The 55,782-nt window shown below is 64.4% G+C and carries 53 protein-coding genes and 1 pseudogene (1 of these 54 only partly in view); 31 read left to right on the top strand and 23 right to left on the bottom strand.

Annotated elements, in window-relative coordinates; genetic code table 11:
* A protein-coding gene (locus tag Q7J44_RS15455; RefSeq protein WP_304881387.1) for a hypothetical protein crosses the window boundary here: on the top strand, window positions 1-344 show its 3' end. 751 nt of this gene lie to the left of the window's left edge; 344 of the gene's 1,095 nt are visible here — the last part of the coding sequence; the start codon falls outside the window, past its left edge; its stop codon occupies window positions 342-344.
* A gap of 72 nt (window positions 345-416) precedes the next feature.
* Here Q7J44_RS15455 and Q7J44_RS15450 read toward each other — a convergent pair.
* A pseudogene (locus Q7J44_RS15450) lies at window positions 417-554 on the bottom strand (type II toxin-antitoxin system RelE/ParE family toxin); the annotation flags it as partial.
* 296 nt (window positions 555-850) lie between these two features.
* On the opposite strand from Q7J44_RS15450, the gene Q7J44_RS15445 reads away from it, so the two are divergent.
* Together Q7J44_RS15445 and Q7J44_RS15440 are read left to right on the top strand one after the other, a co-directional pair.
* Window positions 851-2,188: an NAD(P)/FAD-dependent oxidoreductase gene (locus tag Q7J44_RS15445; protein ID WP_304881386.1), complete on the top strand. Its 1,338-nt coding sequence runs from the start codon at window positions 851-853 to the stop codon at window positions 2,186-2,188.
* Between the two features lie 10 nt (window positions 2,189-2,198).
* The gene (locus tag Q7J44_RS15440) at window positions 2,199-2,552 is read left to right on the top strand and encodes a DUF5368 domain-containing protein (protein WP_304881384.1); all 354 of its coding nucleotides are present in this window, start codon (window positions 2,199-2,201) and stop codon (window positions 2,550-2,552) included.
* 50 nt (window positions 2,553-2,602) lie between these two features.
* Here the strand turns inward: Q7J44_RS15440 and Q7J44_RS15435 are convergent, their stop codons facing one another.
* Entirely contained in the window at window positions 2,603-3,880 is a 1,278-nt protein-coding gene (locus Q7J44_RS15435; RefSeq protein WP_304881382.1) for a phosphatidylserine/phosphatidylglycerophosphate/cardiolipin synthase family protein, read from the bottom strand.
* A 70-nt stretch (window positions 3,881-3,950) separates the two neighbouring features.
* Complete coding sequence (locus Q7J44_RS15430; protein WP_304881380.1) at window positions 3,951-4,646, bottom strand: endonuclease/exonuclease/phosphatase family protein; 696 nt, start codon at window positions 4,644-4,646, stop codon at window positions 3,951-3,953.
* A gap of 212 nt (window positions 4,647-4,858) precedes the next feature.
* Here Q7J44_RS15430 and Q7J44_RS15425 point away from each other — a divergent pair, with 212 nt between their 5' ends.
* The 6 genes from Q7J44_RS15425 to Q7J44_RS15400 all read left to right on the top strand — a co-directional run bounded on the left by Q7J44_RS15425 (window position 4,859) and on the right by Q7J44_RS15400 (window position 11,409).
* A complete protein-coding gene (locus Q7J44_RS15425) occupies window positions 4,859-5,356 on the top strand; it encodes a hypothetical protein (protein ID WP_304881378.1) in 498 nt (165 codons plus the stop codon).
* 497 nt (window positions 5,357-5,853) lie between these two features.
* Window positions 5,854-6,318: a hypothetical protein gene (locus Q7J44_RS15420; protein WP_304881376.1), complete on the top strand. Its 465-nt coding sequence runs from the start codon at window positions 5,854-5,856 to the stop codon at window positions 6,316-6,318.
* Between the two features lie 16 nt (window positions 6,319-6,334).
* Window positions 6,335-7,606 (top strand): imelysin family protein, encoded by a 1,272-nt coding sequence (locus tag Q7J44_RS15415; protein ID WP_304881375.1) that lies wholly within the window; start codon window positions 6,335-6,337, stop codon window positions 7,604-7,606.
* A 180-nt stretch (window positions 7,607-7,786) separates the two neighbouring features.
* The gene (locus Q7J44_RS15410) at window positions 7,787-9,346 is read left to right on the top strand and encodes a di-heme oxidoredictase family protein (RefSeq protein WP_304881373.1); all 1,560 of its coding nucleotides are present in this window, start codon (window positions 7,787-7,789) and stop codon (window positions 9,344-9,346) included.
* Window positions 9,343-10,326 carry an imelysin family protein gene (locus Q7J44_RS15405; protein WP_304881372.1) on the top strand — a complete coding sequence of 328 codons (984 nt, stop codon included), beginning with the start codon at window positions 9,343-9,345 and terminating at the stop codon, window positions 10,324-10,326. The genes Q7J44_RS15410 and Q7J44_RS15405 overlap by 4 nt, the downstream gene beginning before the upstream one ends.
* A 3-nt stretch (window positions 10,327-10,329) precedes the next feature.
* Window positions 10,330-11,409, top strand: a complete 1,080-nt coding sequence (locus tag Q7J44_RS15400; protein WP_304881370.1) for a DUF1513 domain-containing protein — start codon at window positions 10,330-10,332, stop codon at window positions 11,407-11,409.
* A 29-nt stretch (window positions 11,410-11,438) separates the two neighbouring features.
* Here Q7J44_RS15400 and Q7J44_RS15395 read toward each other — a convergent pair whose 3' ends face one another.
* From Q7J44_RS15395 to Q7J44_RS15380, 4 genes are all read right to left on the bottom strand, one after another.
* A complete protein-coding gene (locus tag Q7J44_RS15395) occupies window positions 11,439-14,828 on the bottom strand; it encodes a YhaN family protein (protein WP_304881368.1) in 3,390 nt (1,129 codons plus the stop codon).
* Complete coding sequence (locus Q7J44_RS15390; protein WP_370693029.1) at window positions 14,828-16,084, bottom strand: exonuclease SbcCD subunit D; 1,257 nt, start codon at window positions 16,082-16,084, stop codon at window positions 14,828-14,830. Before Q7J44_RS15390 ends, Q7J44_RS15395 begins: the two co-directional genes overlap by 1 nt.
* Window positions 16,085-16,268: 184 nt before the next feature.
* Entirely contained in the window at window positions 16,269-16,766 is a 498-nt protein-coding gene (locus Q7J44_RS15385; protein WP_304881365.1) for a ferritin-like domain-containing protein, read from the bottom strand.
* A 572-nt stretch (window positions 16,767-17,338) separates the two neighbouring features.
* A complete protein-coding gene (locus tag Q7J44_RS15380) occupies window positions 17,339-17,536 on the bottom strand; it encodes a hypothetical protein (protein WP_304881364.1) in 198 nt (65 codons plus the stop codon).
* 295 nt (window positions 17,537-17,831) lie between these two features.
* On the opposite strand from Q7J44_RS15380, the gene Q7J44_RS15375 reads away from it, so the two are divergent.
* Window positions 17,832-18,230 (top strand): response regulator, encoded by a 399-nt coding sequence (locus Q7J44_RS15375; protein WP_304881363.1) that lies wholly within the window; start codon window positions 17,832-17,834, stop codon window positions 18,228-18,230.
* 21 nt (window positions 18,231-18,251) lie between these two features.
* On the opposite strand, the gene Q7J44_RS15370 is transcribed toward Q7J44_RS15375, so the two are convergent.
* Window positions 18,252-18,824, bottom strand: a complete 573-nt coding sequence (locus Q7J44_RS15370) for a hypothetical protein (protein ID WP_304881361.1) — start codon at window positions 18,822-18,824, stop codon at window positions 18,252-18,254.
* Between the two features lie 225 nt (window positions 18,825-19,049).
* Here Q7J44_RS15370 and Q7J44_RS15365 point away from each other — a divergent pair, with 225 nt between their 5' ends.
* On the top strand, window positions 19,050-21,956 hold the full coding sequence (locus Q7J44_RS15365; RefSeq protein WP_304881359.1) for a PAS domain S-box protein: 2,907 nt from the start codon (window positions 19,050-19,052) through the stop codon (window positions 21,954-21,956).
* A gap of 95 nt (window positions 21,957-22,051) precedes the next feature.
* On the opposite strand, the gene Q7J44_RS15360 is transcribed toward Q7J44_RS15365, so the two are convergent.
* Together Q7J44_RS15360 and Q7J44_RS15355 are read right to left on the bottom strand one after the other, a co-directional pair.
* Complete coding sequence (locus Q7J44_RS15360) at window positions 22,052-22,810, bottom strand: hypothetical protein (protein WP_304881357.1); 759 nt, start codon at window positions 22,808-22,810, stop codon at window positions 22,052-22,054.
* Window positions 22,811-23,351: 541 nt separating this feature from the next.
* Window positions 23,352-24,275, bottom strand: coding sequence for a BON domain-containing protein (locus Q7J44_RS15355; protein WP_304881355.1), 924 nt, complete (start codon window positions 24,273-24,275; stop codon window positions 23,352-23,354).
* Between the two features lie 203 nt (window positions 24,276-24,478).
* On the opposite strand from Q7J44_RS15355, the gene Q7J44_RS15350 reads away from it, so the two are divergent.
* Window positions 24,479-24,655 carry a hypothetical protein gene (locus Q7J44_RS15350; RefSeq protein WP_304881353.1) on the top strand — a complete coding sequence of 59 codons (177 nt, stop codon included), beginning with the start codon at window positions 24,479-24,481 and terminating at the stop codon, window positions 24,653-24,655.
* 57 nt (window positions 24,656-24,712) lie between these two features.
* Here the strand turns inward: Q7J44_RS15350 and Q7J44_RS15345 are convergent, their stop codons facing one another.
* From Q7J44_RS15345 to Q7J44_RS15335, 3 genes are read right to left on the bottom strand one after another with little or no spacing between them, the layout of a single operon-like run.
* Complete coding sequence (locus Q7J44_RS15345; RefSeq protein ID WP_304881352.1) at window positions 24,713-25,030, bottom strand: hypothetical protein; 318 nt, start codon at window positions 25,028-25,030, stop codon at window positions 24,713-24,715.
* Window positions 25,030-27,594: a cytochrome c oxidase subunit I gene (gene ctaD, locus Q7J44_RS15340; protein WP_304881350.1), complete on the bottom strand. Its 2,565-nt coding sequence runs from the start codon at window positions 27,592-27,594 to the stop codon at window positions 25,030-25,032. Before ctaD ends, Q7J44_RS15345 begins: the two co-directional genes overlap by 1 nt.
* Window positions 27,591-28,211: a cytochrome c oxidase subunit II gene (locus tag Q7J44_RS15335; protein ID WP_304881348.1), complete on the bottom strand. Its 621-nt coding sequence runs from the start codon at window positions 28,209-28,211 to the stop codon at window positions 27,591-27,593. Before Q7J44_RS15335 ends, ctaD begins: the two co-directional genes overlap by 4 nt.
* A 108-nt stretch (window positions 28,212-28,319) precedes the next feature.
* Here Q7J44_RS15335 and Q7J44_RS15330 point away from each other — a divergent pair, with 108 nt between their 5' ends.
* Entirely contained in the window at window positions 28,320-28,841 is a 522-nt protein-coding gene (locus Q7J44_RS15330) for a DUF2231 domain-containing protein (protein ID WP_304881346.1), read from the top strand.
* Here the strand turns inward: Q7J44_RS15330 and Q7J44_RS15325 are convergent.
* The 4 genes from Q7J44_RS15325 to Q7J44_RS15310 form a co-directional block, all read right to left on the bottom strand.
* Window positions 28,823-29,299 carry a CopD family protein gene (locus Q7J44_RS15325; protein ID WP_304881344.1) on the bottom strand — a complete coding sequence of 159 codons (477 nt, stop codon included), beginning with the start codon at window positions 29,297-29,299 and terminating at the stop codon, window positions 28,823-28,825. The two genes, Q7J44_RS15330 and Q7J44_RS15325, sit on opposite strands and share 19 nt — an antisense overlap.
* Window positions 29,296-30,060: a cytochrome c oxidase assembly protein gene (locus Q7J44_RS15320; RefSeq protein WP_304881342.1), complete on the bottom strand. Its 765-nt coding sequence runs from the start codon at window positions 30,058-30,060 to the stop codon at window positions 29,296-29,298. The genes Q7J44_RS15325 and Q7J44_RS15320 overlap by 4 nt, the downstream gene beginning before the upstream one ends.
* Window positions 30,061-30,207: 147 nt before the next feature.
* Window positions 30,208-32,691 (bottom strand): membrane-bound PQQ-dependent dehydrogenase, glucose/quinate/shikimate family, encoded by a 2,484-nt coding sequence (locus Q7J44_RS15315; RefSeq protein ID WP_304881340.1) that lies wholly within the window; start codon window positions 32,689-32,691, stop codon window positions 30,208-30,210.
* An 88-nt stretch (window positions 32,692-32,779) separates the two neighbouring features.
* On the bottom strand, window positions 32,780-34,885 hold the full coding sequence (locus Q7J44_RS15310; protein ID WP_304881338.1) for a catalase: 2,106 nt from the start codon (window positions 34,883-34,885) through the stop codon (window positions 32,780-32,782).
* 268 nt (window positions 34,886-35,153) lie between these two features.
* Here Q7J44_RS15310 and Q7J44_RS15305 point away from each other — a divergent pair, with 268 nt between their 5' ends.
* The 7 genes from Q7J44_RS15305 to Q7J44_RS15275 are packed head-to-tail and all read left to right on the top strand — an operon-like array spanning window position 35,154 to window position 39,803.
* Window positions 35,154-36,317, top strand: coding sequence for a glycosyltransferase family 2 protein (locus Q7J44_RS15305; RefSeq protein WP_304881336.1), 1,164 nt, complete (start codon window positions 35,154-35,156; stop codon window positions 36,315-36,317).
* A complete protein-coding gene (locus Q7J44_RS15300; protein WP_304881335.1) occupies window positions 36,317-37,420 on the top strand; it encodes an acyl-CoA dehydrogenase family protein in 1,104 nt (367 codons plus the stop codon). Before Q7J44_RS15305 ends, Q7J44_RS15300 begins: the two co-directional genes overlap by 1 nt.
* Window positions 37,417-38,142 carry a PIG-L deacetylase family protein gene (locus Q7J44_RS15295; protein WP_304881333.1) on the top strand — a complete coding sequence of 242 codons (726 nt, stop codon included), beginning with the start codon at window positions 37,417-37,419 and terminating at the stop codon, window positions 38,140-38,142. The genes Q7J44_RS15300 and Q7J44_RS15295 overlap by 4 nt, the downstream gene beginning before the upstream one ends.
* A 3-nt stretch (window positions 38,143-38,145) precedes the next feature.
* Window positions 38,146-38,730, top strand: a complete 585-nt coding sequence (locus Q7J44_RS15290) for an SAM-dependent methyltransferase (protein WP_304881331.1) — start codon at window positions 38,146-38,148, stop codon at window positions 38,728-38,730.
* Window positions 38,730-39,200 (top strand): nucleoside deaminase, encoded by a 471-nt coding sequence (locus Q7J44_RS15285; RefSeq protein WP_304881329.1) that lies wholly within the window; start codon window positions 38,730-38,732, stop codon window positions 39,198-39,200. Before Q7J44_RS15290 ends, Q7J44_RS15285 begins: the two co-directional genes overlap by 1 nt.
* Before the next feature lie 2 nt (window positions 39,201-39,202).
* A complete protein-coding gene (locus Q7J44_RS15280) occupies window positions 39,203-39,622 on the top strand; it encodes a VOC family protein (RefSeq protein ID WP_304881328.1) in 420 nt (139 codons plus the stop codon).
* Between the two features lies 1 nt (window position 39,623).
* Window positions 39,624-39,803, top strand: a complete 180-nt coding sequence (locus Q7J44_RS15275) for a DUF3008 family protein (protein WP_304881326.1) — start codon at window positions 39,624-39,626, stop codon at window positions 39,801-39,803.
* Between the two features lie 23 nt (window positions 39,804-39,826).
* Here Q7J44_RS15275 and Q7J44_RS15270 read toward each other — a convergent pair whose 3' ends face one another.
* Window positions 39,827-40,063: a hypothetical protein gene (locus Q7J44_RS15270; RefSeq protein WP_304881325.1), complete on the bottom strand. Its 237-nt coding sequence runs from the start codon at window positions 40,061-40,063 to the stop codon at window positions 39,827-39,829.
* Window positions 40,064-40,321: 258 nt separating this feature from the next.
* Between Q7J44_RS15270 and Q7J44_RS15265 the strand changes: the two genes are divergently transcribed.
* From Q7J44_RS15265 to Q7J44_RS15240, 6 genes are all read left to right on the top strand, one after another.
* Window positions 40,322-40,834: a sigma-70 family RNA polymerase sigma factor gene (locus tag Q7J44_RS15265; RefSeq protein ID WP_304881323.1), complete on the top strand. Its 513-nt coding sequence runs from the start codon at window positions 40,322-40,324 to the stop codon at window positions 40,832-40,834.
* 193 nt (window positions 40,835-41,027) lie between these two features.
* Window positions 41,028-41,270, top strand: a complete 243-nt coding sequence (locus Q7J44_RS15260; protein ID WP_304881322.1) for a DUF378 domain-containing protein — start codon at window positions 41,028-41,030, stop codon at window positions 41,268-41,270.
* A 116-nt stretch (window positions 41,271-41,386) separates the two neighbouring features.
* A complete protein-coding gene (locus tag Q7J44_RS15255) occupies window positions 41,387-41,791 on the top strand; it encodes a hypothetical protein (protein ID WP_304881321.1) in 405 nt (134 codons plus the stop codon).
* Window positions 41,772-42,461 carry an SRPBCC family protein gene (locus Q7J44_RS15250; protein ID WP_304881320.1) on the top strand — a complete coding sequence of 230 codons (690 nt, stop codon included), beginning with the start codon at window positions 41,772-41,774 and terminating at the stop codon, window positions 42,459-42,461. The genes Q7J44_RS15255 and Q7J44_RS15250 overlap by 20 nt, the downstream gene beginning before the upstream one ends.
* A 10-nt stretch (window positions 42,462-42,471) precedes the next feature.
* Entirely contained in the window at window positions 42,472-43,644 is a 1,173-nt protein-coding gene (locus tag Q7J44_RS15245) for a zinc-dependent alcohol dehydrogenase (protein ID WP_304881319.1), read from the top strand.
* Between the two features lie 394 nt (window positions 43,645-44,038).
* A complete protein-coding gene (locus Q7J44_RS15240) occupies window positions 44,039-46,513 on the top strand; it encodes a PAS domain-containing protein (protein ID WP_304881317.1) in 2,475 nt (824 codons plus the stop codon).
* A gap of 45 nt (window positions 46,514-46,558) precedes the next feature.
* Here Q7J44_RS15240 and Q7J44_RS15235 read toward each other — a convergent pair whose 3' ends face one another.
* From Q7J44_RS15235 to Q7J44_RS15225, 3 genes are read right to left on the bottom strand one after another with little or no spacing between them, the layout of a single operon-like run.
* Complete coding sequence (locus Q7J44_RS15235; protein ID WP_304881315.1) at window positions 46,559-47,551, bottom strand: hypothetical protein; 993 nt, start codon at window positions 47,549-47,551, stop codon at window positions 46,559-46,561.
* A complete protein-coding gene (locus Q7J44_RS15230) occupies window positions 47,551-47,964 on the bottom strand; it encodes a phage holin family protein (RefSeq protein WP_304881313.1) in 414 nt (137 codons plus the stop codon). Before Q7J44_RS15230 ends, Q7J44_RS15235 begins: the two co-directional genes overlap by 1 nt.
* On the bottom strand, window positions 47,957-48,658 hold the full coding sequence (locus tag Q7J44_RS15225; protein ID WP_304881311.1) for a hypothetical protein: 702 nt from the start codon (window positions 48,656-48,658) through the stop codon (window positions 47,957-47,959). Before Q7J44_RS15225 ends, Q7J44_RS15230 begins: the two co-directional genes overlap by 8 nt.
* A gap of 203 nt (window positions 48,659-48,861) precedes the next feature.
* Between Q7J44_RS15225 and Q7J44_RS15220 the strand changes: the two genes are divergently transcribed.
* The gene (locus Q7J44_RS15220) at window positions 48,862-49,710 is read left to right on the top strand and encodes a glucose 1-dehydrogenase (RefSeq protein ID WP_304881309.1); all 849 of its coding nucleotides are present in this window, start codon (window positions 48,862-48,864) and stop codon (window positions 49,708-49,710) included.
* Window positions 49,711-49,758: 48 nt separating this feature from the next.
* Here Q7J44_RS15220 and Q7J44_RS15215 read toward each other — a convergent pair whose 3' ends face one another.
* Window positions 49,759-50,334, bottom strand: coding sequence for a hypothetical protein (locus Q7J44_RS15215; protein ID WP_304881307.1), 576 nt, complete (start codon window positions 50,332-50,334; stop codon window positions 49,759-49,761).
* 226 nt (window positions 50,335-50,560) lie between these two features.
* On the opposite strand from Q7J44_RS15215, the gene Q7J44_RS15210 reads away from it, so the two are divergent.
* The 3 genes from Q7J44_RS15210 (at window position 50,561) to glf (ending at window position 54,289) form a co-directional block, all read left to right on the top strand.
* On the top strand, window positions 50,561-51,922 hold the full coding sequence (locus Q7J44_RS15210; RefSeq protein ID WP_304881306.1) for a hypothetical protein: 1,362 nt from the start codon (window positions 50,561-50,563) through the stop codon (window positions 51,920-51,922).
* Window positions 51,923-52,005: 83 nt separating this feature from the next.
* On the top strand, window positions 52,006-53,172 hold the full coding sequence (locus tag Q7J44_RS15205) for a glycosyltransferase (protein ID WP_304881304.1): 1,167 nt from the start codon (window positions 52,006-52,008) through the stop codon (window positions 53,170-53,172).
* Window positions 53,165-54,289 carry a UDP-galactopyranose mutase gene (gene glf / locus Q7J44_RS15200; RefSeq protein ID WP_304881302.1) on the top strand — a complete coding sequence of 375 codons (1,125 nt, stop codon included), beginning with the start codon at window positions 53,165-53,167 and terminating at the stop codon, window positions 54,287-54,289. Before Q7J44_RS15205 ends, glf begins: the two co-directional genes overlap by 8 nt.
* Before the next feature lie 90 nt (window positions 54,290-54,379).
* Here the strand turns inward: glf and Q7J44_RS15195 are convergent, their stop codons facing one another.
* Window positions 54,380-54,676: a PRC-barrel domain-containing protein gene (locus tag Q7J44_RS15195; RefSeq protein ID WP_304881301.1), complete on the bottom strand. Its 297-nt coding sequence runs from the start codon at window positions 54,674-54,676 to the stop codon at window positions 54,380-54,382.
* 380 nt (window positions 54,677-55,056) lie between these two features.
* Between Q7J44_RS15195 and Q7J44_RS15190 the strand changes: the two genes are divergently transcribed.
* Window positions 55,057-55,449, top strand: a complete 393-nt coding sequence (locus Q7J44_RS15190) for a diacylglycerol kinase (protein WP_304881299.1) — start codon at window positions 55,057-55,059, stop codon at window positions 55,447-55,449.
* The last annotated feature ends 333 nt before the right edge of the window (window positions 55,450-55,782 follow it).

The raw sequence follows: 55,782 nt of genomic DNA, 5'->3' as shown, positions 1-55,782 counted from the left end.
CTTACCAACCAGATGAAAGCGGCAAGAGCAAGATTGGGGTCTTTCACATCCTAGATGGCCTCTCCGTTGTCATCAGGAACTTTGTCATTAATGATCCGGCAAAGTTTTACAAAAATTCAATCGATGCTGATCGCGCCCAAAATGATTGGAGTCAGTTTGCGCCCCAAAGAGTGACTTTTACGGTTGTTCGGCCTTGGTCAAACGATAACTTTTTTCTTCATCGCACTCTTGATCTAAGGGAGATGAGGCATTTCCATTTTAAAACAACGGCAAAAGGATTAGAAATTAATTTTACTGATTACATCAGGGTGAAAATCCTTGAGCCAATGGCCAGTCACGAATAATTTGGAGTTGAGCGTAGAGTGCGCTTCAGCGCTCATCTTCACCTACCCATGCAACGATAAACCCCTCCAGTGCTAGTCCGTGTTCGAGGCAACCGTCACCACCAGCACCAGCAGCCGCCCATCCTCGATCCGGTAAACAATCCGCCAGTTCCCGACCCGCATCCGCCACTGGTCCGCGTCGCCCACCAACCGCATGCCCCTGACGGTCTCCGGCTGCTCCGCCGCGGGTCGCCCCGGCGCAGCTGCGGCGCAGGGTGTCGGGCACGGTCAGCAGTGCGCCGTTCAATCTGGTCGGGTTAGCGGCTTAGCCTGTGCAGATTCCGCGGGGTCGATACTGTGATGCGCTTCTGAGCGCAGGACTTGCCCCGGCTTTGCGTGAAATCCGGGGCGTTTTGCCTGTATCCGGGCGGAATACATAATCTGAAATCGGAATATGTTTGATCCAGATCAACCCGGCACCGGCAAACATGTGCCAAAGACACGGGATATTCGAGGAGGAGCATTCCATGACCCTGACCGGACTTCCAACGTCCCGCCGTGGCTTTCTGGGCCTTGGCGCGGCCGGGCTGGCTGCGGCCAGCCTTGGCCTGCCTGCGCGCGCCGCGCGTGTGGCCACCAAGGCGCGCATCGTCATCATCGGGGCAGGGGCCGCAGGTACGGCGCTGGTCAACCGGCTGGTGGACCGGCTGGAGGGCGCGCAGATCACCATCATCGACGCCCGGGCCGAGCATCTGTATCAGCCGGGCCTGTCGCTGGTTGCGGCCGGGTTGAAGCCTGCCTCCTATACCGTGTCGCAGACCCGCGACTGGCTGCCGGATGGCATCACGCTGGTTTCCGAAAACGCCGCCGCCATTGATCCGCTGACCAAGACCGTGGCCACGACCGGCGGGCAAACGCTGGCCTATGACTTTCTGATCGTCGCGCCGGGGCTGGTGCTTGACCACGACGCCATCGACGGGTTTTCGCTGGATATGGTGGGCCAGAACGGCATCGGCGCGCTGTATGCCGGGCCGCAATACGCCGCCAAAACCTGGGAGGCGGCGCGCAGGTTCACCGAACAGGGCGGCGTGGGTCTGTTCACCCGCCCGGGGACCGAGATGAAATGCGCGGGCGCGCCCCTGAAACACACCTTCCTGATCGACGACATCGCCAGCCGGGGCGTGGGCACCGGCAAATATGAAATCCACTACGCCGCCCCGCAGCAGGCGCTGTTTTCCGTGCCGATCGTGCATGAAAAGCTGCGGATGCTGTTTCAGGACCGTGGGTTCAACACCTATTATGGCCGCACGCTGAAATCCATCGATCCGGGCAGCAGACGCGCCACATTCGTGGAAACCAAGGTCGATGCCGGGGTGGAAACCAAATCCGATGTCGAGATGCCCTATGATTACCTGCACGTCATCCCACCGCAACGCGCGCCCGAGGTGATCCGCCAGTCGGGCCTGTCATGGGCCGACAAGTGGACCGATCAGGGCTGGGTCGAGGTGGATATGAAAACCCTGCGCCACCTGCGCTATCCCGATATCTTCGCGCTCGGCGATGTGGCGGGCGTGCCCAAGGGCAAGACGGCGGCGAGCGTGAAATGGATGGTGCCAGTGGTCGAGGATCATCTGATCGCCGCGATTGAGGGACGCGAGGGCACGGCGGTTTATGACGGCTATACGTCATGCCCGATGATCACCCGGGTCGGCCGCGCCATGCTGGTGGAATTCGACTATCATAACAATCTGGTCCCGTCCTTCCCCGGCATCATCGCGCCGCTGGAAGAGCTGTGGATCAGCTGGCTGATGAAAGAGGTGGCGCTGAAAGCCACCTATAACGCGATGCTGCGCGGCAAGGCATAAGGGGACCATCATGAAAGAGCTGACATTCGGAACCCTGATCGCGGTGTTCGAGGAAATCTTCGGCCGGGCCCTGTTCTGGGCGATGGTCGCAGCGGCGGTGCTGGTGACGCTGGCGTATATCTACGTGCTGGTGCGCGACCGCTCGGTGTCGTGGCGCAAGTTCCTGCTGGCGCAGCTTTCGATGCCGTTTGGCGCGGTGGCAGCCGTGCTGTTCGTTCAGGTGATGACCAGCTCGCACCTGCGCGACCTTGGCGGGCCGGTCGATCTGATCGTGCTGCTGGGGGTGGCGGGGATGGGGGCCATCGGTGCCGCAATTCTGGTCTACACGCTGCAGTCGCTGCTGTTCAAAAAGGCTGCAACCTAAGTCAGAGGTCATCCCGCTGACCCGCAAAGACGCGGCTGCCGCTTCGTTTGTCAGAACTGCGTGCGCAGCCAGCTCCAGCCCCAGTCCACGATCCGTTTGCGCAAGGGGCGGTTCTGCCATTCGGCCAAGGAAACGGGCCGCGCATCGGTCAGGTCGGCATCAAACACCGCGGATTCGCGGCGGGCAAAATCGGTGTCATAGACATTCAGGTTGGCTTCGTCATTCAGCCGGAAGGACCGTTCGTCAAAGTTGGTCGACCCGACCGAGGTGAACACCTCGTCCACCACAAGCAGTTTGGCGTGTGAAAACGTCGGCTGGTATTCGTGAATCCGGATGCCCGATTCCAGAAGCGGCCCCCAGAATGCCCGCGAGGCATGGCGCACGGCCTGATTGTCGTTCAGCGGGCCGGGCACCAGAATATCAATCTCTACCCCCCGGGCGCGGGCCGCCAGAAGCTGGGCAATGGCCACGTCATCGGGCACGAAATAGGGGGTCGCGATGCGGATACGCTGTTCAGCGGCGGCCAGTGCCGTCATCAGCATCAGGTGAATGTAATTCCGGCTGCCGGTGCTGCTGATGACCAGTTGCGCCACCGCGTCCCCAGCGGGTTCAATCGGCGGGAAAAAGGCGGGCGCCTGCAAAACCTCGCCGGTATCTTCCACCCAGTTGGAGACGAAGGCCCCCTGCATCATCGCCACCACCGGGCCCGAGACGCGGTAATGCGTTTCGCGCCATTCATCGGGGTTGCGGGCATTGCCCAGCCATTCGTCGCCGATCCCGACCCCGCCGGTAAACCCGGTCTGGCCGTCGACGATCAGAAACTTGCGATGGGTGCGGTTGTTGATCCGGTCCAGCGTATACCAATGCGGCGGACGAAAGCGCACGACCCGCACCCCGGCGGCCTCCATCCGGGTGATCAGATCGGCCTCCATCGGGGCCGACCCTACCCAATCGAGCAGAACCCGCACCTCGACCCCCGCCTGCGCGCGTTCCGCCAGCGCCGCCGCAAAGTCGCGCGCCACGCGGCCCGACCAGTAGATATAGGTTTCAAAGTTGATGCTGACCTCGGCACCGCGAATGGCGTCCAGCATCGCGGGAAAGATCTGATCACCATTCACCAGCGTGTCGATCCGGTTGCCGCCCAGCAGGTTGGACCCGTAAAGCCCCGACATGCTGCGCCGGAAATCGGGGTCAGAGGCCCCAAGCTCCGCCTTCACCGGGGCGCGCAATTCGCGCTGGTCCGGCAACAGGTTCAGCACCACAATCGCAATCCCGACCGACACGACCATGACGGCACCGATCAGACCAGCGCGGCGCATTCTAGACATCTGGCATCTCCGGGTTCAGTGGTGGCGCATATCGGCCCGCCACAGGATTATGGTCGGCATCTCGCATGGTTCAAAGCTCCAGACGGGCCACGACCGGCAGATGGTCCGAGGCCCGCCGCGCCACCTCTGTGCCATGCACTGTCCCCGTGCTCAACCCTGCACCACCTGTCGCCATGATCCGGTCAAGCGGCAGCAGCGGATAGCGGGCGGGGAAACTCGGCACCGACACCCAGCCCGGAAATGCCGCGCGCAGCGGGGCCAGCGCCGTGCCCCCGTCAACGCGCCATTCGTTCAGATCGCCCATCAGAAGCGTGGCCCGCGGGGGCCGTTTGGCCAGACAGGCCAGCAGATGCCGGACCTGCGCTTTGCGCGATGCAACCAGCAGCCCCAGATGCGTGCCGATGACCCGCAGCGGCTTTGCCTGATGGGTCAGATCGACGATCATCGCGCCGCGCGGCTCGAACCCCGGCAGGTCGATGTAGTCGGTTGCCTCCACCTCCGCATCGCGCAGCAACACCACATTGCCGTGCCAGCCATGCGCCTGCGTCAGACCAAGCATCGGCACCGCGACAAGCCCTTGCTCGCGCGCAATGGCCTTGAGGTCCAGCAGGCCGCGCCGGGTGCCGAACCGGGTGTCGGCCTCTTGCAAGGTCATGATATCGGGGGTGATCTCGGCAATGACCGAGGCTGTGCGCAACAGATCACGCCGCCGGTCCCCGCCGACGCCCTTGTGAATGTTCCATGTCGCGACGGTCAGACCTGTCATCGTCACAACCGCCCGCAGGCCCGGTGCCGGGTATCTAACACGGCGTCTTCCGGCAACTCACCCAGATCTGTTCCATCGCATCGTTCCGTTTTTTGGGTCTCTAACCCAACTTTTCACCGGCAGGTTCGTTCCCTGCGCCGCAAACGTGCCCCGCCCTTTGCAAGGAACCTTCGTCCGCAGGACGGGTTGTCATGGCGAAAGTGAGGTGTGCCATGAACCGCAACGAATTCGAAACTCTGGAAAGCCATATCGAGGCCCGGGCCGTGCGCATGTGGACAGACGCAGGCAGCCCGGAGGGCGGGCATGCCCGCTTTATGGATCAGGCGCGCGAACTGGTCGCGATTGAAGAAAATGATCCGCCAACGCTCGATCCCCACGAGGCCGAGCGGCCGGTGATTGAAGAGGCCTCGATTCAAGGCAATCTGGGCGAGTTTCCCACGCTTCGCGATCAGGGCGAAGAGATGACTTTCCCTGACGCCGACCCGGATCGGGGCGAGGACCAGTACGCCGAGGATAACACGCGGCTTTCCGACGGGGATGCGTCGGACACGGGCGGCGTGCTGCCCGAAGAGGATGTGGCCGAGGATGACCTGCCCGATGTCTCCGGTGCCGATGCAGATATCACCGCAAGCACGCGCAACGCAGATGACGCGCCGCCGAATGATGATCTGAACGACGACGGCCTGCCTGATATCAGGAACCTTGACTAACCAGCAGCGTGTGGGCCGGGCATCTGCCTGGCCCGGACGGTGTCGGGGGTGACTGCCGAAAGCCGTTTTGGACGGAACTGTGCCCCTGAGCCGTGGCCGCCCGCGACGGCATCCTCCGGACCAACACTGCACGCCGCTGCCCCCTGATGCGGGGGCGGAGCGTCCCGTCGGGCGGCCTGTGCTGCCGCCTGATGCGGGGTGCCCGGCCCGTAAAATGCCGCATTGACATACCCGAGTAATTCACTCAGTAATACGCCAGACACTTCCGCCTTCCCCTGCAGGACAGGGGCGGCAGAGGCGGGACTCTGGGGACGCCATACGATGCGAGTGAAGCGGAAACTGCAACGATTTGAACCGGATCGCCGCAATCGTCACGCTCTTTTTCTGCAAGCCGGAGTGGCTGATCAACCGCGCCCGCGGCATGCTGTGGGGTCAGGATTGTGCCTTGCACAGACCGTTTGCCGACACACAGGCCATGGCCAGAGGACGGGTGCAGCATGACTGCCCACAAACCCCATCGTGGCGGGGCCACCGTCGGTTTTGTCACCGAACTTGACGCTGTTGAGGCCGGGGCCGTGCGCTACCTGCGTCTGTGGGGCGAAGGGGCGGTTGCGCAAAGGCATGTCCGGACCGACTTTGCCTCGGCTTTGGGGGTGGACGCCGGGCAACGTGCCTTGCAGGCCTTTGCCGAACTTTGCGACCATTGCCTGCATTATGGCAGGCGGCCTTTGGTGCGCCATCAGGTGATGTGCCGGTGCCTTGGCGCGGACGAGGCCTGTTTTGCCAATTTCATTGCCGCCGCCGCAGAGGGCGACCGGGAAGACGCGATATTGATCGCCACTTTGCTGGTGCGCGCCGACATGGCGATGTGCCTGTTTGACCACGCGGCGACGGTCGGCCATGCGCTCAGGCGTATGACGCAGCCCGGCCTGCACGCTTCACCCAGCCGGACCGTTCACTAGAAAGGGACCAGACCCGATGCCATCGTTACACCTTACTGTCAGCGCTTTTGCCCTCGGCCTGACCCTTGCGACTGCGGCCAGCGCCCAGGTCAGCCGGGACGCTGTTGTGGCCACCTATGCCGACATTGCGGCAGCAAAATATGCCGACAGTCTCGACACGGCGCGGACTTTGCAAACGGCAATCGCGGCACTGATCGCCGACCCCGGCGAGGCGACGCTGCTGGCGGCGCGCACGGCCTGGATCGCCGCCCGCGTTCCCTATCAGCAGACCGAGGTCTACCGCTTCGGCAATCCGATTGTCGATGACTGGGAGGGCAAGGTGAACGCCTGGCCGCTGGACGAGGGGCTGATCGACTATGTCGACGCCTCTTATGGCGGGCCGAGCGATGCCAATGAACTGGCGGCGCTGAACGTGATTGCCAACCCGCAGATCACCATTGCGGGCAAGGTCATTGACGCAGGCACGATCACGCCTGCGCTGATCGCCGATACCCCGAACGAGGCTGACGGGATCGAAACCAACGTCGCGCGCGGCTATCATGCCATTGAATTCCTCCTCTGGGGGCAGGATCTGAACGGCACCGGGCCGGGGGCCGGGGAGCGGCCACATACCGATTATCTGCAGGGTGAGGGCTGTACGGGCGGCAACTGCGACCGGCGCGCCGACTATCTGATGGCGGCGACCGATCTGCTGGTCAGCGATCTGGAATTCATGGCGGCTGAATGGGCCGATGGGGGTGCCGCACGTGCGGCGGTGGTGGCAGATGCGGGTGCGGGGCTTGTCGCCATGCTGACCGGCATGGGCAGCCTGTCCTATGGCGAACAGGCGGGGGAGCGGATGCGGCTGGGCCTGATGCTGAACGACCCCGAGGAAGAGCATGACTGCTTTTCCGACAACACCCACAACAGCCATTATTATGATGGGCTTGGCGTGCAGAACGCCTATCTTGGCCGCTATGTCCGGCCCGACGGGTCGGTGATTGAAGGGCCGTCGCTGGCCGCTCTGGTGGCCGAAACCGACCCGGCGCTGGATGCCGAGATGCGGGCAAAGCTTGATGCCACGATGGCGGCCCTTGGTGCGATCAAGGCGGCGGCAGAGGCTGGCTTCGCCTATGACATGATGCTCGAACAGGGCAATGCCGAAGGCGAGGCGCTGGTGATGGCCGGGGTGAACGGCTTGATCGACCAGACCCGGTCGATCGAGCGGATCGTCACCCGGCTGGGCCTTGACCGGATTGCGTTTGAAGGGTCTGACAGCCTCGACAACCCGTCGGCGGTCTTTCAGTGACCAGCGGCGCGGCGCGCTGATACGCTTGCTTGCCCGTCGGTGACGGGCAAGGACAAACAACGATACCGGCGGCGTCTGCGGCGGCCAGCACATTGGCGGATTGCGGTGTTTCTGGCCGCCGCGGAGAGGCGTCGCCTGTCCGGAGATTGGATCGACTTTTAAAGCTTGGAGCGGAAGACCATGCCCTCACTGCGTCTGCGATGGATCAGGCCGGGCAGGCTTGCGGTGATCGCCGGACTGATCGGAACTGTGGCATGTGCCCAAGGCCCGGGCGACCTGCCCCTGCTGGGGGACCCGCATCTCAACATCATCCCGCGCACAGCGGCAGAGGCCGCGCGGATTGCCGCCGCAACCGCGCTGGCCGATGATTTTACGACCCCCCAGGCCTTTGAAGGTTTGCCCGCAGGGGCGGCCACGGTGCGGGCGCGCACCACGGCGGACGCCTTTTCCGACCCGTCGGGCAATATCAGCTTTGACCGCGAGCTTGATTTCCGGGTTGGCAACGGCCTGTTCCGCAAGCTCTGGGTGTCGGCGCCGTCGTCCACGCTCGCCTCTGACGGGCTGGGACCGTTGTATAATGCGCGGGCCTGCCAGAGTTGTCACATCAAGGACGGGCGCGGCCATCCGCCGGAAGGGGCAGAGCAGTCTGCCGTGTCGATGTTCCTGCGGATCTCGATCCCGGCGGATACCGATGTGCTGATGGCCGGGGTCGCCGAGTATCTGGCAACCGCGCCCGACCCGGTGTATGGTGGGCAGTTGCAGGATTTCGGCACCGCCGGGCATGTGGCAGAATACCGGCTGGATGTGGCCTATGAAGAGGTCGCGGTGGCGCTGTCGGAGGGCGAGTCCGCCTCGCTGCGGCAGCCGACCTACCGGGCGGCCGATCTGGGCTATGGACCGCTGCACCCGGATGCCATGCTCAGCCCGCGCGTCGCCCCGCAGATGATCGGCCTTGGCCTGCTGGAGGCCATTCCCGCCGCCGACATTCTGGCGCTGGCCGATCCCGATGATGCAGACGGCGACGGCATCTCGGGCCGCCCGAACATCGTCTGGTCGGTCGAATACGGCATGCCGATGCTGGGCCGCTTTGGCCTGAAGGCCGGGACGGCGACCATCCGCGAACAGTCGGCGGCGGCGTTTTCCGGTGACATCGGCATTTCCACACCGCTGTTTCCAGACCCCTGGGGCGATTGCACCGCCGCACAAACTGCCTGCCGCACCGCTATTCATGGCGATGATGCGGGACAGGGCGGGCTGGAGGTTGACGCGCAAGGCCTTGATCTTGTGACCTTCTACAGCCGCAATCTGGGGGTGCCCGCCCGGCGCGATGAAGCCGGGCCCGAGGTGCTGCGCGGCAAGGCGGTGTTCTATCAGACCGGCTGCACCGGGTGCCACCGGCCCGCCTTTGTCACCCACCGTCTGGCCGATCAGCCCGAGCAGAGCTTTCAGCTGATCTGGCCCTATACCGACCTGTTGCTGCACGACATGGGCGACGGTCTGGCCGACAACCGGCCCGAGGCGCGCTCGACCGGCACCGAATGGCGCACCCCGCCGCTGTGGGGCATCGGCCTGACGCAACAGGTCAGCGGCCACAGCACATTCCTGCACGACGGGCGGGCGCGGACCCTGCTTGAGGCCATTCTGTGGCACGGTGGCGAGGCGCAGGCCGCGCGGGACCGGGTTGTCGATATGCCTGCGGCTGATCGTGCCGACCTGATCCGCTTTCTGGAAAGCCTATGAAACACGTCTTTCTGCTCGCCCTGCTTGCCATGGCCTCGCCGGTCCGCGCTGATGTCGACGGCGTGGTGGCGTCGCATATCCTGCCGGGCTTTGCGCGCTTTGCGCAGGCGGCAGGCGCGCTTGACAGCGCAGCGCAATCCGATTGCAGCCCCGGACATGTTGAGCCTGCCTTTCAGGCGACGTTTGATGCGTGGATGGCGGTGGCCGACCTGCGCATCGGCCCGTCCGAGATGGGCGCGCTGTCGCTTGCGTTCTGGCCTGACGATCGCGGCGTCACGCCGCGCGCGCTCAACGGGCTGATTGCCGGTGCCGATCCGGTCGGGCGCGATGCGCTGGCCTTTGCCGAGGTGTCGATTGCGGCGCGCGGCTTCTTCGCGCTTGAGATGCTGCTGCATGACCCGGCGTTTTCGGATTACGGACCGGCGGAGTATACCTGCACGCTGGTCAGAACGGTTACCGCCGATCTGGCGCGGCAGGCGAAGGCGCTTGATGCGGGCTGGGCGCAGGATTTCGCGCCGGTGCTGATCACCGCCGGGGCGGCGGGCAACGCAACCTATCTTTCCCCGGACGAGGCGGTGCGGGCGCTTTACACCCAGCTGTTGACCAGCCTTGAGGTCACCGCAAACGCGCGGCTTGGCCGCCCGCTTGGCACGTTCGAGCGCCCGCGCCCGCGTCAGGCCGAAGCCTGGCGGTCGGGCCGCAGCCTGCGCAATGTGGTGCTGGCGGTCGAGGCTGCGCAAGCTCTGGCCCATGGTCTGTCCGACGGCGACCTGCCGCTGACCGATGCGGCGGTGGTCCGCGTGCACGCCGCTGCAAGCGCCATCGCCGATCCGGCCTTTCAGGATGTGGAGGCTCCGCAGGCCCGCCTGAAGGTCGAAGTGCTGCAACAGGCGGTCCAAGCCATGCGCAGTGCCGTCGTGACCGAGATCGGCGATGCGCTGGGGATTGCGGCCGGTTTCAATTCTCAGGACGGAGACTGACAGATGACCACCCGGCGCGGTTTCATTGCGGGCCTGCTGGCTGCCGGAGCGGCACCCGGCATCGGCTGGGCTGCCGTCGGCAACCCCGCCTATCTGGCGGCGGCAAAAGAGCCGGATGGCGGCTTTGCGCTGTTCGGTCTGGCGGCAGACGGGTCCGAGACATTCCGCGTGCCGCTGCCTGCACGCGGCCACGCTGGCGCAGGTCATCCGCGCCGGGCCGAGGCGGTGGCCTTTGCGCGCCGCCCCGGCACGTTTGCCGTGGTGATCGACTGTGCAACCGGGCGGGTGATGCAGACGCTGGCCCCTCCCGAGGGGGTGCAGTTCAACGGCCATGGTGTTTTCGCCAAGGGCGGCGCGCTGCTCTTCACCTCTGAACAGCGCAGCGACACCAGTGCGGGGGTGATCGGCCTGTGGGACGTTGATGCGGGTTATGTGCGGATCGGCGCGATGGACAGCCATGGCATCGGCCCGCACGACCTGCGGCTGATGCCGGACGGCAAGACGCTGGTGATCGCCAATGGCGGCATCGCCACCGATCCGACCGACCGGACCAAGCTGAACCTGGACACGATGCGGCCCAACCTGTCCTACCTTTCGCTTGACGGCGCGCGGGTCGGACAGGTCGAACTGGCCCCCGACCTGTGGCAGAACTCGATCCGCCATCTGGCGGTGCGGGCGGATGGGCTGGTCGGCTTTGCGATGCAGTGGGAAGGGGCGGCGGGCGCTGCACCGCCGCTTCTCGGGCTGCACCGGGCGGGGAAGGCTCCCGTGCTCGCCTCTGCCCCGCCTGCGGAGCAACTGGCGATGCAGGGCTATGCCGGCAGCATCGCCTTTGGTGGCGACGGGTCGGAACTTGCCATCACCTCACCGCGCGGCGGGCGGCTGCATCGGTTTTCCGACGTGGGCACCTTCCTTGGCGTGGTGTCGCGCAGCGATGTCTGCGGGCTGGCGCGCCATCCGGAGGGGCTGATCGCCAGCGACGGGTTTGGCGGCATGGTCTCGGTCATCAGGGGCATTGCCAGCCCCATCGCCCGCGCCGACCGCGCCTGGGACAATCATATCGTCAGCCTGTCCGTTGGCTGAAACCGCCGGGCAGCGGGGGCGTCAGGTTCTTACAGTTCGATGACATTGACCTGCGGGCAGACGGCACGGGCGATGTCGCACAGATGGCGATGGTGGGTCAGATAGATCACCTGACCGACGCGCGCCATGTCGGCCAGCAGCGCAAAGGCCGCAGCGGAACGGTCGTCGTCAAAGGTTTCCATGATGTCATCGGCAATAAAGGGCACCGTGGGGCGGCTTTGCGCCAGCTCGTGATAGCCTGCGATGCGCAGGGCAAGGTAAAGCTGAAACCGCGTGCCCTTTGACAGATCAACCGCCAGTTTCGCGCCCCCCGTCGTGGACAGCGCGACCAGAACCTCTTGCGCGCCGTCGGGCTGCGCGGCAAGGCCGGAATATGCGCCCCGGCTAAGCTGGCTGAACGCCTCTGACGCGCGCGTCAGCATGGCGCTGCGGTGCTGGTCGCGATAGCGGCGCAGGCCGGCCTCAAACGCGATCAGACCGAAGCGACCGGCCAGATGCGCCTCGGCCCGTTCACGGATGTCGAGCAGAAGGTTTTCGCGCGTGGCGGCGATCCGCGCCAATGTGTCATCACCGCCCACCGCCTCGATCCGGCGCTTTGCCTCCTGACAGGTGCCATAGCGCGCTTCGGTGTCGCTGCGCAGCAGGTGCTGATCGGTTTTCAGGCGGGCGATCTGTTGCCGCAGGGTCTCCATATTTTGACCTTCAGCCGGGGCAGGGCGGTCGCGCAGGTCGTTGCGCAGGGTGTCGATGGTCTGGCGCAGGCTGGCCGCCTCGCAGCAACGCGCGATATGATCCGCCAGACTGCCCTGCGCGTCGGTCCAGCCAAGGGTTGCGCCAAGGGCCTGCGCATCGGCGTTCCGGTCAGCCAGAGCGCGGCGATCCTCAAGGTCTTGCTGATGCTCGCGGGCGATCTGACCGGACAGTGTGTCGTGGTCGCGGGCCGCATCCTGCGCGCGTCGCAGGCGGGTCAGCACGTCGGGCCATGCTGTGGATTGATCAAGCGCGAGTGCGGTCAGAATGCCAGCCCTTGCCTCGGCAAAGCGCAGGCGGTTGGCTTCCATCTTGTCGATGCGGTCGTTCAGGGCGGCGGCAGTCTGATCCGCAACGCCCAGTTGGTCGAGCAGATCAAGACTGGCTCCAAGGCCGGGATCGTCGTTGGCATATCCGGCAAGAATGCTGCCCCGGCAGCCATTCATCCAATCCCGCCGCCAGCGTTCCACTGCGGCGCTGGCGTCTGTTTCGTCCTGCTGCCGCTTTCGCAGATCAGAAGCCAGCATCGCCAACCGTTGCCGCGCCTCGCGGCGCTGATCCGATGCCTGAACCCGGGCCACGGCTTCGGCAAGCAGGGTCTCGAACAGGGCGGCCGTCCCGGCGGGTTTGTGCAGGGCGGTGGTGAGGGTGTGGGTGGCGGCCTCCAGCACCTCTTCACAGCGGGTGAGGGCGGTTTCAGCATCGCGCAGCGCGCGGCACTCGGTCAGCGCGGCATTGCGCAGGTTAAGCCATGTTTGCAGGCCCGCCAGCGTTTCCCCCTGCAGGCCAAGGGCGGCGCAGGCGGCGTCGATGGCTGCCCGGGTCTTGGCCTGATCGCCCAGGGCGGCGGCCAGCCGGGCCTCGGCTTGTGCCAGCCGGGCCGCCGTGGCCTGCTGCGCGGTCTGATCCTGCGCCACGCGCCGCGCCTCGGCCATGGCTTCGGCCAGCACGGCACCGATCCGGTCATCCTCGCGCATCGCCTGTTCGAACCGGCGCGCGCTGGCCGCCGACAGGTCGGCCAGATGCGCCGCCCAAAGCGCCTCGCGGCTGCTGCGGGCGCGGGCGGCATCGGCCAGGGTGATGCCGGTCGCCGATTGCGCTGCCGTGCGCGAAGACGCCTCGGCCTGCAGATTGTTTGCCGCGTCGCGCAGGGCGGTGGCGTCGCGCATGGCGTCAAGCTCTTGCTGGCGGGCGCTGTCCTGTGCCTGCTGCCATGCCCCGATCTGCCAGGCGGCAGGCACCGCCAGCGCCGCCAGACCGTTCCCATCCCCGGCCCAGGGTGCCAGCGCGGCGATGGCGGTTGCCACCCTGCCAGCGGCCTGATCGCGGTCGCGCCGCGCGCCGGTCAGCGCATGAACCGGGTCCTGCGTCCGCAGGCGGGTCAGAAGTGCTGCAAGGGCCGCCGCATCTTCATCAGGGCCGGGATCGCCCAGCCGTGCCCGCTCACGCTCCAGCAGGTCGGCGGCTTTGCGCGATTCCTCTGCAGCGGTGGCAAGCCTGCCTTGCAGGCCCGAGCGCGCGGCCAGCAGGGTTCGCAGCGTTGATATCTGCGCGCCCGTCAGGCACAGATCGGCGGCGCGCGCACCTTGCTGACCAAGCTGCGCCAGAAGGGTCTGCACGCGGGTATTGGCATCTGCGGCCTCTTCCCGGCGGCGGGGCAGATCCTTGAGGGCGGTGTCATGTTCCGGGCGCAGGGCATCGGCGGCCTCAATCGCTGCGGCCTGCGCCAACGCGTCCGGATCGGCGGCGAGCGCGGCCAGCTGCTCGGTCAGCGCCTGAAGCCGCAGCGCGCGGTCGCGCATGCGGTTGGTCAGATCGCGGCGGTCGTTTTCGATGTGCAGGCCCTGCTCCTGCACGGTTGGCGTGGCATCTGGCAGGTGCTGCAAGGGTTCAAGCCGCTGCGTCAACGCGGACAGCTGCGCCAGCAGCGGCAGGGTGCCTGCCAGCTCTTGCAGCCGGTCGAGCTCGGCTTGCGCGGCATCTTCGGCGGCGCGGGCGTCCCGCCAGTCCTGTTCGGCGGCAGCCGCCTCGCGCATCAGTTTTTGCAGGGCACCGGCGGACACTTCCAGCTCGCGGCGTTGCTTGTCCAGCTCGGCAAGCTGCTTTTTCGCGTCGTAAAGCCAGCCACTGCGCTTGCCGCTGCGGTGGAACCCGTCGAAGCCGCTGCGCAGGGTTTCCAGCTGGGGGGCAAGGCTGGCCAGACCGGCGCTTGCCGAAAACAGCATCTCGCCCAGATCGCCACGGCTGGCCAGAATGCTGTCGCCGCCACGTTCAAGTGTTTCATCATCCAGCGAGAACATCGCCGAATACCCCTCACGCGACAGCCCGCCCAGTGCCCCTTGCAGAACCGCCTCGGGGATCGGGGCGTCGTGCCGGTCGAGCAGGCTGCCCGTGTTGCGTTTCAGCCGCCTGAGATTCAGCCCGACACCGGCATGGGTCAGTTGCGCGCCGATCTGCATCGTGGGGCCGGGATGCAGGAAATCATATCTGCTGCGGCTGGGGACGCCGAACAACATGTCCAGCCACGCGGCAAACAGCGTGGATTTTCCGGCCTCATTCGGGCCGAAGACAATATGCAGATCGGGCGCGCCCGGGCCGGGCGTCGCAAAGGACAGGCTGCGGTCGGTAAAGCGGCCGTATCGCGTCAGGGTCAGGCAATCGAGCCGCATCAGCCGGTCGCATCCGCAGTCAGACCGGCAAGGATACGCGGCGCGCCCTGCGCCAGAAGGTCATGGCAACGGCGCGTCAGCGCGGCCTCATCCTGCCCCAGAATGTCGCGCAGATCGTGGGGAAGATCGCGGAGCAAGTCCTGCGCAGCCGCCACAAGCGCCGTGGCCAGCGCAGGATCTTGCGGCAGGTCTTCCAGCACCACCCGCACCAGTTCGGCAGGCAGATGGCTGCCTGCGCTGTCCGTGACCTCCGCGGTCAAGTGCAGTTCCAGCTTGTCGATCCAGACCCCCGCTACAGCCGCAAAGGTGCGGGCCTCTTCCGTCAGGCGATCCAGATCGCGGGTGATGCGCCAGGCCAGCGGCGTCGCGCCGCGCAGCACCGGGCGGATCACCAGATGGTCTTCGCTGCGCCCGGCCTGTCCGGCCTGACGGATCGCGCGGTCGAGGGTTGAAAGCAGATCTGCCCAAGCGGCAATCCCGCCACAGTCCACCATGATGCGGTCAAAGCGCAGGCAGGCCACCGGCCGTTGTTCCAGCGTGACCGTATTGTCATCCGCCACATGGACCAGTGTGACAGATGCCGGTCCCGCCTCGCCGATGTCGCGGCCCTGCGGGATGCCGGGCATCACAATCGTGGCGCGCCCGATGTGTTCGGCGCGGCGGTGGATGTGGCCAAGCGCCCAGTAGTCGTAGCCATGCGCGTCCAGATCGGCAAGGCTGCAAGGCGCGTAATTGTCGTGGCCGGGGCTGCCGTTCAGGCTGGTGTGCATCAGGCCGATGTTGAAGGCCCCGGGGCGCGGCGCGGGATAGCGCGGCAACAGGCTTTCCGGCGCATGCGGATCGCGGAAGCTCAGCCCGTGGATGGCGACGGGCTGACCGTCGATGTTCAGCTCTTCGGTCGATGCTCTGGCCCCGAACAGGTGTGACGTGTCCGGCAGATCCAGCTCGCCGGTCTGGCGGGCAAGGGCATCATGGTTGCCACGGATGATAAAGCAGCGGATGCCAGCCGCCTGCAGCCGCAGCAGTTCCTGTTTCAGAAATCGCGGGGTTTTGGTCGAGCTGTAGGTGCCATCCCACAAATCCCCGGCGATCAGCAGAAAGGCGACCGTCTCGGCCAGACACAGATCGACGATACGCGAAAAGGCGGTGCGCGATGCCACACCGACCTGATGCGCCAGATCAGCGTCCCGCAGGGCAATTGCCTTCAACGGCGCATCAAGGTGAAGATCGGCAGTGTGGATGAACCGGAAGGCCAAGAATGACACCTGAAATATCTGTTCAGGCGACTATGGGGCGGCGTGGCACCAGCGGCAAGGGTACATGTCGGTGAGGCTCCGGCGCGTGTTTGGCCTCTGGGTGCCTGTGGCAGATGCCACAATAGGGAAGGGCGACCCTGCCAGTGGCAAGGCCGCCCTTTGGAGGCATTATGAAAGACGCTGATCAGGCGGCTTCAAGCGCTGCGGCATTCACCGAAGACTCCGCCAGTTTGGTCAGCGTTTCATCCGTGGCCATTTCTTCCTGCAAGGTCTCACCCAGCAGGGCGGCGGCCTCGTCCATGCCCAACAGTTCGGCCCAGGCTTTCAGCGTGCCGTAGCGGGCCATCTCGTAATGCTCTACCGCCTGCGCGGCGGCAACGAGGCCCGCGTCGATCGCGACAGAACCCTTGAAGGAATCAAGCACTTCTTCGCCTTCTTCGATGATCCCCTCGATGGCCGGGCAGGTCTTGCCACGTGCGGGTTTGCCCAACAGTTCAAACACCTGCTGCAGGCGCTCGACATGCACCTGCGTTTCTTCGGCATGGGTGGAAAACGCAGCCTTGAGCTCTTCGGATTGGGCACCGCGTGCCATCTTTGGCAGGGCTTTCAGGATCTTGCGCTCGGCGTAGTAGATGTCCTTGAGGTTTTCCAGAAACAGGTCGTTCAGCGTTTTCGTTTTCATGGTGTGCTCCATACGGTTGATCTCTGCGGGCCGCAGCCCGGATCGACGCAGGTGTAACCGGGCCGTGGGGGATTTGTTCCGGCCGGTGCCGGTGCCGCGCGGTGCGGGAACCATCGCCCTGCTTTCGCCGTTCAGTCTCAGTCCCGCCATCTGGCGGACCAAGGCAAGAGGATCTGATGTCCGACACACCGCACCCCCCATCCCGTCCCGGCACGGCGCAACCAGCCGTGAAACCGGACCGTGATAGACCGGACCCTGATAGACCGGACCGCGACGGCACTGCGCCCTTTGCCCCGGACGACGCAGGTCCGACCCGGTCGCAAAAACAGCCCGGCCAATCGTTGACCGACCCACAAAAGGAGCCGCGTGATGCCGAATGAACCCAAGCCCGCAGCCGAAAAGCGGCCGCCACGCCCTGATCGCCAGAACGCTCAGGATGACCACGAAGGATCAGCGCATTCCCCGGAAGAGTTCAAAAAGGCATGGCCCGATAAAGACGGGACCGGCCACAAACAAGGGTGATGGCACAAAGGGCAGGCCGGACACTTAACCGCGTGACCCGGCCGGAAGCTCTAGATGTCGTCGGCATCCGGCTTGTTGGCGGCTTTCTGCGCAGCCGTATCCCGTTCGTCAAACTTTGCCTGCAGACGGATGGCGAGTTCCATGATCTCTGCCGGAACAGGCTCTGCCTTGATGCTGTCCAGAACGGATTCTGCAGTGACGGCCAGAAGTGTGTCCGGGGTTTGGATGATCTTGTGATCTGTTTTCATTCCAAAACCCATCCTCCGTGGAAAACGCAAATAGCGATATGACAATGATAGTCTAATCCGGCGCTGCGTGTAGATCAAAGACTTCTGAAAGAAAACAAAGAATCGTTATTGTTTACCGTGTTGCATGCTGGCCGACTTTGAACTGCGACCACACCGGAACCCGGCGCAATCTGTCCGCGTTGTTCAGACAGTCTGCACCGTGCAGATCTGGGTCATCAACCATCTGACCACAAAATCACGCTGAATGATAGCGTCAATGCGACAAGATATGGGGTAGAGTATGGAGTGCAATTCAGTGACAGACGACGATGGTTGCAAGATTCTGGTGATGGAAGACGATTATATCGTCGCACTGGATCTGTGTGCCCATGTCAAAAGCCTTGGCATCACCGTTATCGGCCCCGCTGGCAAGGTGCGCGATGGTCTGGAACTGGCCCGCAGTGCCCAGACGATGCATGGCGCGCTGCTGGATGTAAACATTTCCGGCCAGACAGTATTTCCGGTCGCAGATGTGCTGATCGAGCGGAATATTCCGATCACCTTCGTCACCGCCTATGACATGGCAACGCTTCCGCCGCAGTACCGCAAATTCCGCCAGATCGACAAGCCGATGGACCCGGCCGAGGTGTCGCAGGCGCTGGAAGAGATGTGTCAGGACAGGTTCCGCAATCTTACACCACCGACCACGGCCTGAAGGCCCGGCGGCGCTGAGGCTTCAGTGCATCAGGTCGCGGCCCTCGGTCTCGGCAATAGTGCGCATCAGGCCTTCCAGCCAGGGGCTGACATTGGCCGTCGGGGGCAGGCTGTCGTCACAGGCGATGGCCCGGTGCAATGTCAGCTCCAGCAGACGGTCAGCCGCACCTTTGTCCTGCATCAGCGCCCGCGCCCGCAACCGCAGCTGGGGCAGTAGTTCGGAAATGCTCTGCGGATTGGCCACGCCAGACCTTGCCAGCACCTGCACCGTGTACAGGGGGGCGGTTGGTTTGTTGATCAGCACGATGTCGGCAAAGCGGGACGGCAGCAACGGCCGGTCAAACCCCGTGTAAAATACGAACGGCACACCGTCGCGCATCATCTGATCGGCCAGCGGAAACACCATCTGACCTTTCAGATCGACATCCAGCACCGCCATCTGGCTGGATTGCGCCAGTCGCGTGGCCTCGGCCAGACTGGCGCAGGGGCCAAGCACCTTCGCATTTGCGGCCCGGAACACATTGGCCAGTTCTGAGGCTACGAAATAGTCATCCTCGGCAATCAGCACACGTCTGCCTTGAAAATCGAATTGCATGCTATACCCCCGGACCCCAATCAATAAGACAACGCTAGCACATTTCCTAGCAGATCGAATTGTCGCAGGACACAGCGATGCACGCAGTTGAGAACCTTTTGATTTATCAGCAGATAAGATCGGAACATTTCCGCCGACCCATGCGTTCTGACTAGGATTCAATAAGAGTTGCCTTCCTGTTCCTTGCGTTGCAGTCGGGTGGCCCGTTCCAGCCAGAGGTGAAAGATGGTCAGCAAGCCTTTGCCGCAAAGGCCCACCACATCCGCCCCTCTGGCGGCAGAAACCGGATCGGCGGACGACGAAGCGGCACGCCCGGCACGCGCTGGCGCTGGCACCAGCTGCGCGGTTCTGTGCGACAGTGAGGTCTACCGCACCTTGCTCGACTCCATTGATCAGGCGTTCTGCGTCGTCCAGATCGTGACCGGCCCCGACGGGCAGCCCTGCGATTACCTGTTTGTGGAAGCCAATGCGGCGTTTTCCCACCACACCGGGCTGGTTGATCCTGTGGGGCGTACCGCGCTGGAACTGGTTCCCGATCTTGAACGCTCATGGATCGACACCTATGCCGAGGTGGCCAGAACCGGGCAGAGCATCCGGCAGGAATATCAGGCAAAACCGCTGGGCCGCTATTTCGATGTCGTTGCCGCCCGCATCGGGGATGACGGCAGCCCCAACGTCGGGATTTTCTTTCGCGACATCACAGAGCGACGGGCACAAGAGGCCGAGCTTGAGGAGATCAGCACGCGCAAGGCGGTTTTGCTGGCCCTGTCCGATGCCCTGAGCGGGGGGGGCGAAGCAGAACGCACACAGCAGACCGCGCTGCGGGTGCTTGCGGACCATCTGGGTGTCGACCGCGTCGCCTGTTTTGAGGTGTCAGAAGGTCACTTCAGGGTCGTGCAGGACTGTTCGCGGAGCGATTACCGGGTCGATGGCACCGACCAGACCCGCCTTTTCGGGCGGCCGTTGCCGGAGGTGTTTCCCGACGCCGGGATGGTGGTCTTTGATGATACTTCGACCGAGCCCGCTTTGCCGCCCGCCGCCCGCGCCGCGCTGGCCGATGGGGGTGTGCGCGCCTGTGTCGGCGTTCCCCGGCTCAAAGGCGGGCTTCTCAGCGGCGGACTTGTGATCCACTCTTCCACCCCCCGGCACTGGTCCACGGCAGAGCTGACGCTGATTGCCGAAGCGGCGGACCGGATTTTGCCGGCGATTGAGCAGTCGGTGGCGGAAACGGCGCTGCGCGAAAGCGAAGAAAAGTTCCGGCAGCTTGCCGATCTGGCACCGTCCATCGTGTGGACCGCCTCGCCCGAAGGCACGGTCAGCCATGTCAGCAAACAATGGCACAGTTTTTTCGGAACGGGTGCCGATGATGCCAAAACGGGTCCGGCAGCGCTTTTTGTGCACCCCGATGACCGGGACCGCGCCCGACTGGCGTGGGACAAAGCCCGGCAAAGCGGCAATCCGTTTGAAATGGAAGTGCGGCACAGGCGTCAGGACGGGGTCTATCGCTGGTGCCTGACACGGGCGCGCGCGCAGCACCGGCCCGATGGCAGCGTCGCCGGGTGGTTCGGCACCACGACCGACATCGACGACCAGAAGCGCACCGAAGACGCGCTGCGCAAAAGCGAGGCGCGACAGGTCTTTCTGCTGTCGCTTGCCGATGTGCTGCGCGCGTCGCCCACCGCACTGGTCGCCCAAAAGGATGCCTGCAGGCTGCTGGCCGATCATCTGCAGGTCGACCGCGCCCTGCTGGCCGAGCTGGACGAGGCGACGGGCAAGGTCCATATCGCACAGGACCATTTTCCCCCGGCGTTGCAATCGGTGGCGGGCAGCTTCCGCGCCGAAAGCTTTGGCCTTGCCATGACCCTGCTGCGCAGGGGCGAGCAGTTCATGGTGCGCGACATGCACACGCACGAAGCGCTGCCGGTTTTTGTCCGCACCCGTTTTCTTGCCGGGCAGATTGCGGCCTGTCTGTGTGTGCCGGTGATCATCGGTGGTCAGGTTGCGGGGGCGGTCTGTGTCACCGCGCGTACGGCGCGGAACTGGTCTGACGCCGAAACCGAACTGCTGGCCGAGGTCGGCCAGCGGATATGGGCCGCCGTCGCCCAAACCCGGTCGCAGACCGCACAGCGTGAGATCAACATGCGTTTCCGCACCTTGGTCGAAGGCATTCCGCAACTGGTCTGGCGCGCCGCTGCCACCGGCCGCTGGACATGGGCCAGCCCGCAATGGACCAAGTTTACAGGATTGACCGACGCCGAAAGCCAGAACGCCGGCTGGCTGGATGCAGTGCATCCCGACGACAGGCCGCAGGCAGACCTTGCCTGGAGCCAGGCGCGCGACCGCGGCCTGCTGGAAGTGGATTACAGGCTGCGCGATCAGGAAAGCGGCACCTATCGCTGGTTCCAGACCCGGGCCTTGCCGGTGCGCGATTCCGCAGGAAATCTGGTTGAATGGCTGGGCACCTCGACCGATGTGCAGGATCTGCATGATATGCACGAACGCTTGCGGACGCTGGTTGCGGAATTGCAGCATCGCACCCGGAACCTGATGGCTGTGGTGACCTCGATCACAGACCGGACCCTTGCGTCCAGCGAGACGCTGGAGGTTTTCGGCCCGCTGATCCAGTCGCGGCTGGGGTCAATCGCGCGGACCGGCGGTCTGTTGTCGAAACTGTCGGATGACGGGCAGATCACCTTTGACGAATTGCTGGACAGTGTGTTCCGGGGGCACGGCATCGACATGACCGCTACCCCCGGATTGTCGGTCGGCGGGCCGTCCGGCATCCGCCTGCGCTCGTCTTCGGTGCAGACGCTGGCGCTGGCGCTGCACGAACTGGCGGCACAGGCGCTGGCGCAGGGCGGGTTGCAGCAGGGCGGGGGTGGGCTGACAGTGCTCTGGCAACTGCGCCAGACCAGCGAGACCGACCGGCAACTGACATTGGCATGGACCGAGACCTTTGCCGCCTCTGCACCGCACCGCAATGGCGACGACGACCCCGACGGACGCGCCTTTGGCCGTGAGATGATCGAGCGTGCGTTGCCCTATCAGTTCAATGCGGAAACCGAATACAACCTCTCGGCCAAGGGCCTGTCCTGCCGGGTTGTCCTGCCGTTGGGTCCGCTGCGGGCCTGACCGTCGCAACACAGAGCAGGAACTCCGTCATATGAAAAAGGGCGCACAACCGTGCGCCCTTTGAATTTGTGTATGCGGTCACCGCTGGGCGGTTCTCACAGATCCGAGGTTGCAGCGCAGATCGCCTGCAGGTTTTCGGACGACACTTCCATCATGTCGGATGCGCCGGTGGTCGAAGTGTCCCCGGCTGCCCCGGTCGCGGCGGTGCCCATGCCGGTTGCATCGGTGCCTGTTGCATCAGTGCCGGTTGCGGCGGTGCCGGTGGTATCCGTTCCGGTTGCGCCGGTCGTGTCGGTGCCGATCGCCCCGGTCGAGTCGGTTTCGACCGTGCCGGTTGCGGTTGTATCGGTGCCCAGAGCATCAGTTCCGGTCGTGCCGGTCGCAGTCGTATCCGTCCCGGTTGCGGACCCGGTCGCATCGGTTCCCGTGGTGCCGGTCGCGCCCGTGGTCGTATCGGTACCCATGCCCGTGGTGCCGGTTGTATCGGTGCCAAGCGTCGTGTCGGTCGTGCCTGTCCCGGTCGTGCCTGCTCCGGTGGTATCCGTGCCCATCGTGCTGCCGGTGTCTTGCATGAAGGCCATGCAGTCGCGGCGGATCATGGCGCGGTCTTCTTCAGACAGGGTCGCCCACTGGCTTTCGATTTCCGATGCCGACCGCACCGTATTGCCGTCGTCCCCGAACATGGCCGAGCTGAGCGAGGTGGACCAATCCGATCCGAAGCTGCCCGCCATCGGGGCTGTGCCGTCGGTCGTGGTTGTTCCTGTTGTTCCGGTGGTGCCGTCAGTGGTCTGCGCCATCGCCACCGAAGCTGTCAGTTGTGCTGCCACCGTGAGTGTAACAAGGGTCAGTTTCATTGTCGTCTCCATTCATCAAAAAGGTTTATGCCGCCCCGGCCCTGGCCGGAGTATGCGCGGCGTTGATCCTGTTTCCGGGCCGTCCGCAGATACGCAAATCGGTGCGTCATCTGCTGTTGGCCCTGTGCCTGCGGGTGCCGTCAGCCCGGATGCATCTTGCCTGCGCAGCGCAGACAGTCTGTCCGGGAGTGACCTTGAGCTTCCTCTCCGGACCTGCGCCCGGCTGCCGCTTGCTGACGTCCTCCACGCCTTATCCAACTGGCCGATGTCGCCTTTGTTCCCTGCTGATGTCGCATTTGGAATGACAGGGAAGGGGGGCGGATAAAGGGACGGACAATGGGCGGATGCTGCAATGACGGGCAGATGAAAGGGGACAATCCATCTGCCCGATTGTCCCTGCCGGGTGAGGGACATCCCGGCAGGTACAATGCCATTGCACGAAACCAGTCTTGTGCCAGACCGGGCCTTCATCGGCGCGCCCTGAAGGGGCGCGCCATCAGCTGACTGTAAGCGCCGGACCCTGCCTGCGCCTGCAGGGCGGTTACAGTTGGGTGTTGCCTTTACCAGAGGCTTTGCCCGCCCCCAGCCCGTTGGTGTCGTCGGCAGACAGGCTGGTGCCGGTCAGCGGTTGCGACCCGATTTGTGACTTCACACGCAGGTTGTTCTGCACATGGGTCACGCCTGCGATCCGGTCCACGCAATCTTCGGCGCGGCGCTTGCTCTGGCGCGAGTCAACCGTGCCGGACAGGGTAACCTCTCCCTGTTCGACCGACACTTCGATGTCAGAAGCGTCCAGCCAGGAATCATCGCTCAGATGATCGTTCACATCGTCGCGGATGCGGTCGTCAGACCGGGTGTAGCCCTTTGGGCCCTTGCCGCGATGGTCTTCATCGCGACGTCTTTGGGCATCGTTGTCGCCAAACCATGATGCAACCTCATCGCCCGCACGCTCCAGAAATCCGCGCTCATGGCCCTGATCGGCCGGGCCCTGATCGCGTGAACGCTGATCGCCATAGCCGCCGGAAAACCGCTCCTGACCGGAATATCGGCCGCGATTGCCATAGGACGGGTTGCCGTAGCTCTGATCCCCATAGCCCCGGTCGCCATAGTTCGGTGCACTGCCGCTAAAGCCACCCTGTCCGCCCCGCTGGCCGGAGCCTTCATAGCCCCGTTCGCTGCCATATCCGCGGTCACTGTCTGGCCCTCTGCCGGACCCACGCCCGAAGGTTTGGTCAAAATCATCCGCCAAAGGCCGGCTTTGCGCAAATTCATCTTCGCCGGACCCGCGCGGATAGCTTTCGTCCGGGCGACCATAGCTGCCAGCATCGCGACCGTAGCCACTTTGCTGACCGTAGCCACTTTGCTGGTTGTCCTGTCCCCCCTCGCGGCGGCGCGACTGCGGGTCGTCACTGCCCTGTGACCGTTCACTCCGGGCGTCGGCCTCGTAATGTCTTGATCTGGCCATGTCTGGCCCTCCTCTCTTCATTTCAAGCACAACGACGTGGTGTCGTCTGCGATGTGTAACCGGACCGGACGGCAAATGTTCCGCTTGGTGGCGGCACCGGAACGGGCGTTTGGGACAAAGCTGGTGCGCGGGAACAAAGCCGGGGGGCACGCGGTTCACCGCAGGTATGCCCACACACACCCATCCCAATCGGAGGATAAGACATGTCAGAAACACTTCTTGCGGTGATTGTATTTGGCGCGCTTCTCGCCATTTCGTTGATCGGCTTCACCCTGTCGTCGCGCGCCAGCGAACGGCAGGACGCCACGCGGGGGCTTCACCCTTCGCGTCATCCCACCGCGCCGCTGCCGGAACCGGGCACGGCCCGCACCGACCGCTGATGTCCTGATCCGGGTGGCGGCACCCTTGCGGGCCGCCACCCGCCCAGCAGGTCCGCGTTACACAGGGATGTCGCAGCTGCTGACCAACAGCACCGGCCACAGCGTCAGCAGGGTGGACCAGATCCCGATCCATCCGGCCAGACGCACAAGCCGGTCGGTCAGGGCCGGGCCACGCGGTGCAGCGCGCAGCAGAATAAAATGCAGCCCCAGCGCCGCCAGCCACACCGCCACCATTCCCACCACATGCAGCGAGCCAAGCGGCGTGGCGACAAACGGCCAGCCCCAGGCGCAGCCCAGACCATGCAGACCATAGACCGCCGAGAACGCACCTGCCCACAGGATCAGCGGCGCCAGAAAGAACACCAGCCAGCGCATCAGCCAACCTCTTGCAACAGGATGACCAGCGCCGAGACGGCGGCGGTCACAAATGCGAAATCCTGCCACAACCGCCAGACCGGGGCCGTGCCCCGGCGGCTGTGCGACACCCGGCCAAGGGCGGCGTCGCCCTGTGTGCGCAGGGCCAGCAGCGCGGCAATCCCGGCATGCACCCCGACATAGGCCAGCAGCACCGCGTGCAGCGCATCGCGGGCATGGCGGCGCGGGTCGTCAAGCATCATCGCGGCCCCGGCAACCGCCAACAGCGCCACGCAGCCTGCGCCAAGGCCAAGCACCGCCCATTGCCGCCCGCGCGGGCTTGCGCGCATCGCCTCGGCCCGGCGTGATGCGATGCTGCCAAAGGCCAGCGCCAGCAGCGCCACCCCGGCGGTCAGCGCCAACAGTGCTCCGGGAATCTCTGACGGCGGTGCGGGCCAGCCCGGTGCCACCACCGACAAGAACGCCACCCCGAACAGCAGGGACGCAAACAGCGTGCCATCCGCCACCAGCGTCGCAACCGCGCCGCAATAGGCCAGCGACACGCGGCTGTGCCAGTGCAGCGGCAGCTCTAGGCCCGGGGCAACCGCGACCGGCGCATGGTCATGGCCGGTGCCCATGATCGCGCCCCAGCGCCAGACCATCACCACGATCAGCATCAGGGCCAGCGGCACCAGCGCATAAAGCCCCGCCAGCATCAGCCCGACGAAACTGCCGATGGCGGCGGACGTGGCCAGTGGCAGAAGCGTGTTGCCCGGCAGCACCGCCACATGCGATGGTCGGCCCGTGCCGGGGTCCACCACCAGCGTCTCGCGCCAGCCGCGCGGTGCACCGGGCAACAGCCCTTCCCCCCGGGCCAGCGGCAGGATGACCGTCGATGGCGCAGGCCCCTCGGCGGGAAGCGATGCGAAGTTGTAGGCCGGCGCGGGCAGGACCATCGCCCAGTCCAGCGTCGGGGCCCCCCACGGGTTGCGGCGGCTTTGGCGGCCGAAACGGAACTGCATCACGATGTCGAAGGCGAAGACCACGAAGCCGGTCGCCATGACCATGGAAAAGATCGACGAAATCAGGTTGAGCAAAATCCACTCAGGGTTGTCGGGATAGATGCTGATCCGGCGCGGCATGCCCAGCAGGCCGGTCAGGTGCATGATGAAGAATGTGCCATGAAAGCCGATCAGCACCAGCCAGAATGCGGCCTCGCCCAGCCCCTGCACGCGTCTGCGCCCGGAAATCAGCGGCATCCAGTAGGTGACCGCCGCCATCATCGGAAACACGAAGCCGCCGATCAGCACGTAGTGCAGGTGCGCGGTCACAAAGGCGGTGTCATGCGCCTGCCAGTTGAACGGCACGATGGCCAGCATCACCCCTGTCAGCCCGCCCATCACAAAGGTCAGAAAGAACCCCAGCACATACAGCATCGGTAGATGCAACTGCGGCTTGCCCTTCCAGATCGTGCCGATCCACGCAAACACCTGCACAGCCGTGGGCACCGCCACCAGCGCCGAGGCGGCACTGAAGAACGCCAGCGCCATATGCGGAATGCCCACGGCAAACATGTGGTGCACCCACAGCCCGAAGGACAGAAACACCAGCCCCAGCACCGCCGCCACAATCGCGCCGTAGCCCAGAATGGTGGTGCGGCACATCACCGGGATCAGCGTTGACAGCGCCCCGGCGGCGGGCAGAAAGATGATGTAAACCTCGGGGTGGCCGAACAGCCAGAACAGATGCTGCCACAGCAGCGGATCGCCACCGCGCGCCACATCAAAGAACGGCCAGTCAAAGGCGCGCTCGACCTCCAGCAGGATTGATCCGAGGATCAGCGGCGGAAAGCCAACCAGCATCATGCCCGCTGTGCCCAGCATGTACCAGCCCATCAGCGGCATTTGGGTCAGCGACATATTGGCGGCGCGGCAATACAGGATGGTCACGATAATCTCGACCGCGGCGGCCACGGCTGAAATCTCGACAAAGGTGACGCCGATCAGCCAGATATCTGCGTTGATGCCCGGCGTATGGGTCTTGTCGGACAGCGGCGTATACATGAACCAGCCGCCATCGGGGGCGACGCCGCCCAGCAAGGACAGTACGATGATTAGCCCGCCAAACAGATAGCACCAGTAGCCAAGCGCCGACAGGCGTGGAAACGCCATGTCGCGCGCGCCAAGGATCTTGGGCAGCAGCCACAGCGCCAGCCCCTCCAGCATCGGGATGGCGAACAGGAACATCATGATGCTGCCGTGCATCGTGAAGATCTGGTTATACAGGGCGGTATCCAGAAAATCGCCGCGCGGCGTTGCCAGTTGCGCCCGGATCAGCATCGACAGCACACCGCCGATGGCAAAGAACACAAAGGCCGTCGCCATGAAGCGCAGCCCGATCGAGGTGTGGTTGACCGACATCAACACCCCGCGCCAGCCGGGAAGATCGGTCCAGACCTGTGTCAGTTCCTTGTGCAGCCGCAGGGCGCGTTGCTGCGGGTTGGCGGCAACCTGCGCCACGCCGGACTGCACAGCCCCTGCCTGCACGGCCTGTGAACCGGCGTTGATATGGGTTTCGTTGGTCATGGTGTCACCTCTGCCCCGGCAAGGTCTGGCTCTGGGAACGCGCCTTCGGGGTAGACGACAACGGAAAACCGCATCACGTTATGACCAATCCCGCAGAATTCGGCGCACAGCCCTTCCAGCACTTCGGGCACATCGGCCTGCAGGCGGGCCACATTGACCCGCCCCGGAACGGCATCCATCTTGCCGCCAAGGCGCGGCACCCAGAAGCTGTGGATGACATCGCTGGACGTGATCTCGATATCGAAGGGCCGCCCGGCAGGAACGTAGAGCACATCGCGCGTGACGATCGCCGTGCCATCGGGGCCGGGCTGGGTGAATTCCCACTGCCATTTCCGGGCTTGGGCCTGAACCCGCAGCGCGCCGTCGTCGCGGGTCAGGATACGTTCGCCCACCCAGATGCCATAGCCCACCAGCACCACCAGCACCGAAAGAGTAAAGCCGACGCCAAGCCCCCAGATCCACAGACGCTCGCCCCCGGCGCGGCTGGCATTGCCCCGCCATGCCAGTCCCAGCAACACCCAGACAAAAGCGGTGATTACCGCAGCCCCGATCAGCATGGCCCACCACAGCCCCGCCACCAGCTCTGAAACCGGCCCTGCCGGGTCCAGCGTGGACAAAGGGCCGCCACAGGCCGCCAGACAGGGAACGAAAACGCCGATCAGCGCTTTGTTCCTGTGGCAGGGCCGCTTTGCGCGGCGTGCCTTTGGTTGTTTGAAAGGCTGCGCATGACCCAAAAACCGTCCCGCTCCCGAAAGTTCGTCGATCCCATCCAGAAGTTCGACGCGTTTAACGACGTTGAATCCACTGTCGCCATCGCCGGGCATCCGCTGCATGCGATGATGGTCGCCTTTCCCATCACCCTTGCCTTCTGCACCTTTGCCGCCGACGGGCTGTACTGGTGGACGGGCGATGCGTTCTGGCCGCGCGTGGCGCTGTGGTCTGCCGGGGTGGGTTTTGTCATCGGCGTGCTTGCCGGAGTTGTCGGCACGGTCGAGCTGCTGGCGGTGCGCGGCATCCGCGTGCGGTCGGCCAGCTGGACGCATTTCATTCTGGCGGTGATGCTGCTGTCGCTCTTGGGCGCAAACTGGGTGATCCGGCAGGGCGATGCCGAAGCCATCGTGCTGCCCTGGGGCATGCTGGTTTCCGCCATCTGTGCGGGAATGACCGCCATCACCGGATGGCACGGCGGCAAGCTGGTGTTCGACTATCAGATCGGCACGAAAGATGATCACAGGGACCCTCCCTGAGGTTCAAGTGCCAGGGCCGGCAACAGGTCGGCCAGCCAGGCCAGATCAGGCTTGGCCAGCGCCAGCCAGAGGATGACCGCAATCTGCGGGATGACCAGCGCCAGCGCGATCAGCGGCTGGGGCATCCTGTAGCGGCCGCCGGTTTCGCCGGATTTCAGGATCAGATGGCCGAGCCATGCGTGCACCAGCGCCATGCCTGCCACAAAGGCCAGCTTGATCAGCAGCCATGGGTCGTAGACATCGGCCAGAAAGATCAGCACCGTCCCCGCCGAAATCGCCACCACGGCGGCGGGCGAGGCAAAGGCGATGTAGCCATAATGGGTGATAAGCCGGTATTCGGTGAAATCGGATTGCGTCCTGGCCCGCCGGTAATGGTGCAACAGAAACGGCAGGCTGACCAGTGCCGCGCTCCAGCACAACAGGCCCGCGATATGCAGGAACTTGACCAGCGCGATCACGAGGCGAACCCCCGTGCCCAGCCGCGCGCGATAATGCGGAAGGCCAGTGCGGCAAGCGGCACAAAGCCCGGCACCCACATGATCAACCCGGCCAGTTGCTGATCGGCCAGCAGGCTGAGGCCAAACGCATCACTGCCCACCAGATGCTGCGGGTAAAGCCCGGTTGGCGCAAAGGTCAGCACCGCCCCGATCAGCCCCATGATGCCAGCCAGCCCACCGACCAGAAGCGCATCCATGAACACCCGCTCGGCCCGCGCGGCGGGCTGCAGCACCGCCGACCAGAACAGCCATGCCGGACCCAGCAGCGCGGCTTGCAGCAGCCAGTAGACACCCACACTGTTCCACGCCGCGCCATAGACCGCAGGGATGTGCCACAAGAGCAGCGCACCCGCCGTCAATGCAAAGCCGATGCCGCCAGCCGCGCGGCCCAGTGGCAGGGCGATGGCGAGGGCAGGGGCCACCACACTGATCAGTACGATGTGGTGCACCGACCGCGCTGCAAACAGCGCAACCGTCGCCGCGCACAAAGGCGACACAAAGGCGATGATCAGCCCGCCAAAGGCGATGGCAAGTGCCCCGGTATTCCTGGGGCCGGGTTCAGAATGGCGACGCATCCACAAAACCGCGACCGCCAGCGCCAGACCCAGCGACGCCAGCAGCACCGGGTCGGTATTCCACGCGGACCAAAGCCCGGCAGGCGCGACCAGTGGCCCGCAATAGGGGGTAGCATCTATCGTCTGTGACGTCAGCATCAGATCCATTTGCAGCACCACGCGACAGGGTTTCCATTGACGGGCTTGCGGGCGCTGACATCGCCCCGGCAAGCCAAGGTGCGGAACCCTGGCCCCGCACCTTTCTTAATTGGGGCAGGTCCAACCTGTTGGACCTGCCCCGTCTGCATGTAAAGCCTAGGGCAGGGCATAGGCGATGAAGTAATCGCCGATCGGCGTTTCCATGAAATTATGGCCGCCCGCATTGATGATCAGGTATTGCACCCCGTCGACCTCGTACATCGCCGGGCCAGCCTGTCCGCCTGCGGGCAGAGCGTCTTGCCACAGCACCTCGCCGGTTTCGATATCCATCGCGCGGATCAAATCATCGGTGGCCGCTGCGATGAAGATCAATCCGCTGGCGGTCACGACCGAACCGGCGTTGTTCGGCGTACCGATATCCAAAGGCAGCATTGACGGGATGCCAAAGGGGCCATTCTTGCGGGCCGTGCCAAAGGGCTTGTCCCACAACACCTGTCGGGTCGCCAGATCAATGGCCATGATGCCGCCATACGGCGGTTCCTTGCACAGCAGGCCGGTCAACGGCACCCGCCAGCCCGCATTGACCTTGATGGCAAAGGGCGTATCGGCCTGCGGGTTGATGCCATCAGGGTTGTTCTCTGCCCCCGGCTCGTCAATCGGGATGGCTCCGCGCCCGTCGGCCTCTTCCCGTGGCAACAGGCGGTTGAAGTTCGGCGTGTCGTTGTAATTGGCCACCATGATGCCGCGCACCGGATCAATCGCCACGCCACCCCAGTCCGAGCCGCCATTGTAGCCGGGATACTGGATCCAGTCGCGGTCCGCCGAAGGCGGGGTGTAGATGCCGTCGTAATTGGCCCGGCGGTACTGGATCCGGCACCAGAGCTGGTCCAGCGGGGTCATGCCCCACATATGGCGCTCTTCCAGATCGGGTTTCAGGGTGCTGGGAAAATCGACGACGAAGGGCTGTGTTGGTGACAGCCTTTCAGGTTCCACACCGCCTTGCGGCACCGGGCGCTCTTCGACTTCGACTAGCAGCTCGCCGGTTTCGCGGTTAAAGATGAAGAACATCCCCAATTTGGTCGGCAGGATCAGCGCGGGCACCGGACCGTCAGGGGTTGGAAAGTCAATCAGTGTGCCTTGCGATCCAAGGTCATAATCCCAGACATCATAATGCACGGTCTGGTAATGCCAGGCGACCTGCCCGGTTTCGACATCCAGCGCGACAAGGGCGGTCGAATACTCATTCTCGATGTCTGATCGCATACCGCCCCAGTAGTCGACAGACGGCACCCCATGCGGCAGGTAGACCAGCCCCAGATCGTTGTCCCCCGAAGCGATGGTCCAGACGTTCGGCGTGCCCCGCGTATAGGTTTCGCCTTCGGGCGGCAGGCCGGTTTCGCCGGGCCGGCCCATATCCCAGGCCCAGGCCATCTCGCCGGTTTCGGCGTCATAGCCGCGGATCACGCCAGACGGCGCATCGCGGCGCTGTCCGTCCCGGACCTGCGAATGCACCACAGCAATATTGCGAACGATGGTCGGCGGCGAGGTCGGCGCATACCAGCCCGGCACGGTGTGGCCGATGCCTTCCTCCAGGTTGACGGTGCCGCCGGTGCCGAAACCTTCACACAACAGTCCGGTACGGGTGTCCACCGCGATCAGCCGGGCATCCAGCGTGTTCATGATCACCCGCTCGGCACAGGGCTCCTCGGCGGCCAGCGTGGGAGAGGCATAATAGGCCAGACCACGACAGGTGGCGTTATAGGGGATCGCATCGGTCGGCACCTGCGGATCATAGCGCCAGTTTTCCAGCCCGGTGCGCGCATCAAGCGCGATGACCTTGTTCATCGCCGAACAGATCAGCACCTGATCGCCGATCTTGAGCGGAGTGTTCTGGTTGGAATAGCGATGATCTTCCTCAGGCATATCGCCGGTGCGGAACTCCCACACCCGGCGCAATTCGGTCACGTTCTGCGGGGTGATCTGATCCAGCGGGGAATAGCGTGTCGCGTGATGGGTGCCGCCATAGGCCGGCCAGTCGGCCCCGGCCTCGGGCATCGCGAAATTGATGGGCTCTGCCCCGGCGGGTTCGGAGGCGGCGGTCTGGTCTGCCGGGGTTTCTGGTTCTGGCGCTGCCGGTTCCGGTGCAGTCGGGGCGTCGGGTGTGACGGGGGTCGGCGCAGTGTCCTGCGCCTGCGCAATATGCCCGGATGGACCACCCAAAGCGGCCATCGCACCCAGCAAAGCCGCAACGGAAAGGACTCCCCGCTGTTGCGGGGAGCCAAGACGCCGTAGTGCCGGAATGGCCGCCAGCACCAACAGCAGGATCACGGTCGGGGCGACAAGCCGGGGCACCTGTGCCCACCAGTTGAACCCGGCTTCCCAGAACGCCCAGATCACGGTGCCGACAAAGGTCAGCAGATACAGCCAGACCGCCGCCATGGTCCTGTTGAACAGGCCATAGGCGGTTGCCAGCAACCCTGCGCCAGCAAACGCGTAGTACCACGACCCGCCCAGCGTTATCAGCCAGATGCCCCCTGCAAATATCGGCAACCCAAAGATCACCAGCACAACGGCAAGGACTGTAACCGCAATTGATGCGGCACGGTTTCGGCGAGGCAGAACGGGGGAGGGGTGGCGCATCAGACAGCTCCGCTGGACAGGATTATCAGTCCGTCAACCAGCATGTCGGGAAAACGTTCCCCTTTCCGTGCAGCGGAACTGTGTTTTTTTACATAGCCAGCGTCGCCTCGCGCTTCCAGAACCGCAGATCGGCGCAGGCCTCGACAAAGTCCACAATGGCGTCGCCAGAGGTCAGGGAAAAATACCCGTCGTCCAGCTTGGTGGTCAGTCCGCAGGCCTTGACCAGATCATTTGCCTGATCCAGCGCGATGAACTTGCAATGCGCGTGGGCGTCGCGCAGGAAATCCTGCGCCGAGGGGTTCATCGCGACGGTTGCCGCAGTGTCGGGCCCCAGCAGGATCGCCACCGCATCGAACAACACCGAAGGCCCGCCGCCGATCTTTTCATCCGCCGGGTGCAGGGTGCCGCCGCTGTCGGTCGCGCCGCCAATGGACGGGGCCACGATCTTCATCATCGCCCCGGCATCGGCAATCGCCAAGGAAAGACTGGCCAAAGCCGCCGCATCAACCCCGTCAGACATCAGAACGCCCACCGTGCGCCCGGCAAAGCTGAGCGGCCCGTTTTTCAGGATGCTCAGCGCGTCAGAGGGCACCAGATCGGTGCGGGTCGGCACCATGGTCGGCGCGGGTTCGGGCAGGGCCGCCAGCCCCAACCCTTGCGCCACCCCGGCCGCCAGATCACTGTCGATGTGGCGCAGATGGGCGACGATGCGGATGCGGATATCTTCGACCACGCATTTCGACAGCTCGAAGATCAGGGCGTTGCGGATATGGCCCTGTTCGATCTCGGTCTGGCTGGTGTAGAACAACCGCGCCTGACTGTAGTGGTCGGCAAAGCTTTCAGGCCGCAGCCGCCGCTTTTCGCCCTCATCGCGGGCTACAAAGCTGACATAGCCCTCCAGCGGATGCGCGCGTGGCCCTTCACCCCAGCCATTGGGTTCGTAATTGACCCGGCCCTTGCGGTTGGCGGTCTGCATATGGCCGTCCTGCTGGTAATTGCTGACCGGGCAGCCGCGCGGCGCATTGATCGGCAGTTTGGTGAAGTTCGGGCCGCCAAGCCGCTTCAGCTGCGTGTCGAGATAAGAAAAATTGCGGCCCTGCAGCAGCGGGTCATTGGTAAAGTCGATGCCCGGAATAACGTTCTGGGTGCAGAACGCCACCTGCTCGGTTTCGGCAAAGAAGTTGTCGACCAGCCGGTCGAGCGTCAGGGTGCCGATGATCTCCACCGGGCATTCTTCTTCGGGGATGATCTTGGTCGGGTCCAGCACATCGAAGTCAAAGCTGTCGGCAAAATCCTGATCGAACATCTGCACACCCAGATCCCATTCCGGCAGATCACCGGCCTCGATCGCCTCCCACAGATCGCGGCGGTGGCGGTCTGGGTCGGCCCCGTTGATCTTGACCGCTTCGTCCCACAGCACCGACTGCAGGCCCTGACGCGGTTTCCAGTGGAATTTGACAAAGGTAGACTCGCCGGCCCCGTTCACAAAGCGGAAGGTGTGGACGCCAAAGCCTTCCATCGTGCGGAACGACTTCGGAATCGTGCGGTCCGACATCTGCCACATGATCATGTGCATCGATTCCGGCGTCAGCGAGATGAAATCCCAGAAGTTGTCATGCGCCGATTGCGCCTGTGGAAAGCCCCGGTCAGGCGCGGGTTTGACGGCATGGACAAGGTCGGGAAATTTGATCGCATCCTGAATGAAGAACACCGGGATGTTGTTGCCGACCAGATCCCAGTTGCCTTCGTCGGTGTAGAACTTCACGGCAAAGCCCCGCACATCGCGCGCCAGATCTGCCGATCCCTTGGACCCGGCCACGGTCGAGAACCGCACGAAGGTTTCCGTGATCTTGCCCTCGGTCTGGAACGGGGCCGCGCGGGTGATCTCGGGGATGGCATGGGTGCATTCGAAGATGCCGTGAATGCCAAAGCCGCGTGCGTGGACCACGCGTTCCGGAATGCGTTCGTGGTCAAAGTGAAAGATCTTTTCGCGCAGGGCAAAATCTTCCAGCAGGGTCGGGCCGGTCGGGCCAGTGCGCAGCGAATTCTGGTTGTCGGCAATCACCACGCCCTGGGCCGTGGTCAGCCGCGCGTCACCGTCGCCGGCATGCTGGTGAAATTCGCCACCCGCGCCAACATCAGACACCAGCGCGCTGAACGCGCCCTTTGCGGGGCCGGATTTGTCTTTTTTCATGGGAAACTCTCTCCTTGGTCGGATGAAGGCTGTGCTGTCTGTCCGGTCCGAAAACCGCGGACAGGGGTTTGTCCGGCGTTCAAACTCGCCAGATACCGGAATGTTCCGCCGCTGATCCGCGCATCACACGCCTTCGGGCAGGCACAGTGGGGCAGCCGCAGTGGGGCATGCAATGTCGCGGAAAATCAGCGTGGAACAAAACTGCAGCTTTGCCGGTTCACCAGCCCACTGCCGCCCAACCCCCCGCGCCAGAGGAGAGTTCGTTGCCATGACATGGACCTTGCGCCCGACCCGCACCGTCATCACCGCACTCGGACCCTCTGGCCCCCTTGATGCGGCGGTCGTCATACCGGCGCGCAATGAACAGCGGCGCATCACGGCCTGTCTTGATGCGCTGGCGGTCGCGGTTCACGGCGTGCGGCCCCTGAGGATCGGGGTGGTTGTGGTGGTTAACAACAGCAATGACGGCACCTGTGACAAGGTCCTGGCCTGGGCCATGGCGCATCCCGCCATCGCGGTGCAGGTGATGGACTGCGACCTGCGTGGCTGCGATGCCCATGCCGGTGCGGCGCGGCGTCTGGGGCTTGACCTTGCGATCCGGCGGCTGGATCGCAGGGGCATCCTGCTGACCACGGATGCCGACAGCCGGGTGCGCCCGGACTGGATCACGGCCAACCTGCGCGAACTGGCCCATGCCGACCTGATCTGCGGGGCCTTCGCGGCGGATCAGGTGGAGGCAAAGTCCTTGCCCGCCGCCGTTGCAATGCATTGCCATACCGAGACCGCCTATATGTCAGTTGCGGTCAGGCTGGCTGCGCTGCTGGACCCGATGCCGCATGATCCTGACCCGCCGCATCTGAACGCCTCGGGGGCCAGCCTTGCCTTCACCCGTCAGCTTTACGAGACGGTCGGCGGCATGCCCGCAATCGGGATGAGCGAGGACCGCGCCTTTGCCGCGCTGGCCGAACGCCACGATTTCCGGCTGCGGCATTGCACCAGCGTGATGGTCGACACCTCATGCCGGATGACCGGCCGCACCTCGGGCGGCATGGCGGGGGCGCTGCGCGAACGCGCGGTCGAGGCTGACCCGCAGGTCGATCAATGGCTGGAACCGGCGGCCACCTTTGTAAAGCGCTATCAGATGCGCGGGCGTCTGCGCGCGGTCTGGCCGGAGCCGATAGCGCTGCGGGCCCGCCTTGCCACAGCACTCGGGCTGGCCGAGGCCGCAGGGCTGATGGCGGACCCGCTGCCGTCGACATTCGGGGCCTTTCTGGAGCGGATCGAAACGCGCGCAAAGGCGCTGGCCCGTGTGCGTCTGCGCATCAGCGATTGCCGGGCCGAACTGCCAAAGCTCGAAGAGCAATACCGCGCGTTTTCTCAGCCGTCCCGGGCCGAGGCAGACCAAAGACAGCAAAGGCGGCGCGCGCAGTGATGGCACAGGAAAAATTGTCGTTCGCCGATCCGTTCGCCGATGCGCTGACAGCGGTGGCGTCGCGCGCAGGTGCGGCCGACCGGGGCGAGATCACGCTGGCCGCCGATCTGGCCTGTTTGCACGACAGCGGTCTGCTGATGCAGGTGGTGTGCGATTGCCTGCCGGATGGCAATGTGCTGGCCGGGGCGACGATGTTGCGCCGGATCGGCCGCGCCAGCCTGTCGGTGGGCCGCATTGTCGAAGGCCATGTGAATGCGCTGCGCCTGATCCAGCTGTACGGCACATCGGTGCAGCGCCAACAGGCGATGGTGGCCGCCCGCGGCCCGGCGAAAGACCACGGTCCCACGGTTTTCGGCGTCTGGGGGGCAGACGGAAAGCCCCCGGTACGGGTCGCCGACATGGACACGGCAACGGCAACGCTGTCCGGGGCAAAGCAGTTCTGTTCCGGCATCGGGCTGGTGTCGCGCGCGGTGATCCCAGTCACCACCTGCGACGGGGTGCAGCTTTTCCTTGCCGATGTTGATGAAGCAGCGCGCGGGGATGTCTCTGGCTGGACGGTCAGCGGTATGCGGGCCACCGCGTCGGGCCGCTATGACCTGACCGGGGTGGGCGCGCAAACGCTGGGCGACCCTGATGACTACCTGCGCGAGCCGCATTTCGAAGGAGGCATCTGGCGCTATTGCGCGGTGCAATGCGGTGGGCTGGAGGCGCTGGCCGAACAGGCCTGCCAGCATATCATCGCGCGCGGCCAGTCAGAAGATCCGCACCAGCGCGCAAGATTTGCCCGGCTGGTCGCCCATGCCCATACCGCGCGGCTGTGGGTGGACGCATCGTGCAAGCGGGTCGAACAGGGGTGGCAGGCGACAGGCGTGCCGCAGGTGCTACTGGCGCGCGAGGCGGTCGAACAGGCCTGTCAGGCCGGGATCGCGCTGACGGAACGGATCATGGGCACGGCGGCGTTCAATGCCGAGTCCGATGCCGACCGGATTCGCCGCGACCTTGGCTTTTTCCTGCGTCAGGCCAATCTGGACAGCAAGCTGGACAAGGCGGCCGAAGCGCTGCTTGCCCCCGGCACCGCGTTGATGAGCGAGGCCTTTTCGTGACGCCGCTGCTGCTGGCCGCCCGGACCGCGCCATGGGTCACGCTGGACGCGGTGTCGGGCGGCGGCGATGTCGTGCTGCTGGCCCCGCATCCTGATGACGAAACGCTTGGCTGCGGCGGCGCGATTGCGGCCCTGGTGGACGCGGGGCGGCGGGTGCAGGTGGTGGTGATGACCGATGGCTGCCAGTCGCACCCAAGGTCGCGCAGCCACCCGCCCGAAGCACTGCGCCGCCTGCGCGCGCAAGAGGTGACGCAGGCGCTGCACCTTCTGACCAAGGGGCGCGACCCGGGTCCGGTGCTGCTGGACTATCCCGACAGCCCGCCCTCGGGCGGCGATATCGACTTTGCCGGCGCGGTCGAACGTGTGCTGCCGCTGATCACCGACACCACCACCGCGCTGTGGACAACATGGGCCGGCGACCCGCACCCCGACCACGGCCGCACCGCGCGGGTTGCGGACCGTATCGCGCAGCTTCGCCCCGGTCTTGCGCTCTGGTCTTATCCGGTCTGGGGTCGCTTTGCCGAATGCCTGCCGGACCTTGACGGCACCCGCCTTGCAAGGCTGGACGTGCGCACCTGGCAGGACCGCAAGGCCAAAGCCGTGGCCGCCCATGCGTCGCAGATGACAGGCCTGATTGCCGATGATCCGGGCGGGTTCCGGATGACCGACAGCCTGCAGCAGCATTTCATCACAACCCCCGAACTTTTCCTGCAAAAAGGCTAAGCCATGTCAAAGGCATCTGAACATTTCGACAGTCTGTATCGCGCGGCCTCCGATCCTTGGGGATATCAGACCAGCGACTACGAACGGCGCAAATACGACGCAACGCTGGCCGCGCTGACCCGCCCGCGCTATGCCTGTGCGCTTGAGGCCGGGTGTTCCATCGGCGTGCTCAGCGCCCGTCTGGCGGCGCGCAGCGATCAGTTGCTGGCGCTGGATTTTTCACCGCTCGCGGTCGTGGGGGCAGCGCAGCGTCTGGCTGCATTTCCGCAGGCACGGGCGCTGCGTGCGACGCTGCCGCAGGACTGGCCACAGGGGCAATATGACCTGATCATGTTGTCGGAAATCATCTACTATCTGGCACCTGATGAGATTGATACCATGGCGCAGCGTGTCGCGCGCGATGCGACGGAGGGGGGCGAAGTTGTGCTGGTCCACTGGCAGGGCGAGACGCAGACCGAGATCAGCGCGAATGACGCGCGTGACCGCTTTTGCGCGGCACTGGCCCGGCAGCGCCCGTTCCGCGACATCGTTCACCGGACCGGCGGGTCTTATGATCACCGCACGCTTTTGCTGGGGCAGCGGAACTGATGACCCGTCCCGACACCCCCACGCCTGAGGAAACCAGCGCGCTGCGTGATGCCATTGACCGCGCTTTGGCCGCGCGCCACGAAAGCGGCAAGGCTGGTATCGCCGCCGCCGTGCTCCACAAGGGCCAGACCATCGCGACCGCCGAAAACGAGGTCCAGTTGCAATCCGATCCGACGCGGCACGCCGAAATGGTGGCGATCACCCGCGCCGCCGCCAGCCTTGGCAGCACCGACCTGTCGGGCTGCGTGATGATCTCGACGCTGCAACCGTGTGAGATGTGCCTTGCGGCCCTGCGCTTTGCGGGCATCCGCCGGGTGATCTTTGCGGCGACCCAAGACCGTGTCGCGGCAAAGTATTTCGTGTTCCCCCACCTGCGGATCAGTGATTTTCAGGCGGACGGGACCTTCACCGCCATCGGCGGCATCGACGAAGACCGGGTGCTGCCGCTTTATGAGACCGGAGAGGAATAGCCATGCCACCCGCCCTGACCGCCATTCTGGAAACTGCGCTTTACGTCGATGACATGGACCGCGCGGCCGAATTTTACGAACAGATCATCGGCCTGCCGGTCCTGCACGCCGAAGCCCGGATGCGCGCCTATGATGTGCGCGGGCGCAGCGTGCTTTTGTTGTTCCTGCGCGGCGGCACCACAGAGCCTGTGCGCACCAAAAGCGGCCTGATCCCCGCGCATGATGCGTCGGGCCAGATCCACATGGCCTTTGCCATCCCGCCCGATCAGCTGGAACCATGGCGCGACCACCTGACGGCTCATGGCATTGAAATTGAGGGCACTTCTGACTGGCAGCGCGGTGGGCACAGCCTGTATTTCCGCGACCCCGACGGCAATATGCTGGAGGTCGCAACCACCCCCGGACTGTGGAAAGGATTCTGAGATGCCTGCAAAATCAAAAGCACAGCAAAAGGCCGCCGGCGCCGCGCTTGCTGCCAAGCGCGGCGATGCGGATGTGAAAAGTCTCAAAGGGGCATCGCGCGAGATGCATGAAGACATGACCGAGAGGGAGCTGAAGGATTTCGCCTCCACCCCGCGCAAGGACCTGCCGTCAAAGAAGTAAACCTGACACAGAGCCCGCAGCGGTTAGGACACGGCCTGCATCGGCGGGATGATTTCATCCGGCGGGGTCTGGATCGGCTCGGGTGGCAGATCGGGCTGCGGGTCTTGCACCGGATCGGCATAGGGGTCCGGGTCCGGGCCCCGATCGGGCTGGGGTGGTTCGGGAAAATCCGGCGGCAGATCATTGGGCAGACCCGGGGTCGGCGGATTGATCGGCTCTGGTGTCGGTTCGCCGGGGGCGCGCGGGGCAGAGGGGGACATGCTGAGTTCCTTTTGTGCCGCGGATCTGTCGGGCGTTCGGGCCCATCCGCCTGAGGATCAAGCCGCAACCACCGCTTATGTTCCGCAAAACCTGCGGTGTCGCCGGATCGTGATGACGTGTCGCGGGCAAGCATCATGGCGGAATACCTGAAAAACCCCATAAAACCTGCCAATCTTCCGCAGTGAAGAGGGAACGCGGATGACAGATCCCGCGTTAACCATGGCGTCCCTGTAACGCCGGAATGGAGACTGTCTTCAATGCGTGACACGCTTGCCTCTACTGTTGCGGATGACGTTGTTCAGTTGATCCCGTCGCTGCGGGCCTATTCCCGCGCGCTGATCCGTCATTCGGACGAGGCGGATGATCTGGTGCAGGAAACCCTTGTCAAAGCGATTGCCAACGTGAACAGGTTTGAGCCGGGCACCAATCTGCGCGCCTGGCTGTTCACCATCATGCGCAACACGTTTTATACCAGCATCCAGAAACGGGTGCGCGAAAGCCCGGCGGCGGCGGATTGCGCCTCGGTGCAGGCGGTGACGCTGCCGGACAACGCGTCCTACATCGAAGGGCAGCGCATCATGGCCGCGATCAAGGCCTTGCCCGAACATCACCGCGAAATTCTGGTTCTGGTCGTGGTGTTGGGCGAAAGTTATGAAGACGCCGCTGTGATCTGCAATTGCGCTGTCGGCACCATCAAAAGCCGGGTCAACCGGGCGCGCAAGATGATCATCGACCAGATTGGCGTCGGCGATTTTCACGAGATCCTGTAGGCCGCACGTCGGGACACAACCCTCCGGGTCCGGCGCAACCTATGCGCGTGTGGCCGCACGGATGTTTGCCGCACTGTCTGCTTGCGTCAGGCAGATGGGTCACAGCGCAGGTGCCAGAGAAAACCGTTTCATTTCCTTGGGAACAATCCCCGAAATCTTCAGTTGTCGGTCTGTTGTCACAGGAGAAAACCACATGCGAAACCTTGATGTCATTACTCAGATCCTCATCATCGTCGGCGGCCTGAACTGGCTTTTGGTCGGGCTGTTCCAGTTCGACCTTGTCGCCGCGATCTTCGGGGGGCAGGCAGCGCCGCTGGCACGGATCGTCTATGTGCTGGTGGGTCTTTCGGCCATCTGGCAGCTGGTCCGCTTCAGCACCTTTCTTTCGGCCTCGGCGGCTGTCGGGTCGTCCCGTCCGCCCGTGAACCGGCCCTGACACGGCACCTTATCCCGGGCGCGGGGCAGGGCGGCATCGGCGTGCTGCCCTGCAGACCGCACTAGTCGGGGCGGCTGGGTTGTCCCGTGGCCCCCAAACCCAGAAAGGCTATGCGCATGGTAGATAAACCATCCCGCCCGCATCCCCCCGCAGGGACCGCTGCAGAACCCTCCGGCACTGCCGCTGCCAACGGGCATTGGGTGCACGATGACGTGGGGCCACGGTTGTATGTGCCGCCAGACGCCGGGGATGGCCCTGATGTTGCCACGGCGCAGGCGGCACTTGAAAGCCTCGATCCGGCATTGGCTGCCTGCGTTCACCTGACGCTGGACACCCGGGGTGATGACGGCCATCCCGGCGCGGAAACCGGCATCATCCTGTCGGGCACGCTGCCCGACAGCGCCGCCCGCGCCAAGGTTCTGCGCGTTATCAGCGCGGCCCTTCCCGGCACAGCGCTCGTCAACCAACTGACCGTCGATCACAGCAAAAGGATCAGCCGCCATGACACGCCCCGCGAATGAACCCTCAAAGCACACTCTTGGCTGGCTGACACTGGGCGCGATTGCGATCGGCGGGCTGATCGGGGCGGCCGTCCTGACCCGACAGCCCGCAACGCGCACCGCAGCCGGTACGGGCACCGACAGCGCGCCGGGCCGCACCGCCCGGCAGACCCGCTTTGGCCGGTTTGCCGTGGTCGGGCGCACCGTCACCATCCACCGCCCCCGGCAAGAGGTCTATGACCGCTGGCGCGACCCGGCCACCTTGCCCAGGGTCATCGACCATGTCAGCGGCGTCACCGATCTTGGCAATGGTGTGTTCCGTTGGGATATCGACGGCCCCATCGGCACCGCGCATCTTGAAACTGAGATCGTATCCGACCGTGAGGGCGAGGAAATTGCCTGGCGCTCTACCGAGGGGTCGCTGATCAAGACCCAAGGCAAGGTGATGTTCCGCGATGCCCCCGGTGATCGTGGCACCGAGGTCGAGGCAATCATTGCCTATACCCCAATGCTGGGCGAGCTGGGCCGCATGGTGGCAAAGCTGGCAGGCGTCGACCCGGAAACCCAAGGCAGACGCGCGTTGAAGCGGCTGAAAATGCTGATGGAAACCGGCGAAATCGCCACCTCCCGCAACCGCCGCGACCCCGACACCGATCCAGATACCGGCACCGCTGGCACCAAAAGGGACTAAGGAGAACCCCATGCGCGCACTGACATGGCACGGCACAAAAGATGTCCGCGTCGACACCGTTCCCGACCCGCAGATCGTCAACCCCCGCGACGCGATCATCGAGGTCACCTCGACCGCGATCTGCGGATCTGACCTGCATCTGTATGACGGGGTGATCCCGGGCGTCATGCCCGGCGACATTCTTGGCCACGAATTCATGGGCCGCGTCGTCGATGTCGGCCCCGGCAGCACCCTGTCGGTTGGTGACCGGGTGGTGGTGCCGTTCACCATTTCTTGCGGGGCGTGCTTTTTCTGCAGGCACGATCTGTTTTCCGCCTGCGACAATTCCAACCCCGTCGATACCCAGGACGCCACCGAGACGCAGTTCGGCCACGCGATGAGCGGGCTGTTCGGCTATTCGCACCTGACCGGCGGCTATCCGGGCGGGCAGGCGCAATATGTCCGGGTGCCGTTTTCAGATGTCGGCCCGATTGTCATTCCTGATGGTCTGGACGATGAACAGGTGCTGTTTCTGTCTGACATTCTGCCAACCGGCTGGATGGCCGCCGAAAACGCAAAAATCGAACCGGGCGATACCGTTGCGGTCTGGGGCTGCGGGCCGGTTGGCCTGTTCGCCATTCAAAGTGCGTTGCTGATGGGGGCAGAGACTGTCATTGCCATCGACCACCACAGCCGGCGTCTGGATCTGGCGCGCGGGCTGGGGGCAAAGGTCATCGATTTCCGCCAGACCCGCGTGCTGGAAGCGCTGACCGAGATGACCGGCGGCATCGGCCCGGATGCGGTGATCGATGCGGTGGGCATGGAAAGTCATGGCTTTGTCACCGACACGATCCTCGACAAGGCCAAACAGGCGCTTGGCCTGCCCTATGATGCCGCCCACGCCCTGCGGGAGGCGATCATGGCCTGCCGCAAGGGCGGTCGCATCTCGGTGCCCGGGGTGTACGGTGGCCTGACGCAGATGTTCCCGATGGGCGCCATCATGCAAAAGGGGCTGGAACTGCGCACCGGCCAGACCCACGTGCAGCGCTATCTCAAACCGTTGCTGCAGCGCATTGCCGAGGGCGAGATCGATACAACCTTTCTGATCAGCCACCGCCTGCCGCTGGAAGAGGCCCCAACCGGCTATGACAACTTTCTGAACAATCAGGATGAGTGGATAAAGGTCGTGCTGAAGCCGCATTGACGTGCGGATCCGGGCGGGCGATCTTTCCGCCCGTCACGGCGGTCGCGTCGGCGACGCTTCGGTCAGGGCGGCACCGCTCAGGGCATTATCGCTTGCGTGCAACCGCGCGTTCAGGCCGCAAAATGAAGGGGGTTGGCCTGATGGCTGCCCCCTTGATGTATGTCGGCACCGCCCTGCGTCCGCCGTCCCTCGCGCCGATTGAAATAGGCGCGACCCACTCGCGTGGTAGGCGAGCCCGTTCTGCGGAAAATCGCCGGTCGGTTTCTTAACACATTCTTGACTTGATCAGAAAATGCCGGATTATCGGATGGATAAAGGCGACCCTGCTCCAGCCTCTCGGACCCTCCTTCAACCTTTGGGATATCGCGTGGATCCTGTTCATCATCAGTCCATGATGAAAGATGCACTTCTGTCGGCTGCGGCCAGGCAGGGCACCGCCAGCAGGCTGTGGCAGCGTGACATGGTGCTGCCCCTTGCCGCGTTTGTTGTGCCGTTGTCGATCATGGCCACCGTGGCGTGGATGAACTGGGGGCCGGTTTGGGCCAGTGCCGAAGCCGACATGCGCCGTGCGGCTAGATCTGCCGCCGAATACAGCGAGCGGACGTTTGAAGGCTATATGGTGGCGGTCGGCCGGGCCAATGAACGGCTGCGCGGGCTGACCGATCAGGAGATCCGCGACCGCGAATGGGAACTGAGGCAGGATCTGGGGCGCATCACCGGCGAGCTGTCGCAAAGCCAGCTCAGCTACGTGATTGACCGCAATGGATATCCGTTGATTGTCACCAATATTTTTCCGGCCCCTGACGCCTCGCTGTTCGACCGCGATTATTTTCAGGTGCTCAGCGGCCCGGATGCGCCGGACATGTTCATCAGCCAGACCTTTGTCGGACGGTTTGACGGGAACTTGCTGTTTTCGCTCGCGCGTCGGCGCAGTGATACCGGAAACCCTCCGACCGAGGATGGGTTTGACGGCGTTGTCCTGATCTCGGTCAGCCCGGGGGGGCTGGCCGACGGGCTGGAACGCCTGCTGCCCACGCCGACCGACCGGATGGCGCTGATGCGGGCGGACGGGTATCTGATCGGGGCGACGGGCGGGCTGGTGAAAGACGGCGAGCCGCTGCCAAAGCTGCAAGACGGCAGCCCGTTCTACGATCATGTCCAGCGTGGCGATCCGACAGCGGTGCATCTGTCCACCACCGCCATCCCCGGCACCGAGGCGCTTGTGGCGATGCATGCCGTGGGCGAGCTTCCGCTTTATGCCATCAGCGCGCGGCCCAAGGCGCAGATCGTGGCCGCATGGCGGGCAACGCTGATGCCGTTGTTTGGGTTCGGCCTTCCCGCAACGCTGGCGCTTGTGCTGCTCAGCCTGCGGGTGGTGTTTGATCAGCGCCGTCTGAGGCAGCGCAATGTGACCTTGCAGCGCGACAACGCCCTGAACTCTGACAGGCTGGTGCGGGCAAAGCGCTTTGGCATGATGGGGGCCTTTGAATTCGACTTGCGCACGGGTGTCAGCCGCCGATCCCCCGAATACATGTCGATCCACGGCCACGACCCGGTTCCCGCCGAAGAAGCGCATGAAGACTGGGCCAAGCGCGTGCATCCCGATGATCGCGAGCAGGCCGAAAATGAGGTGTTGCGCGCGCTGTCCGATGCCAGCGGCGACACCAGCTATGGCCAGACCTACCGGATTGTGACCAAGGATGGCGAAACCCGCTGGATCGCCGCATGGGGCGAGATTGACCGCGATGCCCAGGGGCGCGCGGTGATGCTGCGCGGCATTCATGTCGACGTGACCCCGCTGCGCAGCACCGAACGGGCCCTGGCCGAAAGCGATGCCCGGCTGCGGCTGGCGCAAGAGGCCATGGGCATCGGGGCCTGGGAGTGGCGCGGCCACTCTCAGCCGATGCACTGTTCGCGCAAGGCGCTGGAGCTGTTCGGTTTTGACCCCGCCTCGGGTGCGGTGCGGATGCGCGATGTTCTGGCGCGGCTGCACCGTGATGACAGAAAAAGCATGGCGCAGGCCCTGCGCCAGATGCGCGCCAGCGGGTCGTTTCAGGCCGAGGTGCGGCTGCAACGCCCCGCGGGCATGGAAGGCGACGGCCCGCTGTGGGTCGCGCTGCGCGCCCGCACGGTCACCTCGCGCCGGTTGGGCGGGTCGCGTTTGATGGGCGTGGTCTATGACATCTCGGACCGGAAGCGGTCGGAAGAACTGGTAGTGCTGATGGCGCATGAGGTGGAGCATCGGGCCAAGAATGCGCTGACAGTGGTGGTCAGCCTGCTGCGCAGCGCCAAGGCAGACAGCGCCGAAGATCTGGCGCAGGTCATGACCGGCCGGGTCCGCGCGCTCAGTCAGACCATGGCGCTGCTGGGCAAGCAGCAGTGGACCGGGGCGGCCCTGCGCGACATCGTGGAAAGCGAGTTGCGGCCCTTCACGCTGGATGACAGCGGGTCCGATTTTGACATCACTCTGTCGGGGCCACCCCTGCGCATTGGGGTCAACGCGGCCCAGCCCCTGTCGATGGCGCTGCACGAACTGGCCACCAATGCCGCGAAATACGGCTCCTTGTCCGTGGCCAAGGGCAGGCTGACCGTCAGCTGGACCGTTGTCGACGCCGAAGTGCATATCCGCTGGCGCGAACAGGGCGGGCCATTGGTGACTGACCCAGCCGAAACCAAGGGCTTTGGCTCGCGCCTGATCGGCATTGTCTTTGAGGGCCAGATCGGCGGGCGCATCCAGAAGCGGTGGGACCCAGAAGGTCTGATCTGCGACATGGTTCTTCCCGCCTCGGCCCTGACGGCCGCCGATGCGGCGTCCGGTCATGTTTTTCCGACGGGATGTCATCAGGCCGACCGCGCCGGGTCGGCCTGATAACTGGTTTCAGTCTCGGGTCGTCTTTCAGGCTCAGGCTCAGACTCAGGCGCGCGGGCGTTTGCCCTTGCCGGACCCTGTGCCGGTGGAGGTGTCGCCGACGGTCAGGCCGTCGTCGCTGCCGACCTTGCCGGTGTCATCACCGCTGGCCGCGTCATCGCCATGCAACACGGGGTCAACCTGTGCTGTTGCGGTGTCGAATGCGGCAGTCGCCACCCGCTCGACCTTTTGCGCAAGCGTGGGGCTGGCGGCGTCGGGCAGCAGCCCTTCGTCATGCGCCGCTGCGGTTGCCGCCTGATAAGTTGTCCGGGCGGCATCGGCCATCCGGTCGCCCATTTCGCCGGTTGCGCGCGAGGCGGCGCTCAGGATCTTGTCGCGCTGCGGGCCAAGCACCCGGTCTTCCGCGCGGGTGCGCGGCATCGCACTGCCCAGCACCGCCCCGATGGCCACCGCCACCGCGCCCACCAGCAACGGCTGCGCCGTGATGGTATCGGTCAGCGGGCGCACGGATGATCCTGCCTTTTCCTTGGCAGCATCGACCGTCGACTGCACGCTTTCGGTGGCTTTGCCCATCGCATCGCGCACCTTGCCCGGTACGTCGCCCAAGGTCGCGCCAAGATCGGCTGCGGTCGCCTTCGCCTTGTCGGTCAGCGTGTCGCCGTCCTGCAGCCTGTCCTGACCGCCTGCATAGGACTGCCAGCGGTCGCCCGCCCGGCTGCCATAGCCGCTGTCACTCTCGCCGCGCCAGTCGTCGGCACTGCCACGCCAGGAGTCCTGCGCTGTGGGTGCAGAGGTGCCGCGCCCCATCATCAGCCAGGCAACCCCGGCCCCGATCAGCGCCAGCGCTATCGGGTTTTCCCGCACCTGCTGGCCTGCCGCATTCAGGGTGTGGCGCACGTTCTCGACGCCCAGAAACTGCCCTACATCATCGACCATCTGATCGACCGACAGCCGCTGTTTGATCTTGTCCAGCGTCTGTTCCACGCCTGCACGGTGGGCTTCGATTTCGTTCTCAAGGTTCTGTGCTGTGTCAGCCATCAGAGTTGCTCCTTTGCAAGCCGGACATCCCGGCTGGTTTGTTGTAAAGTGCGGTCCGGCAACAGTTCCGTGACCGCCATTTTTTTGCGCCCGGCTCCAACCAGAACCGCGCCGATGATACCCAAGATCGCACCCACGATGGCCGAGGCCCAGCCGGGCCCGACCCATGCCGCAAGCAGGATCACCAGCGCCTGAACCAGCACGATGGCGGCGACCAGCAGCAAAATGGCACCGCCCGCCATCATCTCGGCCCCGGCCCCCATGCCCCTGACGGCCTGCGCAATTTCGGTGCGGATCAGTTTGCCTTCGCCCCGGACGATCCCGGTGACATCACGCACCAGATCGGACAGCAATCCGCCAAGCCCTCCGGGCGGCACTGTCCCCTGTGGGGGGGGAATGTCGCGGTCATTCATATCGGCCAGACCCCGGCCGACCCGCAGCCGAACCGTCAGAGCTGTCGGCAAAGGTGCTGCCAGACCCGGTCTGGTCCCAGCGCTGCGAGGCATCGCCGAAAGCTGACTCGCCGGTACCTTGCCCTGCGGAATTCCCAGAGCCAGCGGCGTCATAACGCTGCGACGTGCCGTAGCGCTCCGACCGCGCCTGACCCGACAGGCCCGAAGACTGGCCCGGGTTTTTACGGCCCGACGACGTGTCCGACGCCACGATCATCCGCCCGGCCATCGCGCCGGTCAAAAGACAGCCCATCACGAATAGGGCGGGATTTTCGCGGCCGAACTGGCCCAGCCGCTGACCGATGTCGCGGATCGACTGACCTTGCAGCCGCGAAGAGACGTCTTCAATCAGATCGGCGGCCTGTTCGGACAGGGCGTTCGAGATGGCGGCACCTTCGCCGTCCTGATCCTCGCCCGCGTTCCCGCGCAGGCGGCTTGCGACCGATTGGAACTGGGTGCCGAAATCGGCGGCGCGGCGGTCCAGCTCGTCAAGGATCAGGGTAGAAATCGTCGATCCGGCGTTCTGCGCCTCGGCCTTCACCCGTTCTGCCGCGTCGGACAGCCGGGTCTTTGCATCATCATATTCGCGCCGGGCGGCCTTGGTCACCTCTGACTCGTCGTCCTGCGCATGGGTGTTCTGGTGATCGGTCTGCATGGTGGTCCTCCTGAAAGCCGGCTGGCATTGGCAGTGCCGGCATGTCCTGAGCTTCCAACCGCGGCCAACCCGATTTGTTCCGCCGCCCTGCGTAAAGTCTTTGACCCGCCACCGGGCGGAACAATGTGGCCGGGCGGGGGTTTGCCCCTGACGCGACCCAGGCGTCGCACCGAAAAGAGACCAGCCGAAAAAGGATGACACAGATGCACAAGGACCTCCCCCCTCAGGAACAGGATCATCAGCCCGGCACTGAAGCCGACATGACCCCCGCACCGGACTTCCAGCCGCATTTTCCCGGCTCGGGGCGGTTGCAAGGCAAGGTGGCGCTGATCACCGGCGGTGACAGCGGCATCGGGCGCGCCACTGCGGTGCTGTTCGCCCGCGAAGGCGCAAAAGTGGCGATCCTGTACAAGGATGAACACGGCGACGCCGATGACACCATCGACAGCATCACCGACGAAGGCGGCGAGGCGATGAAAGTGGCACTGGATATCGGCGACAAGACAGCGGTTGAGGCGGCGGTAAAATCGGTCATCGACCGCTTTGGCCGCATCAACATTCTGGTCAACAACGCCGCCGAACAACATGTGCAGGACAACATCGAAGATATCTCGGAAGATCAGCTGGAGCGCACCTTCCGCACCAATATCTTCGGGCAGTTCTTCACTGTTCAGGCGATTGTGGGGCAGATGCAGCGTGATGACACCATCATCAACATCACCTCGGTCACGGCGTTCCGGGGGCAAAAGCAGCTGACCGATTATGCCTCGACCAAAGGGGCCATTCTGGCCCTTACCCGCACCCTGTCGGCCAAACTGGCAGAGCGGGGCATCCGGGTGAATGCGGTGGCACCGGGGCCGATCTGGACCCCGCTGATCCCGGCCTCATTCCCGGCAGACAAGGTGGGCAGCTTTGGCGAAGACACGCCGCTGGGCCGGGCCGGGCAACCCAATGAGGTCGCCCCCGCCATTTTGTTTCTGGCTTGTCAGGACAGTTCTTACATCACCGGGCAAACCCTGCATCCGAACGGGGGGGAGCTGGTGGGAAGCTGAACGGGGTGCGGGGGCATGGTCATGTCCCTGCACATCCGCTGTCAGGGTTCAGATGCCGGCAACCACGCCGCAGATCGGGCGCAATTCCGCATCGTCGGCCGTCACACCCCCGGCAAGCCCGGTATAGGGTTGAACACCGTCTGCCGGGCTGTGCACTTCCGCACCCCCGACGGCTCCGGTGATCGAGGTCTGATCGGCGGCTTGGCCCGCCATATCCGGCGCAGTGTCGGCGCGTTGCGTCCCCTCATCGGCGGGCAGTTCCGCGCCATCCGCGTGCAGGGCGCGCTCTGACGCGGTGGCCCCCAGTTCGGTGTTCGATCCGCGTTGTTCTGACGGAACCGTAACACCATCAGTGCTGGTGGTGTTCTGCGCACGGTCGGCCAGAATGGCGCAGCGTTCCAGCACCGCCGCCTGATCGTCCTCGCTCAGCGCGGTCCATTGCGCCAGAATTTCATGCTGGGGGCGCAGGGTACGCAGGCCGTCATCGCTGAAAAAATTAGCACCCACCCGATCCCACCAGTTTTCTGCCGAAGGCAGATCGTCGGTGGCGGTCTGGGCGTAAACCGGGGGGGCAATCACGGCTGTCGCGGCCAGAAGCGCCGCGCAGGCAAGGGGGCGAAACATCGGATATCCTTTCTTTCATGTATGTCATTCATTGATTTGATCTGTGTCTACGAACGGCAAACCCCGCAAAATGTTCCTTCTGCGCAAGGGGCAGGGGGTGGCGGCGCAGTCGCGGCAGGCCGGGTTTTGCGTGCGTTACAGGGAACATTCGCGGCCCTGACGGCTTTAGGTCAGCCAGCAGCCGGGGCCATTGCGGGTTCTGGCGAACCGGATCGGACCCCTGCCCATGCCGCCAGACCACGCCAGACATGCTGACCCCGCAGGCCAGTTTTCCTTTCTCAGCGGGTTTGAAGGCACCCAGATGTTCGGCCATGACACCGATGTGCTGGACACCAGCGAACACGCGCGGCGCTATCCTGAGGATCTGGGTCTGCTTGCGGCGGACGGGCTGAAAGAATTCCGCTGCTGCATCCCCTGGCACAAGATCGAGCGGGTGCGCGGCATCTATGACTGGACATGGACCGACAGCTATCTGCGCCAGATCCGGCAGCTGCGTCTGCGGCCGATTGTCGATCCGCTGCATCACACCAGCTTTCCGCACTGGCTGACCCATGGGTTTGCCGACCCGCAGTTCCCGCGCCGGTACACCGCCTTTCTGGCGGCGTTTTCACGACGCTACCCTTGGGTTACGCATTTCACCGTGGTCAACGAGCCCGTGGCCACCGCCATTCTGTCGGGGTTCATCGGCGCGTGGTATCCGCACTGGCGGGGCCGCGACGGGGTGGCCCCGATGATCCTTGGCGTGGTGCGCGCCATCCATCAGGCCACCGCCATGCTGGAAGCATCAGTGCCGGGCCTGCGGATCGTGCATGTCGACACCTGCGAAAAGCACTGCGCGTTGGATGCCGCCTCGCGCGATCATGCCGCGTTCAGCAACCACCTGCGCTTTGCCGTGCTTGATCTGCTGCTGGGGCGGATGGACGCGGCGCATCCGCTGTATGCGTTGTTCCGGCGTCACGGACTGACCGCCGCCGAGCTGGCACTTTACCGCGATCAGCCGGCGCGCATCGACGTGCTTGGGCTGGATTACTATGCCCATAGCGAAATGGGCTGGACCCGGGCGGGCAGCAGCGATGCGTTCCGCCCGCTGGGCTTTCGTGGTCTGGCGATGGAATATATCGCCCGCTATCCGTTTGATGTGATGCTGTCCGAAACCAATATGCGCGGCCGGATCGAGGACCGGATGACCTGGCTGAAATACATGGTGCGAGAATGTGAGGCGTTGATGCCCGATCTGCAGGCGCGCGGGCTGCGGTTTGACGGCTTTTGCTGGTATCCGTTCATCGATTCCACCGATTGGGATTCGCTGTGCCGCACGCCTGACCGGAACATCGATCCGCAGGGCATCTATTATTTGTCCCACCGTTTTGACCGGATGCCGTCGGAACTGTCGCAGATTTACGCGCAGCTGGCAGCGGGTAAGATAGGGTCCGCCCAGATCCCGGCCTACCAGATGGAAACGCCGGTTCTGGTGCAGCGCCGGGCCGGAAAATTCCTGTGCCACATGGCAGATTTTGACTGGCAGGACGGCAGCCCAAGCCCGGCCGCAGCCCTGTGCCCGCGGGTGCTGGCCCTGTCGGGCGACTGATTGCGCGGGCGTTCACAGGCCGCAGGAACAAATCCCCCGCCAGCCGGTTGAGCGCCTCAGACCTTCAACACTCAGGTGCCCCCATGAATACCGCTTTTACGCCGTCTCCGCCTGCGCAGGGCGGGGTGCCGGATGTCCTGTATGCGCGTCGGACCATCGTGTGCTTTTCCCATCTGCGCTGGGGATTTGTGCATCAGCGCCCCCAGCACGTGCTCAGCCATGCGGCGCGGACCGACCGGGTGTTTTTCATCGAAGAGCCCATCGCCGCGCCGGGAGAGTCAACGTTCCGGATGCAGGTTGCCGCTTCGGGCGTGATGGTTCTGACGCCTTGCATCGACCCCGCAGCCGATCAGGTCCTTGAACAGCAAAAGCTGGTCGCCGACCTTCATCGCAGCCTGAAGGGCGATGTGGTGACGCACTGGTTCTACACGCCCATGGCCCTACGCTTTGTGCAGGACCAGCCCTGCCACCTGTGCGTCTACGACTGCATGGACGAGCTTTCCGCCTTCCGCTTCGCCCCGCCCGAGCTGAAGGCGCTGGAGCGGGCCTTGCTGGACCGTGCCGATCTGGTGTTCACCGGCGGGCGCAGCCTGTTCGAGGCAAAGCGCGCCCAGCACCCCGATGTGCACTGTTTCCCCAGCAGCGTCGATACCGACCATTTCGCACGCGCCCGCCAGCAGCTGACCGATCCGGGCGATCAGGCGGGTCTGGCACAGCCGCGCATCGGCTTTGCCGGGGTGATCGACGAACGCATCGACCTTGACTTGATCGCCACTGCCGCCGCCGCCATGCCAGAGGTGCAGTTCGTGATGCTTGGCCCCACCGCCAAGATCGACCCGGCCACCTTGCCGCGTGCGGCGAACATCCACTGGCTGGGCTGCAAGGATTATGCCGATCTTCCGGCCTATATGGCCAACTGGCAGGCGGCGTGGATGCCCTTTGCCCTGAACGACGCCACCCGTTTCATCAGCCCGACCAAAACGCCGGAATATCTGGCGGCAGGTTTGCCGGTGGCCTCTACCGCTGTTGCCGATGTGGTGGCGTCCTATGGCCGTCAGGGTCTGGTCACCATCACCGACGCCGCCACCGTGGCGACAGACCTGCGCGCCTGTCTGTCCCCCGCCACTGCCGATTGGTCACAAGCGGTGGACCGGGCGCTGCGGCAGATGTCCTGGGCACGGACCTGGCGGTCGATGCAAGCGCTGATGATGGCGCGCAGCAAGGTCGCAAAGGAGCCCGCCCATGTTTGACTGGTTGATCGTCGGGGCCGGTTTCGCCGGCAGCGTGCTTGCCGAACGCATCGCCTCGCAGCGCAAGGAAACCGTGCTTGTGATGGACAAGCGCGACCACATCGGCGGCAACGCCTATGATTACCATGATGCGGCGGGGGTTCTGGTGCACCGCTATGGCCCGCATATCTTTCACACCAACGCCGCCAGCGTGGTTGACTACCTGTCGCAATTCACCCGGTGGCGCCCCTATGAACACCGGGTTCTGGCCCAGGTCGATGGCCAGCTTCTGCCCATCCCCATCAACCTTGATACCGTGAACCGGCTTTACGGCCTGTCGCTCGATTCCGCCGGGATGGAGGCGTTTCTGGAAAGCCGGCGTGAACATGTCGCCGACATCAGGACATCTGAGGATGTGGTGGTTTCCACCGTCGGCCGCGATCTGTATGAAAAGTTTTTTCAGGGATATACCCGCAAACAGTGGGGCCTTGATCCGTCGCAACTGTCGCGCATCGTCACGGCACGGATTCCCACCCGCACCAACCGCGACGACCGTTACTTCACCGACCGGTTTCAGCAGATGCCCGCCGAAGGCTACAGCGCCATGTTCGCGCGCATGCTCGACCATCCCAACATCCGTATCGAGCTGAACACCACATGGAACGCGGCCCGCGACCGGCCAAAGGCGCGGCGCATCATCTATACCGGGCCGATCGACGAATACTTCGGCCATCGCTACGGGGCCTTGCCCTATCGCTCGTTGCGATTTGTGCATGAAACCCGTGATGTCGAATGGGCGCAGCCGGTGGCGGTGATCAATTACCCCCAGACCGAAGACTACACCCGCATCACCGAATACAAACATCTGACCGGGCAGACGCACCCGAAAACCAGCCTGACCTATGAATACCCCAGCGATGAGGGTGATCCCTATTACCCCATCCCGCGTGCCGAAAACCAGTTGCTGTACCGGATGTACCGTACTGCCGCCTCGCAGCTGGATGATGTCTGGTTTCTGGGACGGCTGGGCTCCTATCAGTATCTGAACATGGATCAGGTGGTGGGGCAGGCGCTGGCCACATTCACCCGCATCAATGCAGGCTCCGTGCCGTCCGCCTTTGAGAGCGCCGCTGAATAGGCGGCGCAAGCCCTGATGACGGCGGGTCCGATAGGAACCGGACGAGCCGGCCCGGCACCGCAGCGTATTGCGGTGCCGGGCCGGGCAGGGTCAGTCGACATGCTCGGGCAGGTTGCGCAGCTCGTCCTCGCTCCAGTCGGTCACCGCATGCACGTTGCCAGACTCGTCGCGCATGATGTCAAGATCATCGATGCCGATCAGCACCGGCTTTGCCCCGATGCCAAGAAATCCGCCGATATCAATCACGACCGAAGTTGCGACACCGCCCTCATGCAGATGCGAGATTGTGCCGATCTTTTCGTCATTCGCATCATAGACCGGCGCGCCGGTCAGGTTTTCTGCTGTCTGCTCGGCCAGACTCAGCCGGTTGTGGGTGCTGTGGTCCATATCCATCTCCGTTTTTGCGTTGGCTGCACACGACCCAACCTGCGTTGGTCGCCGGGATGGAAACTGGCTCGGACAGGCAATGTTCCCGCAGGGTGCAGGGGCCTTTGGCCGCGCCAGTGCCGGATGTGCCCGTCTAGGCAGCGCGCGGGGGGCAGCCCCTGAAGTCCACCGCCTGCGGGCCGCCGGCTGCAAAGCAGGGTTTGTTTTGTCATTGGGGTAAGTGGCTCACTCTGCTATGGTTTTGGCAATCGCCCGCGCCGCCGGTCGTGCCAACCGTAACCCACGGTTGGCAAATGCCGGGAATGTCGCAAAAGCCCCACACCGGCGCGCGTCCCTGCGGCTGGTCCGGGTGCCACCTGCCACCTTGGGAACGCAAGCCGATGGACGATCCGACACCCACCCGCCGCATCGTCGTGCCCGCCCGCCGTGGCATTCTGCACGCCCTTGACGCCACCGGCTATTCCCTCGCCGGCCTGCGCCGCCTGTGGCGAGAAACCGCGACGCGGCTGGAACTCGCCGCCGCCGCTGTGGTGGCCGTCGCCTTCCTGTGGCGCGGGGCCGAACTGTGGCACTGGCTGGTCGCCGCATTCCTGCTGGCCCTGATCCTGAGCGTGGAAGCGCTGAACACCGCCATCGAAGTCCTGACCGACCGGCTGTCGCCCGAATGGTCGCAAATGGCCAAAGACGCCAAGGACCTCGGCTCGCTCGCCGTCGGGCTGATGCTGCTGGTTGCAGGCGTGTTCGCGGCCTGTGTGCTGACGGGCCTGCTCTGACCCGCAGACCCACCACTCCAGTCGGAAGGATCCCAACGCAGGGCAGGGCCGGTCCAATTCCACAAGCGGCAACGCATCAAAGACCTGCAACCCCAGCCGTTTGCCACTGTCCCTCGCAACAACAGCCTTCTGAACCGCTCCGGGTCTTCCGGAGGCTCCATGTGTGGATGCCCCGGTTCATGCAAGGGTAAATTTGGTCTTGTCGCGGTTTGGTGCCGCTCCTTTGATAGCGTAATGTGCAGCAAAGGAGATGAACCATGGGCACAGTCAGGACGGAAGAATTTCGCAAGGATGCGGTGCGGATCGCGCTGACCAGTGGGCTTTCACGCAAAC

Origin of the sequence: Pseudotabrizicola sp., from assembly GCF_030656345.1 — a bacterium.
Classification (GTDB): Bacteria; Pseudomonadota; Alphaproteobacteria; order Rhodobacterales; family Rhodobacteraceae; genus Pseudotabrizicola.
Note: the sequence above shows the minus strand (reverse complement) of the source record. Positions and strands in the feature narration are given on the sequence as shown.

Coding starts and splice junctions, on each gene's coding strand:
- Q7J44_RS15255 (WP_304881321.1), top strand. CDS start 41,387: ATGGTAGATAAACCATCCCGCCCGCATCCCCCCGCAGGGACCGCTGCA.
- Q7J44_RS15360 (WP_304881357.1), bottom strand. CDS start 22,810: ATGAAACTGACCCTTGTTACACTCACGGTGGCAGCACAACTGACAGCT.
- Q7J44_RS15275 (WP_304881326.1), top strand. CDS start 39,624: ATGCCTGCAAAATCAAAAGCACAGCAAAAGGCCGCCGGCGCCGCGCTT.
- Q7J44_RS15380 (WP_304881364.1), bottom strand. CDS start 17,536: ATGAAAACAGATCACAAGATCATCCAAACCCCGGACACACTTCTGGCC.
- Q7J44_RS15225 (WP_304881311.1), bottom strand. CDS start 48,658: ATGCAGACCGATCACCAGAACACCCATGCGCAGGACGACGAGTCAGAG.
- Q7J44_RS15415 (WP_304881375.1), top strand. CDS start 6,335: ATGCCATCGTTACACCTTACTGTCAGCGCTTTTGCCCTCGGCCTGACC.
- Q7J44_RS15230 (WP_304881313.1), bottom strand. CDS start 47,964: ATGAATGACCGCGACATTCCCCCCCCACAGGGGACAGTGCCGCCCGGA.
- Q7J44_RS15195 (WP_304881301.1), bottom strand. CDS start 54,676: ATGGACCACAGCACCCACAACCGGCTGAGTCTGGCCGAGCAGACAGCA.
- Q7J44_RS15440 (WP_304881384.1), top strand. CDS start 2,199: ATGAAAGAGCTGACATTCGGAACCCTGATCGCGGTGTTCGAGGAAATC.
- Q7J44_RS15220 (WP_304881309.1), top strand. CDS start 48,862: ATGCACAAGGACCTCCCCCCTCAGGAACAGGATCATCAGCCCGGCACT.
- Q7J44_RS15320 (WP_304881342.1), bottom strand. CDS start 30,060: ATGGATCTGATGCTGACGTCACAGACGATAGATGCTACCCCCTATTGC.
- Q7J44_RS15365 (WP_304881359.1), top strand. CDS start 19,050: ATGGTCAGCAAGCCTTTGCCGCAAAGGCCCACCACATCCGCCCCTCTG.
- Q7J44_RS15430 (WP_304881380.1), bottom strand. CDS start 4,646: ATGACAGGTCTGACCGTCGCGACATGGAACATTCACAAGGGCGTCGGC.
- Q7J44_RS15240 (WP_304881317.1), top strand. CDS start 44,039: ATGAAAGATGCACTTCTGTCGGCTGCGGCCAGGCAGGGCACCGCCAGC.
- ctaD (WP_304881350.1), bottom strand. CDS start 27,594: ATGACCAACGAAACCCATATCAACGCCGGTTCACAGGCCGTGCAGGCA.
- Q7J44_RS15300 (WP_304881335.1), top strand. CDS start 36,317: ATGGCACAGGAAAAATTGTCGTTCGCCGATCCGTTCGCCGATGCGCTG.
- Q7J44_RS15280 (WP_304881328.1), top strand. CDS start 39,203: ATGCCACCCGCCCTGACCGCCATTCTGGAAACTGCGCTTTACGTCGAT.
- Q7J44_RS15330 (WP_304881346.1), top strand. CDS start 28,320: ATGACCCAAAAACCGTCCCGCTCCCGAAAGTTCGTCGATCCCATCCAG.
- Q7J44_RS15245 (WP_304881319.1), top strand. CDS start 42,472: ATGCGCGCACTGACATGGCACGGCACAAAAGATGTCCGCGTCGACACC.
- Q7J44_RS15250 (WP_304881320.1), top strand. CDS start 41,772: ATGACACGCCCCGCGAATGAACCCTCAAAGCACACTCTTGGCTGGCTG.
- Q7J44_RS15400 (WP_304881370.1), top strand. CDS start 10,330: ATGACCACCCGGCGCGGTTTCATTGCGGGCCTGCTGGCTGCCGGAGCG.
- Q7J44_RS15385 (WP_304881365.1), bottom strand. CDS start 16,766: ATGAAAACGAAAACGCTGAACGACCTGTTTCTGGAAAACCTCAAGGAC.
- Q7J44_RS15305 (WP_304881336.1), top strand. CDS start 35,154: ATGACATGGACCTTGCGCCCGACCCGCACCGTCATCACCGCACTCGGA.
- Q7J44_RS15235 (WP_304881315.1), bottom strand. CDS start 47,551: ATGGCTGACACAGCACAGAACCTTGAGAACGAAATCGAAGCCCACCGT.
- Q7J44_RS15190 (WP_304881299.1), top strand. CDS start 55,057: ATGGACGATCCGACACCCACCCGCCGCATCGTCGTGCCCGCCCGCCGT.
- Q7J44_RS15315 (WP_304881340.1), bottom strand. CDS start 32,691: ATGCGCCACCCCTCCCCCGTTCTGCCTCGCCGAAACCGTGCCGCATCA.
- Q7J44_RS15445 (WP_304881386.1), top strand. CDS start 851: ATGACCCTGACCGGACTTCCAACGTCCCGCCGTGGCTTTCTGGGCCTT.
- Q7J44_RS15285 (WP_304881329.1), top strand. CDS start 38,730: ATGACCCGTCCCGACACCCCCACGCCTGAGGAAACCAGCGCGCTGCGT.
- Q7J44_RS15290 (WP_304881331.1), top strand. CDS start 38,146: ATGTCAAAGGCATCTGAACATTTCGACAGTCTGTATCGCGCGGCCTCC.
- Q7J44_RS15425 (WP_304881378.1), top strand. CDS start 4,859: ATGAACCGCAACGAATTCGAAACTCTGGAAAGCCATATCGAGGCCCGG.
- Q7J44_RS15310 (WP_304881338.1), bottom strand. CDS start 34,885: ATGAAAAAAGACAAATCCGGCCCCGCAAAGGGCGCGTTCAGCGCGCTG.
- Q7J44_RS15260 (WP_304881322.1), top strand. CDS start 41,028: ATGCGAAACCTTGATGTCATTACTCAGATCCTCATCATCGTCGGCGGC.
- Q7J44_RS15410 (WP_304881373.1), top strand. CDS start 7,787: ATGCCCTCACTGCGTCTGCGATGGATCAGGCCGGGCAGGCTTGCGGTG.
- Q7J44_RS15370 (WP_304881361.1), bottom strand. CDS start 18,824: ATGCAATTCGATTTTCAAGGCAGACGTGTGCTGATTGCCGAGGATGAC.
- Q7J44_RS15395 (WP_304881368.1), bottom strand. CDS start 14,828: ATGCGGCTCGATTGCCTGACCCTGACGCGATACGGCCGCTTTACCGAC.
- Q7J44_RS15435 (WP_304881382.1), bottom strand. CDS start 3,880: ATGTCTAGAATGCGCCGCGCTGGTCTGATCGGTGCCGTCATGGTCGTG.
- Q7J44_RS15210 (WP_304881306.1), top strand. CDS start 50,561: ATGCCGCCAGACCACGCCAGACATGCTGACCCCGCAGGCCAGTTTTCC.
- Q7J44_RS15265 (WP_304881323.1), top strand. CDS start 40,322: ATGCGTGACACGCTTGCCTCTACTGTTGCGGATGACGTTGTTCAGTTG.
- Q7J44_RS15350 (WP_304881353.1), top strand. CDS start 24,479: ATGTCAGAAACACTTCTTGCGGTGATTGTATTTGGCGCGCTTCTCGCC.
- Q7J44_RS15205 (WP_304881304.1), top strand. CDS start 52,006: ATGAATACCGCTTTTACGCCGTCTCCGCCTGCGCAGGGCGGGGTGCCG.
- Q7J44_RS15420 (WP_304881376.1), top strand. CDS start 5,854: ATGACTGCCCACAAACCCCATCGTGGCGGGGCCACCGTCGGTTTTGTC.
- Q7J44_RS15215 (WP_304881307.1), bottom strand. CDS start 50,334: ATGTTTCGCCCCCTTGCCTGCGCGGCGCTTCTGGCCGCGACAGCCGTG.
- Q7J44_RS15405 (WP_304881372.1), top strand. CDS start 9,343: ATGAAACACGTCTTTCTGCTCGCCCTGCTTGCCATGGCCTCGCCGGTC.
- Q7J44_RS15270 (WP_304881325.1), bottom strand. CDS start 40,063: ATGTCCCCCTCTGCCCCGCGCGCCCCCGGCGAACCGACACCAGAGCCG.
- Q7J44_RS15355 (WP_304881355.1), bottom strand. CDS start 24,275: ATGGCCAGATCAAGACATTACGAGGCCGACGCCCGGAGTGAACGGTCA.
- Q7J44_RS15345 (WP_304881352.1), bottom strand. CDS start 25,030: ATGCGCTGGCTGGTGTTCTTTCTGGCGCCGCTGATCCTGTGGGCAGGT.
- glf (WP_304881302.1), top strand. CDS start 53,165: ATGTTTGACTGGTTGATCGTCGGGGCCGGTTTCGCCGGCAGCGTGCTT.